We start from the raw sequence: 48,274 nt of genomic DNA, 5'->3' as shown, positions 1-48,274 counted from the left end.
AGTAACGCTTCCCGCTGTCGTAGCGACAGCCGGTTGACACGTCGACTTCTAGTCGAGTGATCAGCCCCAACAGGATGCCCTGAGGAGTCACCGTGGATCTGCTGCCCGGAGACGCGACGTCGACACAGATTTGCAGCGGTACCTAGTGAGCCGTCCGCTTATCGCCCTAGTAGTGCTTGTCTCATTTGGTATCGCATCGATTCCAGCGTTTAACTGGGCCAGCGAACATCAAGTCAGCGAGATACGAACGGCGTCCGTTACCCCGGTTCGGGCAGTGGAGATCGGAAAGGGCAGCCAGCGTGGCCTATGGTCGGGGTCATTTGAGTGGACGTTAACTTCTGCAACCGAGGTCATCGATTGTGGATCAGTACTTGCGCCAAACGAACCGCCGATCCAGCAACGCGTGAATGAGATCAGCGAAGTGCAAGGAATTACGTTCGAAGACGTTCCACTGATCGAGCCTGAGGTTACAAGCTACCTAACTGCTACAGCCCAGTCTCACGCCGAAACGACGGCTGGGGACCAAAGCGCTTCAATTCAGAAGGCGATTCAATCATGCGCTGACGATCTGCCGTGGCGCCGATGGGGCTTCTTCTTCGCCACGCCGATTGGCTGGCTGATAATTATAGCCGCGATAGGCGCGGTCCTTGGGATGATGTACGGCGGGGGTGGAGGCGGAGGATGGAGGGGCCGCCTAAGCCCCAACCTATCGGGAAGCTGGACACTTCGACTGTGGCGGGGCTAGACACTCCCGCTAGAGCGTGTCTCCATATGAACTGGAGCCCCGCGCAAGCGGGGTTGAAGGATGGCACCTAGATTGCCGACGTGGAATTGGCGCAGCTGGCCGAACAGCATCTGAGCGGGCCTATGCCTCGCCGGTGGGCTCACGTGCAGGCAGTTGCCGCCGAGGCCCGACGAATCGCACCAGCTTTAGACGATGGCGAGCTGCTGGTTACCGCAGCTGTCCTGCACGACATCGGGTACGCGCCCACCCTGGCCACCACGATGTTCCACCCGCTCGACGGCGCCCGGTTCCTACAGGCACTGGGAATGCCGACCCGGCTCTGCGCCCTTGTCGCACGTCACTCGTGTGCGCTGAAGGAGGCCGAGCTGCGTGACTGCGGTGCGGACGTCGCCGAGTTCCCCGACGAGGAGACACCTGTCCGCGATGCCCTCTGGTACTGCGACATGGTCACGGGCCCGGACGGACAGCGGCTGACGGTCGACGACCGGCTGGCGGAGATCCGGAACCGCTACGGACCGGAGAGCCTCGTCGGCAGGTTTCTCGACGTCGCTCAACCCGAGCTGGTCGCCGCGGTCGAGCGGACCATTGGGCGCTACACCGCGGCCGGGATTCCTCAGCCCAAGTACGGCTGAGGGTCTCCGCGTAGTCCGTCCTCGATCCGCACACGCATGCGTGGGTGCATGGTTAGGCCGTCGATCGCCGACGGCTCCACCCAGTGCACCTGCGTCGACTCGTTGCTGATCGTCGCCGATCCACCAATCTGCTGGGCGCGGAAGCAGATCGAGAACTCTTGCCGTACCTCGCCGTCGTCGTAGGCGATGACGTGGCCCGGATACGAGTAGATGCCGACGAGGCCGGTGATCTCGACGTCGATACCTGTTTCCTCCAACGTCTCGCGGATCGCGGCAGCGGGCGTCGACTCCCCCACCTCCTGCCCCCCGCCGGGCAACGCCCACTGGCCGTTGTCTGCACGCTTGATCAGCAGCACGCGGCCGGCGTCGTCCTGGACGAACGCGGTCACCCCGACGACGAGGCTGTTCGGCCGGGGCGCGGACGGGTCATCGAGGTAGTCGGTCTTCGGCACGCCGCCTTGCTACCACTTCGGCGGCTTCGCCGTCTCCCAGACGCGGTCGAAGCTCTGCGCGTAGGTCCCGAAGAGATCGCCGGCCGACAGCCGGCGCAGGTGCAGTGCCGGGGCGTGCGGCGCAGTGATCCCGAGAACGTGCGGGTTGACGATCATCTCGTCGTCGTAGCGGTAGATCGAGTTGTACAGCGTCGTCGAGTGGCACCGAATCTCGACGCCGGGCTCGCCGTCAAGCGGCCGGACCAGCGCCAGCGCATTGCGGATCTTCGCCGAGATCGTCGCTTTGCCGATCCCCTCGTCCGTGCTCCTGCGGATGACCTCGCGGCTGTTGGGTTCCCCGTAAAGCAGCCGCACCCGCGCGCCGGCCGTAGCCTTCGCGCGCAGCGCCGGAACGAACGCCGGGTCCTCCGTCAAGAACATGCCGACGTAGACGAGCACGTCGATCCGTGCCGTGGCCGAGCTGAGCAGCCGGCTCCACAGCTCGTGCGGGATGTCGTTGCGGTGCGGGTAGATGCGGACGACCTCGGACTCGTCAGCTGCTGCCGCCCGGTCCGGGCTGAACGCGTCGGGCCACAGGTAGCGCTCGGTCTCGCGAAGCATCGCCGCGAGCTTGCCCCGGTACTTCGGGTACGGAGAGCGGCCCTGGGTGATCCACCGCTCGACCGTCTTGGCGTCGACCTTCAGCTCCTCGGCAACGTTGTCGGCGCTCAGACCCGCGCGTTGCAGCGCGTCGCGCAGGCGTTCATTGACCGGCACGACAGCCTCCCGAGGACGCATAGGGACGACTTATCCTAGCAAGGACGTCTGTAGAAGTCCTGCCATGCGGTGTGGAAATCCCAGCGATCTGTTGAGAGTAGGGAGCCGACGGACCCGGGTTGGCCGAGTCCGCGGACTCGACAGGGGTCGGGCACATGCAACCGAACGAGACCGAGAAGCCCAGGTGGACGCCAACCCGGGCCGGGCGTGACGCACGAGCAGTGAGCACCGCACCGCGGTTCTACAGCGTGGCGCAGGTGGCCCGGATCTTCGGCATGTCGTCGATGACGGTCTACCGCGCGATCGCGGACGGGCAGTTCCCGGCGCTGAAGGTGCGGGGTCGCCTGATCGTCCCGGCGAAGATCGTCGACGAGATGACCGAGGCCGCGATGGCCGAGGGCGTCGTCGTCGACGCCGCCAGCTGGGTGGTGGAGCGATGAGCAGCGTCCTCATGCACCTCGACGAGGCGCTGGAGCGGGTTCTGCGGCTCCGGGAGCAGCTGCTGGCCGACCCGTTCGCCGAGGCACGGGCAGAGCGCCTCGCGCTGCTGTTCGAGTCCGAGGCGCGGGCGTGGTCGCAGCTGTTCGAGCTGACCCAGCTGCGGCCGGTATGGCGGGCGGCCCTGGCCGCCGAGCTGGTGGCGCGGCAGCAGGCCGCGCGGTGGCGCGAGCGCGCGGTCATCGAGCGGGCGATGCGCGTGCACTCGCCTAAGGACCCGAGCGCCGTCCGGTCGCTCGCACACATCGGGCAGGGGTGACGGGTCATGGAGAACGTCGGAGTGCTCATCTTCTTCGCGGTGCTGGCCGCGTTCATCTGCGCGAAGGCGCGGGTCCCGGCCGGGGCGGTCGTGTTCTCCCTGATCGCGCTCGTGCTGTTCGTCGGGACGCCGGTCGGCGAGGGCCTGCCCGGTGCGGTCGCGACGTTCGTGGGTGTCGTCGACGACGCCGCGACGCCGGCCCTGACCAACGCCCCGGGCGAGAGCGGAGCAGTGGGATGAGCCCGCGGGAATGGCGGTCGTGGGCCGCATGCCGGGACGGGGTCGACCCAGAGCTGTTCTTCCCGGTCGCGGACTCCGGACCGGTGGCGGAGCGGCAGGTGCAGGAGGCCAAGGCGGTGTGCGGCGGGTGCTGCGTCCGGGCGGAATGCCTCTCGTTCGCGCTCGGCGCGCTGACCGACGGGATCGCCGGTGGCTTGACCCCGGCCGAGCGCCGTCGACACAGCCGGCGCCTGGCCGCAGGTGGCCGTCCTCGGGTCGTTCGTGGGTCGGCGGAGGCGGGCCGTGCCGCCATCCGGGCCGGTGGTCGCGTCGTCGAGGTGGCCGCGACGTTCGGGGTGACCGTGCGGACGGCGGAGCGGTGGGCGCAGGACGTCCGCGCCGCCAGGCAGCGGGGTGCGGCATGAACGCGTCCGAGCACGCCGACCTGGGTGCCACCTCGTGGGGCGAGGCGGCGCGGGCCCAGCTCGACGCCGAGCCGGACCACGCCGACTTCTACGCGCTGGCCGGCGAGATGGCGGCGACGTTGTCAGCCCTGCAGGACGTGGCGAACGTGCTGCGCCGTCAGGTGGCCCGCTACGGCGAGGGCCATGACGTCTACGACGACACCCGGTCCGTGGACCCGCACGCTCGGCTGGCCGAGGCCGCCGAGCTGCTGGCCCTGCTGCGTGACGACCTCACCCCGGCGCTGCGGAGGACGCACGCGTTCTGGGCGTCGATCTCGCACATCGGCGTCGAGGAGCCGTCATGAGGGCCCGGGCCGTGCTCTACGGACTGCTCGCGGTGGTGGCGGGCGCCGCTGCGGTGCTGTCGTTCGCCGCGCTGCGCGACCTGGCCCTGCTGTGCGGATTTGCCCCGATGCTGGCCTGGCTGCTGCCGGTGGTCGTCGACGCGGGCGCCGCGGCCGGGTCGCTGGTGTGGCTGGGCGGTCCCGCCGCCGACGCCGCACGGCGGTTCGCCCGCACTCTCGCCCTGACGCTGCTCGCGCTGTCGGTCGCGGCCAACGCACTCGGGCACGGCCTGGCCGCCTACACCGTCGCGCCCGCCTGGTGGGTGGTCGTCGCCGTCTCGTCCGTCGCGCCGGCCGTCCTCGGGGCGGTGGTGCACCTGGCCGTCCTCGTGGGCCGACCGGCCGACGCCCCGCCCGAGTCCCGACAGCAGCCGCCGCACGACCGGGCCGGCGACCTCATCGCGGCCGGAGCAGGACGGCGCCGACTCTCCCGGGAGCTGGGCGTCACCGAGCACGAAGCGCGGCAGCTGCTGCAACGCACCCGCGCCACCTCCAACGGGCACGTCCTCGACTCAGGAGATCCGGAATGAACGGCTCGACGCTCGTGATCCTGCTGGCCCTGCTCGCCGGGTCGGCCCTCGCCTGGCGACGTGGTGCGCGCGCCATGGCGACCGCATTGATCCTCGTGGCAGCGCTCCCGGCCGTCACGCTGCTCAAGCAGACGCCGGCCTGGGCGGTCGTCGCCGTCGGGGTCGTCCTGGTGGGCGTGCTGTGGCACCGGCACGCCCGCACTGCCGCGACGATCACCCGCTGGAGCGCCATATCCCGGCGCAAGGCGGGCGTCGCCTCGACGATGGACATCGCCCGGGTGGCGAGCGCGCCGGCGATGCGCCGCAAGGCAGCCAGCGTCCGCCCATCGCTCGCGCAGACGACTCGGCGCGCCCGGTGGCTCCAGCTCCTACGGCTCCCGGCCGTCGAGGTGGCGGTACGGCTGTGCCGCGTCGGTGCGCAGTCGGTGTGGGCGTCGGTCGAGGACTTCATCGTCGTATTCGGCGGGCCGCGGACGGGCAAGACCCAGTGGCTCGCCGGACGGATCATCGACGCCTCTGGGGCGGTGCTGGTCACCAGCACTCGGATCGACCTGCTCGACATCACCGCGCCGCTGCGCGGTAGCAAGGGTCCTGTCTACGTGTTCAACGCCGTCGGGATGGCCGGCCTGGCGTCCACGATCACGTTCGACCCGCTCACCGGGTGCACCGATCCCACGACCGCGGCGGAGCGGGCGGCCGACATGCTCGGCGCCTCCCGCGGCGGGAGCGGCGACCGGGAGTTCTGGGACGCCCAGGGCCGGCGGGTGCTGGCCGCGCTGATGCACGCCGCCGCGCTGGGCGGGCTGCACATGCGCGACGTGCTGGGCTGGGTCGCCGACCCCGACAGCGCCGGGCGGGTGGAGTCGCTGCTGCGCCGCTCGCCCGAGGACGCGTTCGTGCAGGAGGCCCGGCAATTCATCTCGACCAACGACCGCACCCGCAGCTCGATCACCTCCACGATCATGCCCGCGCTGGGCTGGCTGACCAGCTCCGCGGCCGCGGCGGCCGCCGAGGGCTCAACGCCGTTCGACGTCGCCGAGCTGCTGGCGTCCCGCGCGACGGTGTACCTGCTGGGCGCTGAGGAGACCCAGGCCGCGCCGCTCGTGTGTGCTCTGACCGGGCATGTGGCCCGAGAGGCCCGCCGGATCGCCGCCGGCTGCCCGGGTGGGCGGCTCGACCCGCCGCTGACCCTCGCGCTCGACGAGGCCGCCCTGATCTCGCCGGTCCCGCTCCAGTCGTGGAGCGCGGACATGGGCGGGCGCGGGGTGACGATCATCAGCGCGTTCCAGTCCCGGGCGCAGTTGCTCGCCCGCTACGGCCAGCACGACGCCGCGACGACCCTCAACAACGCCGGGTCAGTCATGGTGTTCGGTGGCACCCGCGACCGCGACGACCTCAACTTCTGGGCCACGCTCGGCGGGGAGCGCGACGAGCCGATCACCACCACCGACCTGCACGGGCGGGTCGCCTCCCGCACAGTCCGCAAGGTCCCGGTCGTGGCACCCGCGCAGATCGCGAACCTGCCCGCCGGGCGCGTGGTGACCTTCCGCCGCGGGATGCCGCCGGTCGTCGGGACCGTCGACATGGCGTGGCGACGCCGGGATGTCCGTGCCCTATCCCGGACGGGTGGACGGTGGGAGCGGCCGCGCCGCGCGTGGGCGTGGCTCACCCGCCCGCCCTTCTCCCCCGCACACGAGGTGGCGCCGATCGCCCGCGACCTCCCGGTGTGGGCCACCGCCCGACCCGACGAGGGCTGGAGGAACTGATGGCCGAGATGCCGAGCGTGCGCGAGATCGCCGCACTCACCGCCCGCCTACGAGACCTGACCCGCCCCGGCGCAGTCGCCGACGACGCCGCCCGGACCGAGTTCCTGGCCGACAAGGAGGCGCTGCTGGCCCGCATCGTCGCCGACCAGGACGAGCAGGAGCGGGCCGAGCAGCTCGCGATCTGGCACGTCGACGACACCACGACCGAGGCCGGCGACTACCGGGAGCCGACATGACCGCCCCGGACTCACGCGACGCGGCGCTGGGCCGCGAGCACGCCCGCACCGCACGCCGGGTCAGCGAGCTGGAGACGCTCGTCCAGCAGCTCTGCGCCGACGTCCACACGATGGCCCGCCGCGTCGGTGGTGCGGCCGAGCCGGACGCGGAGCGGGCCCCGGGGTCGTGGCTGCTCGCCGACGACCCGGTCGTCGCCTCCGCCCAGCTCGGCGATCTCGTGGAGTGGCTCAACCGGGTCTATCTCCGCTATCAGGGCACGTGGCTGCCGACCTGCTGGCTCTGGCACGCCGACGCCGTCGAGGAGCTGTGGTGGCTGCGCTGCGCGCACGCCGACGCCTACGACACCGACCGCGGTTCCTGGCAGCGCGCCGCGGACTGGCACGACCGCCAGCGCCCCGGTGTCGTTCGGCGGCTCACGAAGGAGATCGGCAACTGCGAGCTGTCGCTGCACCTACCCGGCGCCCGCCGCGCGGTACCGCCGACTCCCGTCCCCCTGGCCCCGGCCGCCGCGCAGATCGCCGCCGCCTGGATCGACTCCGGCCGACATGACCCGGCTCCCGTACCGACGCCCGATCAGCTCGCAGCAGCCGAACGACACGATCACGACCAGTACCGGAGCCAACGATGACGACTTCACCGAACGCGACGACCGATCAGAACCCCACGACCCGAACACTCACGACCACGACACACACGAACGACGACCACCAAGCACCCGAAGATCAACCGACAGACAAAGACCAAGATCCGAAGTTCCAGCACACCCAGGCATCCGGATCCCCCGGTACCCGCCGCGAGCCCTGGCGGGCCGCGGCGAAGATCAACTACACGCCCCACTGCAGCGTCGCGCCATCAGCTACGGACGGTCACTGGATCGGCCGGGTGCCGTCATGCTGAGCCTGGCGACCGGCCACGACGTCGGCTATCTGACCGGCGCCGTCGCGGCCGGCCGGGAGAGCTACTACACGGGCGCAGTCGATGCCGGCGAGCCGCCGGGGCGGTGGGCCGGTGCCGGGGCCGAGCGACTGGGCCTGCACGGCACGGTCGACTCCGACCTGATGGAAGCGGTCTACACGCACCTCCTCGACCCCCGCGACGCCGCGACTCACTCGCGGTCGACGTGGAACGAGGCGGCCGCGCTGGCCGCCCCCCATCGCAAGTACCGGACGCCGGAGCAGATCTACGAGCAGCTGCTGGAGGCTCAGCCGGAGGCCGGCCCCGAGGAGCGCGCCGCGCTGCTGGCCCAGGCCGAGCGGTCCGCCCGTCAGGCCGTGTCGTTCATCGACGCCACGTTCTCCGCGCCGAAGTCGGTCACGGTCCTGGCCGTCGCGTTTGAGCGGGCCGCTAGCGACGCCGCGGCGGTCGGCGACCACGAGGCCTCCGCGGCGTGGGCGGCGCACGCCAAGGCCGTCGAGGACGCCGTAATGGCCGGTGCCACAGCCGCGATCCGGTACCTCGAGGATGAGGCCGGCTACTCCCGCGTCGGCCACCACGGCGGGGGCGCCGGGCGGTGGATCGACTCGGACGGGTTCGTCGTCGCGCAGTTCCTGCAGCACGACTCCCGCGACCGCGATCCACAGCTGCACGTGCACCAGGCGATCCTCAACCGCATCCTGTGCGCCGACGGGGAGTGGCGCACGCTCGACTCCCGCGCGATCCACGCCATGCGCGGCGCCGCCGCAGCCATCGCGGAACGGGTGATGGAGGCCCACCTGACCCAGGCGCTCGGTGTGCGGTTCCAGACCCGCGCCGACGGCAAGGCGCGCGAGGTCGCCGGAGTGCAGCAGGAGGTCATGGACCTGTTCTCCTCCCGCCGCCGGGCGGTGTCCGCCCGCACCCGGGAGCTGGTCAACGCGTTCGAGTCCCGGTACGGGCACGAGCCGAACGCGCTGCAGCGGACCCGGCTCGCGATGCAGGCCACGCTCCACACCCGCGCGGCCAAGTCGCACGAGGGCGAGACCCGCGACCAGCAGCTCGACCGCTGGGCCACCGAGCTCCAGGCCGAGGTGGGCACGACGCTGGGCCAGGTCGCCCACGACGTGCTCGCGCTGCGCCAGCAGGTCGACGCCGCGGCAACCTGGTCGCCGCAGGACGTCCTCGACCGCGCGTTGGCGCGGGTGGCGGAGACCGGGTCCTCGTTCTCCCGCTCCGACCTGATCCGGGCGGTGTCCGACGAGCTGCCCGCCCACCTGGGCGTGGCGCCCGAGGAGGTGCGGGCGTTGCTCGACGGCGTCAGCGACGAGGCCCTGGCCAGCGCGGTGCGCCACGTCCCGGAGACCGACGCCAGCCAGTGGCCCGAGGAGCTGCGGCTGCGTGACGGGCGGTCGGCGTTCGAGGGGCCTGGCTCGGCCCGCTACAGCACGGACGGGCAGTTCCAGGCCGAGGCCGCACTACGGGCCGCCTCCGTCACGCGCGGGGCCGCGGCACTGAGTGATGTTCAGGCAACCGCCGTCGTGGAGAGCTACACCGCGGCCGGCCGGGAGTTGGGCGTCGACCAGGCCGCCGCCCTGCACGGCGTGCTGACCTCCGGCGCGTGGGTCGAGGTGCTCTCCGCCGCGCCGGGCACCGGCAAGTCGTTCGTCGTCGGCGCGCTGGCCGAGTCGTGGACCACCCGGACCGCCGAAGGGGAGCAGCGCCGGGTGTTCGGGCTCGCGCCGTCCCAGATCGCCGCCCGGGTGCTTACCGAGGAAGGCGTGTCCGCCGCGGCCAACACCACCGCATGGCTGGGCGCGCAGCGCCGGCTCGACGGCGGATCGGCCCCGGACGAGGAGTGGCGACTCCGCAGCGGGGACCTGGTGGTCGTCGACGAGGCGAACATGGCCGGGACCGACCACCTCGCCGAGATCCAGCGCCGCTGCGGCGAGGCGGGCGCGAAGCTGCTGCTGGTGGGCGACCCGCGCCAGCTCGCCGCCGTCGGGCCGGGCGGCGCGCTCGCCGACATCGCCGAGCACGGGCTGCGCTACGAGCTGGCCGAGGTGCGGCGGTTCTCCGCCGAGTGGGAGCGCGCAGCGTCGCTGCGGCTGCGCGACGGGGACGTCTCCGTGCTCGACGAGTACGCCAAGCACGGCCGGCTGCGCGACGGCGGCACCGCCGAGCAGGCCGAGGCCGCCGCGGCGCGGGCGTGGCTCGCCGACACCCTGTCCGGGCGGGAGTCGCTGCTGATGGTGCGCGACAACGCCACCGCCGCCCGCGTCTCGGCGGGGCTGCGCGCGGAGCTGGTCGACCTGGGCAAGGTCGACGAGGCAGGGGTGCCGCTGGGGATGGACGGCTGGGAGGGCGTCACCGCCGGCGTCGGGGATCTCGTCCAGGCCCGCCGCAACGCCTGGCACCTTGCCGGGTTTGAGGGCAACGAGCGCGCCCCGATCAACCGCGACACCTTCCGCGTCGTCGCCGTGCGCGCCGACGGTGGGCTCACGGTCGCCCCGATCACTGGCCGCGCCGCCGACGACACCCCGCCCGAGCAAGTGAGCCAGTTCGGCGAGGCGCTGGGCACGCCGATGCACCTGCCCGCCCGCTACGTCGCCGAGCACGTCACCCTGGCCTACGCCGCGACCGCGCACGCCGCCGAGGGGCGCACCGTCGACACCGCGCACGGGGTGTTCGGCGCCGGGACCGACACCGCCGGCCTGCTCGTCCCGATGACCCGCGGCCGCGACGCCAACACCGCGTGGGTCGTGACCACCGCACTCGCCGCCGATGCCCCGACCGGTGAGGCCACGAAGACGATGGCCCGCACCCCGCGCGCCGTCCTGTCCGACGTGCTCGACAACGACCGGGCCGAGCGCACCGCTACCGCCGACCGCGAGGCCGCCGAACTCGCCACCCGCTCGACGATGACCCATCTCGACCGGCTCATCGACCTCTCCGCACAGGTCACCGCCGGCCGCACCGCCGCCACCCTCGACCAGCTCGCCGCGACCGGCGCCCTCTCCCCCGCCGACCGTCGCGCCCTGGCCGCCGACGAGGCGCTCGGCAGCCTGGAGCGGCTGCTGCGCACCGCCGAGCTGGCCGGCCACGATCCCGCCCAGGTCCTCACCGCCGCCGCCGAGGCCCGCAGCCTCGACGGGGCGACGTCCCCGGCGAAGGTGCTGCACCACCGCATCACCCACGCCCTGCACGGCCAGCTCACCCCGCGGATCGACAGCGCTACGGACCTCATCCCCACCCAGGTCGACGCCGGGCGCCGCCGCGACTGGCTCCAAGCCCGCGCCGACGACGCCGAGACCCGCCGCCACGAGCTCGGCGCCCAGGCCGCCACCGATCCCCCGCGCTGGGCCCTCGACGCGCTCGGCCCGGTCCCCGCCCAGGACGAGGACGTGACGGGTCGGCTGGAATGGGAGCGCCGCGCCGGCTGGGCCGCCGCCTGGCGTGAGCTGGCCGGCCACACCGACGAGGACGACCCGCTCGGTCGCGCACCCGCCCGCGGACTCGTCGAGAAGGCCGCGCTGTTTCGTAAGGCGCACGAGGAGTTGCGGCTGCTCGACGTCGGCGCCGAGGAGGCCGACATGTCCGACGGCCGTCTACGCGCCCGCGTCCGCGCGATGCAGCTGGAGGAGGAACGCGCCCCCGCCGACGTCGCCGACGAGCTGGCCGCCGCGCACGAGCAGGCGGACAAGGCCCGCGTCGACGCCACGGTCTGGGCTGCCCGCGCCAACGCCGCCACCGGCCCCGACCGCGAGCAGCTCCAGGCCGCCGCCGAGCAGGCGGCACGTACCGCGGCCGAGCTGATCGACCGGATCACCGGACTCGATGCCGCCGACGAGGCCCGCGGTCGCTGGTACGTCGACACCGCAGTCACCCGCGACAACGCCCACCGCTCGGCGTCCGAACTACGCGCCCGCGGCATCGACCCGTACGACACCAGCGATCGCATCACCGCTGACGATTGGCTCGACGCCCACCGCGCCGCCCAGGCCGACGACGACCAGCACCGCGAGATCCACCCCGACGACCAGGACGACGAGCGCAACGAGACACGCTTCGACACCCCCGAGCCGCGCCGGCGGCTCCCGATCCGGGAGGTTGACGAGACCGCCGAGCTGGTCGCGAGGGCGCAGGACACCCTCCGCATGATCGAGCAGCGTCACGCTGCGGAAGCGGAGCAGGTCGCCCACGAGGCGTCCCGCTCGGCCGAGGAAAGCCGGGCAGCGCAGCTGGCCCAGTGGGCCCAGGAAGACGAACGCACCACAGCCGACGTCGTCCAGCTCGAGGACGGCAAGGCCCTCGAACGTTGAGCGGTCAGAAACGGGTCGAGCACACGACGTCACCGGGACCCGCATCGGTGACCGGTGTTAACGGACATCCGGGACGAGACGACAGGCTGTCTGAATGACACTGCCGCCTGATGGAGCACGCCGTGACCTACCCGCCCTACCCCACCTCGCCGAACGACCCCCAGGGTGGGCAGGGATGGCAGCAGCCCGGCCAGCCGAACATGAGTCCTGAGCAGGCCCGACAGGTGTGGTCCCAGCAAGCGTGGACGCAGCAGCAGTATCCCGGGCAGCAGCAATACCCAATCGGACCCGGCGGACAGCCGTCACCGCATTGGGGTCCGCCCTCCGCCTACGGCCCGCCGCCGCCTCCGCCGCGCAGATTCGGGTGGGGTGCGCGGATCGGGGCCGGGGTCCTCGGCCTGTTCCTTTTCGGCTCCTGCGTGAGCGCCATCGGCTCCCGCGAGCCCAGTGCCCCCAACACCACCGGCAGCGCCTCAACACGACAGCAAGCCGCCAACACCATCACGCCCGCAGTCCCCGCGCAGCCGGCGGCCCCCGCCCAGCCGACGGCCCCCGCGTTCCCTGGGGCTCAGCCCGGAGACGTAGTCACGGCGGCTGGCGGCAGCGTCACCATTGATGGGGTCACCGTCGTCGCCGCGCCCCTCAGCCCCGGAAGCTCCACGTTCGGCTCGACACTCTGTGCGACGGTGATGTACGCCAACGACTCCGACGATCAGGTCAGCTACGGCATTTTCGACTGGGAGATGCAGAACCCGGCCGGGGCGATCGTCAACATCACATTCTTCGGGGGAGACGACGCCCATCTGGGCAGTGGCGAACTCGTTCCAGGCGGCAGCATCGAGGGCACGGTCTGCTTCGAAGACGAGAACGCAAGCAGCGGAGACTATGTCCTGCTGTACGACCCGCCGTCATTCTTCACCTCGGATCGAGCGGCTTGGATCAATCCCCGGTAGGCGACTACCACCATCAGAACCGGGCAGCCCACCTCAGGAGATAGCCGGCCCGCTCCAACATCTCAACGGTTGCCTCCACCTCGTCGTCGATGCTGCGCCGCCACATGCTCAGCAGGTCCTCAACGGGTAGCGGCAGAACCGCGCCCGAGAACCGACCAGCAGGGCCCCACTCCACCCGCCCGGGACTAATGTGGAATGGATGCCACCGCACCGCATGGTCGGTCATCGATGCCTCGACCACGACGAGCCCCGTCGGTGTCCGTCCGCCGGAAGGCTCCAGTGCCGTGTGGAGCCACGCGTACTCCCAAACAATCACGAGATGCGTGGCCGCCACAACAGCTGGTAGCCGCCCCATCAGGCCGACCGCACTCGCCGAGTCCCGACCAGCCAACGAAGTCCGACACGTCAGATAGCCCACGTACGGCGGTTCGAGACCCGCGCAGAGCATGTGAATCGTCGGGCGCGGCAGTCCGGCGCCGCTACGCAGAAGTGCGTCGGCGCCGGCAACCGCAGACGCCGCGATCCGGTCCTGCATCCCGGCAATCTCAGCAATTCTTGCCTGCACCATCTCCCTAGTGTGCCTACGACCACCGACAACAACAGACCCAAGAACCCGGGCTCCGCCCGGACCCGTCCCTCCCTCCGGCGGGGCGGCCAACGACATCGACTCCCGTTTTGGGGTGGCGTGGGCGGGCTCCACCGTCCCTCGGTCGCCCTGAAGGGATGCCACACCGACGGTAGGGCCGCAAGCGAAGTGCGTGCTTGCACCCCTACCGCCGGTGCGGCCTTGCTCCGCACGCCCGACCGACGGCGGAACCAACGGCGCAACCAAGCTTGCTGAAGTCCATGCAGATCAACACTGGGCGGCACCGGACTCCGTCGGCGCGTTGCCGCAAGGATCGGGCCACGAGGTAAGAGGATGCAACAGTGTCGACTGGGCCTACGAGCAGTACCGGCGCTGCCGGGCCTCCAGCCGCTGGTGCCGCCGAGCTAGCGAAGAACGACGCGCCAGCACCCCCCGAGGGGTTGTCCGAGTTTCTCCGCAAGATCCTGGATCAACTCAGCCTGAGCGCTTGGCTTCCGGCGACCATGCTCGTGGGCTGTGCCGCCCTACTCCTACAACTGGCCGCTCTGGCTAGCGTCGACATCGGTGCAGCCATTCTGGCATTGGCCGAGAAGCCGTTCGGCATAATTGTCATTCTCTTATTTGCGTTGATTCTCACGGCCATCATTGTTCAGGCGTTCTCGTTTGAGGTGATCCGATTTCTTGAAGGCTACTGGGGCGCCAGCAGCCTTGGAGCGATCGTCGCACATGTGCTGATAGAAATTCAGCTTCGTCGAGTTCGCAAGATTTCTAATCAGCGGGACAAGCAGGAGAAGCGAGCGTTCCGCCGAGCCCACGAGCGGATGCTCAGCCGAAATATCCCACGCTCGATATTGACAATTCTTGAGGACGACGTATATCGGCGTCGCGGAGTACACTCTCAAGCTGACAAGGATGAGGCGCGACGTCTCGGGTGGCGTCAGTTCGCGGCACCCCAGGATCTTGCGCGGTTCGACCGCCTCTCGAAGAGGCTCGACGATTTTCCCGCGGAGCATAGAATACTGCCAACGAAGCTGGGTAATGTACTCCGCTCCGCCGAGGATGCCCTCGAACTCGCAGACGGAGACCTAGAAGGTCTCGTAATGCGCAGATACGACAGGATTCCGGAGAGAATCCGAACCCATCACGACCAGTTCCGTACCCGCCTCGACATGTACTGCATCCTGTTCTTCGTCTTCATCGTTCTGGCGATGTTGAGCACGCTCATCGTGTGGCGGACGCAGGGTCAACTGTTGTCATTCTTGTTTCCTGCCACGTTCGCGCTATTGGCACTAACGGCCTACGCGGCCTCCATTACCAGCGCTCGCGGCTACGGGGCGTCGCTCCGAGCGATACAGCGAGGACCGGCGTAATCGCATAGCGCAGAGGAGGTTGCTATGCGCGCCTCATGCGAATCCTATGCTCAGGGCATATTGGCGGCCGATCGGAGTACGCTGTCTCCGGACACCCCCGGACCGAACACTCGTAGGTATGACTCGTTGGCTCCGGCGTACCAGGTGGACGGTCGTCGACCATTTCGCTCGCGTCCTCCCCTTCACATCGACTGATCGACTCAACCGAGTGATCCGCGCTCTGCACCAACGAAGATCGAATAGCGGCCGACCAGACCTTGGATCCGTACTCGAACCCACGGAACGACAGTGTGGAGGGCCTCGTCATTATGGCCTATCGCGGCGGAAACGGTCACCGGACAATCTGTGCAAGGTGCTCAGGTCGCCGTGCTTCCCGGTTGCATGGCAGGCCGCACGGGCAGCCGCGCCAGAAGTCCGGTCGCTGCCCGCTGGTCCGCCTCCGACACCCAGGCCGCGTAGACCCGCAAGGTCGTGGTTCCGCCGCCCCCATGCCCAAGCCGGCCGGCAACCGTCCGCACATCGACCCCACCTGCGATCAGCTCCGTCGCCGAGTAGTGCCGCAGCTTGTGGATCGTCGTCTTGATGCCGATCCGACGCGCCAGGCGCGAGTACCGCTGCCCCACCGTCGTCGGCTTCAAGTGCGTCGAGCCGTCCACGTCGCGGGAGAACATGAACCCGTCCACGGGCAATTCGAAGCCAAGGCCGGCGCACAGGTCCATGTACCGCTGCCGGTGGCCGGCCAGCAGGGCCACCGTGTCCGGGTCCAGGGCGATGCGGCGGTGTTGGTGGGTCTTCGTGTCCTTCTCCCACGTCTCCCCGTCGAGCTGCGCGATCGAGCGCGCGACCGTCAGCACCCCGTTCACGACGTCGAGGTCGTTCCAGCGCAGAGCGCACAGCTCGCCGCGGCGGAAGCCGGTCACCATCGTCAGCCACACGAGCACGGCCCAGTCCGGATCCGACCACGCCTCGTTCAGGATGCGGGCCGCCTCGTCGGCGCTGGGAGGCTGCGGTTTGGCCGCCGGCTGCGGCGGGGCCTGGGCGTGCTCGATGGGGTTGGTCGACAGCCAGCGCCAGCGCACGGCCCGTCTCAGGGCGCCGCTGAGGATGACGTGGATCTGCCGGATGGTCGACCGGGACAGGCCGCGGCAGCGGTGCGGGCCGCACCGGTGGTCGCAGTTGTGTGGACGCGCAGTTCGGTGCTCGACGAAGGGCCGGCGGTTGCAGTGCGCGCGGCAGCGGCGCAGCTCCGCGTAGAAGGAGTCGAACACCGCGGCCCGCAGCGCGCCGACCTTCTGCTTGCCGATCAGCGGCACGATGTGCGACCGGGCAAGGGTCCGGTACGTCGACAACGTGCTGGGCTCGACCTCGAGCAGCTCGAAGTGCTCGGTCAGCAGCTGCTCGACCGTCGCCGTGGTGCGCGGGTTGCGCTGCTCGTCGACCTGGACGGCGAGCCGGCGCAGCGCCTTGTCCGCCTCGGCGGCCGCGCGGGGCCCGGCCGGGATGATCTCGCGCAGGTAGTGCCGACGCTTGGTGAGCGGGTCCTGGCCGGCGTAGACGACGACCCGGAGCGACCCGCTGGGGAGCTGCTCGATGCGGCCCTTGGAGCGGGCTCGGCGTCGCGGCGCCGTGGAGGTCATGGTGCAACGCTAGAGCGGGTTCGCACCACAAACGGCACCATGACCGTCGGTGTGGATAACTCAAGCGGAGCGTTTCCGCTGGTGAGGAAGGGTGGAGCTGAGGGGATTCGAACCCCTGACCCCTTGACTGCCAGTCAAGTGCGCTACCAGCTGCGCCACAGCCCCTTGCCTCGACGAAGTTACACGAGGCCCGATCCCCCACGACAACCGGGGCTGCCGGACGTCAGCCGGCGGGGTCGATCGCGTCCTGCAGCCAGCCCGTGTCGCTGATGTCGACCCGGGCGCCGTCGAGCAGGACGGTCGGGGTACCGAAGGAGCCGTCGGCGTTGCGCAGCGCGGGGTCGGTGGTGGCCGCCTGCGTCTCCGCGGCGACCGCGTCGGCGTGGGTGCCGCCGCTGATGCAGGGGCCGAGGTCGGCGCCCAGCTCGGTGCCGAACGCGGTGAGCTGTTCGTCGGTCAGTCCGGGGCCGCGCTCGGCGGGCTGCTCGTCGAACAGCCGCGCGTGGTAGGCCGGGAACACGCCCGCGGGCACCGCGCACAGGGCGGCGTTCGCGGCGCGCGTGGAGTAGCCGGCGGGGTCGGTCAGCTCGTCGAGGATCGCCACGGCGTGATACCGCACCGTGACCTGCCCGGCGTTCATCGCCTCGGTCAGCTCGGCCCCGTAGCGCTCCTCGAACCGCTCGCACAGCGGGCAGAGGAAGTCCTCGTAGACGTCGACGACGATCGGGCCGCTGCCCGCGGTGACCACGCCCTCCGCCGCGGTGACGCCGTAGGTCGGCGCGGCGGGCGGCTCGCCGGAGCCGCGGGTGACCAGGACGACCACGCCGACCAGCATCGCGACCACCGCGAGCGTGGCCACCGCGATGAACGTGGTCCGCTTGGGGTCGCGCGCCTGCGTGGCGGGCGGGGTGATCCCCGCCGCGCGCAGCCGTGCCTCGGCCGCCTCCTGCTTGCGCCTCTTCTCGCTGCGCGACGCCCCGCCCATGTCCCTGTCTCCCTAGCCGATCCTCGAGTCCAGTGCGGCCGGTGTCCGCGGCCGCACCACCAACCATGCCGCGAGCAGCAGGAACCCCGCGTCCCGCACGAGTTCCTGCACGTAGGCGGTCTGCCCCGGCTCCACCTGCCCGCCGCCGCCGAAGCAGCCGCAGTCGATGGACAGCCCGCGCGCCCAGGCCTGCGTCACCCCGGCGACGAACACCAGCAGCAACGCCGCCGACGCCGCCGCGGCCGCCCGCACGCCGAGCCCGAGCAGCAGCAGCACGCCCAGGGCGATCTCCAGCCACGGCAGCACCCCCGCCACCAGCTCGACGCCCAGCGGCGGCAGCACGTCGTAGGCGCGGACGGCGACGTAGGTGCGGTCGGGGTCGAGCGCCTTGGGCACCCCGGAGAACAGCCAGACCGCGGCGAGCCCCAGCCGGGCCAGCGTCCCCACGACGTCGAGCACCCGTTCCCGCGACACGCCGCCAACCTAGCCAGGTGTCAGAAGTGCTCGCGGGCCGACTCCTGCTCCAGCACCGCGTCGAGGTCGCCCAGGCGCCGCATCCCCGCCACGGCCCGGGCGGTGCGGTGGTTGGCGGCGAGCAGGTCGCGGTGGCGGTGCGTCCACGCCCAGTACCCGGCCGTGAACGGGCACGCGTCGTCGCCGAGGCGTTTCCTCGGGTCGAACGCGCAGCCGCGGCAGTGGTCCGACATCCGGTTCACGTACGCCCCGCCCGAGCTGTACGGCTTCGTCGCGAGCATCCCGCCGTCGGCGTGCTGGCTCATCCCGACGACGTTGGGCGGCATCACCCACTCGAACCCGTCGACGAACGCCTCGCGGAACCAGTCCGACAGCTCGCGCGGGTCGTAGCCGCGCTGCAGGGCGTGGTTGCCCAGCACCATGAGCCGCTGGATGTGGTGGGTCCAGCCCCGGTCGCGCACGCCCGCCAGCGCCGTCGACAGGCACGCCGCGGTGACGGCCCCGGCGTCGAGGTCGCGGAACCAGTCGGGCAGCGGGGTGCGCGCGCGCAGCTCGTTCTTCGCGGAGTAGTCGCGCCCGAAGCGCCAGTACAGCTGCCAGACGTACTCGCGCCAACCCAGCACCTGGCGGACGAACCCCTCCGCGCTGGGCAGCGGCACGTCGCCCGACCGGTACGCCGACTCGGCCTCGCGCACCGCGTCGAGCGGGTGCAGCAGGCCCAGGTTGAGCGGCACCGACAGCAGCGAGTGCGCCATCGCCCAGTCGTCGGTGAGCATCGCGTCCTCGTGCGGGCCGAAGTGCGGCAGCCGCTCCTGCACGAAGTGCGCGAGCACGCGGCGGGCCTCCGCGGCGGTGACGGCGAACCAGCGCGGCCCGTCGACGCCGACGGTGGGCAGGTCCATGGCGTCGAGGTCGCGGCGGACCCCGTCGTCGATCGCGTCCTCCGGCGGCTGCCACGGGCCGGGCACGTCCAGCACGGTGACGCCCTTGGGCGGCGGCTCGCGGTTCTCCGCGTCGAGGTTCCAGGTGCCCCCGACCGGCTCGCCCGCCTCCATCAGCACGTCGAAGCGACGACGCTGGGAACGGTAGAAGTCCTCCATCCGGAACGTCTCGCGGTCGCCAGCCCACTCGTCGAACGCGGTGCGGGGCAACGCGAACGTCGGCGTCGGCAGGATCTCCTCGACCAGCCCCTCGGCCTGCAGCCGGGCGACGAGGTCGGCCGCGGCGAACGACGTCGGCTCGTGCACCACCACCGGGCCGACCCGCTCGATCGCCGCCCGGTAGGTGTCGGTGCGCAGGTAGGTGGCCCGGTCGCCCAGCTCGTCGGCGAGGTGGCGCATGCCGGAGAGCACCAGGTGCAGCTTCTGGCGGTGGAACGGGCGGCTGCGCAGCACGCGCGCCGACTCGACCAGCACGACCTCGCGGTCACGGTGCGCGTCGGTGTCGTGTACGTGCGGACCGAGCTGGTCGGCGAACAGCCAGAGCGGGGCGGGCATCGCGTCAGTCTCATCCGCGCGCGCCGGCCCCGCGACCGGAGCAGGATGGGCCCATGACGCAGGTCCCGCACGACGCGGTCCACCACCATTCCGACGTCAGCGGCGGCTGGCTGCGCGCCGCCGTGTTCGGCGCGATGGACGGGCTCGTCACGAACATCGCGCTGATCGCGGGCGTCGGCGGCGGCGGCGCCGACCGCTCGCTGATCATCCTCACCGGCATGGCGGGCCTGGTCGCGGGCGCGTTCTCGATGGCACTGGGCGAGTTCGCGTCGGTCGACACGCAGAACGACGCCGTGCGCCACGAGGTCGACGTCGAGCGGGCCGAGATCCGCCGTCACCCCGACGCCGAGCGCGCCGAGCTGGCCGACATGTACCAGGAGATGGGCCTGACGCGGCCGACCGCGGAGGCCGTCGCGGAGGAGGTGCACCGCGACCCGGAGCTCGCGGTGCGCGTCCACATCACCCAGGAGCTCGGCGTCGACCCCGACGACAAGCCCTCGCCGTGGACCGCGGCGTTCTCGTCGTTCCTGTGCTTCGCCATCGGCGGGATCGTGCCGCTGATCCCCTACCTGCTCGGCTCGTCGTCGCTGGTGCTGGGGCTGTCCGTGGGTGCGGTCGGCCTCGTCGTCGCCGGGGCACTGACGGCGCGGTTCACCACCCGCCCGTGGTGGCTCGCCGGGCTGCGCCAGCTGATGTTCGGCGCGATCGCGGCGGGCGCGACGTTCGTCGTCGGCTCGCTGATCGGCGTCAGCGTGGCCGGGTAGTCGGCGTCCGGGCGGGGAGGGTCTCCGGCGCGCGCAGCCAGAACAGCCAGGCGACGGCCAGCACCCCGCCGGTGATCGCGAACGCCCACCCGTAGCCGACGAGCTCGGCGAGCCCGCCCGCGAGCACCGGCCCCAGGATCGCCCCCAGGTCCGACGCCATCTGGAACCCGGCGAGCACCGTGCCGCCGCGGCCGCCGGTGCCGATGACGTCACCGACCGAGGCCTGCAGCGGCGGGTTCACCATCCCGCTGCCCAGCCCCGCCACCAGGCTGACGGCGAGCACGACCCATGGCTGCTCGACGTAGCCGAGCATCCCCGTGGCCAGCGCCGCGACAGCCAGCCCGAGCAGCATCGGGGGGCGGCGGCCGAACCGGTCGGCGAAGCGCCCGGCGACGACGAGCGTGGCCGCGTTGCCCGCCGCGAACACCGCGAGCACCACCCCCGACCAGGCCTCCGGCTGCCCCAGCGCCTCCACGACGAACAGCGGCACCAGCGCGACCCGGGCCCCGAACACCGCCCAGCCGACGCCGAAGTTGGCCACCAGCGCGGCGCGGTAGGCGCGGTGGCCCAGCGCCTCCCGGAACCCGACGGCGACCACCGGGGGCGCCCCCGGCACCGGAGGCGCGACGTCGAGCCGCCCCCGCAGCAGCACCCCGCTGACCAGCACGACGACGACCAGCACCGCCGCGTAGACGAGGAACGGGGCGCGCAGGCTGATCGCGACGAGCCCGCCGCCCGCCAGCGGCCCCACGATGTTGCCGAGGAGGAACCCGGTGGCCCACATGCCCGAGGCGCGCCCGCGGATCTCCGGCGGCGCCAGGCGGATCAGCAGCGACACCGCCGAGATCGTGAACATCGTCGACCCGATGCCTCCGAACGCGCGCAGCGCGATCAGGTGCCAGTACTCCCCGGCGAACGCCATCGCCGCCGTCGACACCGCGACGATCAGCAGGCCCGCGTTGAACACCCGCAGCTCGCCGACGCGGGTGACCAGCCACCCGCTCGACGGGGCGAACACCAGCCGGGCGAGGGCGAACACGCTGACGACGAGCCCGGCCGCGGTGATCCCGACGTCGAAGGTGCGGACGAACACCGGCAGCGTCGGCGCGACCAGCCCGAAGCCGATCGCGATCAGGAACGACGCGCCGACCAGCACCCAGATCTCGCGCGGGATGCGCACGGGTGCGCGCGAGGCGTCGACCTCGACCACCCGGGACCCCTCTCGGTCCGTGCCATTGCTACCGACAGCGACAGTACGCCCGATCGTGGGTGGCGCCGCGGCGGCACCGGGGACCCGTCGAGGTACCGATCGACGCGGCGGGCCGAGGGCCGTGGCCGCGGGCGACCGCGCGGGGCGTCTGACACTGTGGAACCGACAGGACCCCGCGCCGAGGAGACCGCAGTGACCGCAGAGCCCGCCGTCGACGGCGGACTGGAGGCGAGCAGCCTCGTCGACCTCGCCGTGCGCAGGCTGCGCAGCGAGATCCTCAGCGGTGCCCTGCTCCCCGGTGAGCGGCTGGTCGAGGAGCAGCTCACCCGCCGGTTCGGCACGAGCCGCGCCCCGCTGCGGGAGGCCCTGCGCCTGCTCGGCCAGCAGGGTCTCGTCGAGCACCTGCCGCGCCGCGGTGTGCGCGTCACCGAGCTGTCGGCGCGCGACATCGACGAGCTGTTCAGCCTGCGCGACGCACTGGAGCGCTTCGCCGTCGGGTGCGCCCTGACCGTGCCCCGCGACACCACCGACCTGCGCGCGGCCACCGACCGGATGGAGCGGGCCGCCGACGGCGGGGACACCTCCGAGCGGGCCGCCGCGCACCGCGCGTTCCACCTGGCCCTGGTCGGGCTGGCCGGGCACCGGCAGCTGCTGCGCAGCTACGAGCCGGTGCTCACGAAGCTGCAGCTCTACATGGCCACCAACCTGCGCCGCGAGGCCGAGGCCGTCTCCTCCCCGCGGGAGGGGGCGCAGCGCCACCGCAGGCTGTGCGACGCCCTCGACTCCGGTGACCTCGACGCCGTGCTCGCGGAGCTGGCCCACCACGGCGCGCGCACGTACCTGGCCCCCGAGCTCGACCGGTAGCGACGGGCGTCACACGGCCTTAACCACGCGGACCTGCCGTCGACACCAAACGGTCGACAATCGACAGAATGCAGCTCACGACCGCCGCGCTCGGGGTGCGCTCCCTGCGCGCCGCCTACCGGGCGGGCACGCTCACCCCGCACGAGGTCGTCGACCTGGTGGCGGACCGGATCGCCGGGCGCGGTGCCGACGCCGTCTGGATCTCCCGCTTCACCCGCACCGAGCTGCACGAGCAGGCGGCCGCGCTGCTCCCCGGGCCGCTGTACGGCGTGCCGTTCGCCGTCAAGGACAACATCGACGTCGCGGGCCTCCCCACCACCGCGGCGTGCCCGACCTTCGCCTACTCCCCCGCCGCCGACGCCACCGCGGTGCGGCTGCTGCGCGAGGCGGGCGCGCTCGTCGTCGGCAAGACCAACCTCGACCAGTTCGCCACCGGGCTCAACGGGACCCGCTCCCCCTACGGGGCGCCGGAGTCGGTGTTCGGCGGCGACCTGATCTCCGGCGGCTCCAGCTCGGGCAGCGCGGTCGCCGTGGCCGCGGGCCAGGTGGCGTTCTCCCTGGGCACCGACACCGCGGGTTCGGGCCGCGTCCCGGCGGCGCTCAACGGCGTCGTCGGGCTCAAGCCGACGCGCGGGCTGGTGAGCACGTCCGGCGTCGTGCCCGCCTGCCGCTCCCTGGACTGCGTGAGCGTGTTCACCCGCGACCTCGACGACGCCGCCGACGTCCTGGCGGTCCTGGCCGCACCCGACCCCGCCGACCCGTGGTCCCGCCCCGCGCGCGCGAGCCGGGGCCCCGGTGCCGGCCGTCTCCTGCTCCCCACCGGGCTGGACTTCGTCGGCGACACCGCCATGGAGGCCGCCTTCGACGCGGTCGCCCGCGGCGTCGACGCCGTCGGCACCACCCCGGTCGGGCCGCTGTGCGAGGCGGGCGACCTGCTCTACGCGGGGCCGTGGGTGGCCGAGCGCCTCGCCGGCCTGGAGTCCTTCCTCGTCGAGCACCCCGACGACGTGCTGCCGGTGACCCGCGCCGTGCTGGAGCAGGGCCGCGATCACACCGCCGTCGACGCCTTCCGGGCCCGCCACCGCCTGCAGGAGCTGCGCGCCCGGACCGACCGCCTGTGGGCCGACGCCGACGCCCTGCTCCTGCCCACCGTCCCGACGACCTTCACCCGCGCGCAGCTCGCCGAGCAGCCGGTGGCCCGCAACCTCGTCCTCGGCCGGTACACGCAGTTCGCCAATCTGCTCGACCTCGCCGCCGTCGCCGTGCCCGCCGGGCTCACCGACGACGGCCGCCCGCATGGCGTCACCCTGCTCGGTCCCGCCTTCTCCGAGGACCGCCTGCTCTCCGCCGCACGCCAGTCCATCACCAGGGAGGCCGCATGACCGCCACAGTGCAGACCAGGGCCCGGATCGGTCCGGTCGCCGCCAACCCCTACCCGTGGCCCTACGACGGATCGGTCGACGCCGCCCGCACGGCGTTGATCTGCATCGACTGGCAGGTCGACTTCTGCGGGCCCGGCGGCTACGTCGACCGCATGGGTTACGACATCGGGCTGACCCGGGCGGGCCTCCCGGCCACCGCACGGATGCTCGAGCACGCCCGCGCGACCGGGATGCTGGTGATCCACACCCGGGAGGGCCACTCCCCCGACCTGTCGGACCTGCCCGCCAACAAGCGCTGGCGCTCCGCCCGGATCGGTGCGGAGATCGGCTCGGCGGGTCCGGCGGGACGGATCCTCGTGCGCGGCGAGCCGGGCTGGCAGATCGTGCCGGAGGTCGCGCCGGTCCCCGGTGAGGTGCTGCTCGACAAGCCGGGCAAGGGCGCCTTCTACGCCACCAACCTGGACCTGGTCCTGCGCACGAACGGGATCACGCACCTCGTGCTCACCGGCATCACCACCGACGTGTGCGTCCACACGACGATGCGCGAGGCGAACGACCGCGGCTACGAGTGCCTGGTCCTGAGCGACTGCACCGGCGCCACCGACCCGGCCAACCACGACGCCGCGCTGCACATGGTGACCATGCAGGGCGGGGTCTTCGGGGCGGTCGCGACGTCGACCGCCGTGATCGAGGGGACCACCCGATGAGAACCGTGCCCGCCGACCCCTACCCCTTCGAGTTCGACCCCGCCGGCACCGCACTGCTGATCATCGACATGCAGCGCGACTTCGTGGAGCCCGGCGGCTTCGGCGAGACCCTCGGCAACGACGTGTCCTGGCTGCAGGCCGTCGTCCCGCCGCTGCAACGGGTGCTCGCCACCGCCCGCGAGGTGGGCCTCACCGTGATCCACACGCGCGAGGGCCACGTCCCGGACCTCTCCGACTGCCCGCCCGCCAAGCTGAACCGCGGCGAGCCGTCGCTGCGGATCGGGGAGCCCGGACCCAAGGGCCGGATCCTGGTCCGCGGCGAGTACGGCCACGACATCATCGACGAGCTGGCGCCGCTGCCCGGTGAGCTCGTCGTCGACAAGCCGGGCAAGGGCTCCTTCCACGGCACCTCGCTCGGCGCGGAGCTCGCCGAGCTGGGCGTCACCAGCCTGGTCGTCACCGGCGTGACCACCGAGGTGTGCGTGCACACCACCGTCCGGGAGGCCAACGACCGCGGCTACGAGTGCCTCGTGCTCTCGGACTGCGTCGGCTCGTACTTCCCGGAGTTCCAGCGCGTCGGCCTGGAGATGATCTCCGCCCAGGGCGGGATCTTCGGCTGGGTCGCCCCCTCGTCCGCCTTCCTCGCCGCCCTCACCCTCCAGGAGGTCCCGTCATGACGACGTCCACCGAAGCCGAGCCGATGAAGCTGTCCTGGTGGGTCGCGGGCGACACCAACGCGTTCTTCGGCCTGGGCTTCAACACCCTGGTCAACGTGCTGGTGCTCTCCGGGCTCTGCCTGGGCGTCGTCAACATCCCCGGGGCCGACGTGTTCGGGGTGATCCTCCCCGCGCTCGGCGTGCAGCTGCTGATCGGCAACGTCTACTACACCTACCTCGCCCGGCGGCTGGCGCGGAAGGAGAACCGCACCGACGTCTGCGCGATGCCGTACGGGCCGTCGGTGCCGCACATGTTCATCGTCGTCTTCGTGATCATGCTGCCGATCTACCTCGCGACGGGCGACCCGATCGTCGCGTGGACCTCCGGGCTCGCCTGGTCGTTCATCATCGGTGTCATCGTGCTGATCGGGGCGTTCGTCGGGCCCTGGATCCGCCGCTACACCCCGCAGGCCGCCATGCTCGGCACGCTCGCGGGCATCTCGATCGCGTTCATCTCCATGCGCCCGGCCGCGCAGATGTGGGAGGCGCTGTGGATCGCCTTCCCCGTCATGGTGATCATCCTGATCGGCTTCTTCACCGACCTGAAGCTGCCGGGCAACATCCCCGTCGGCCTCGCCGCCCTGCTCGTCGGCACCGCGATCGGCTGGATCGGCGGCTACATGTCACCGCCGGACGTGGTCGCCGCCGCCGGTGACGTCGCCCTGTCGCTGCCGACGTTCGACATCCCGCGCCTGGTCGAGGGACTGTCCAACGTCGCGCCGCTGCTCGCCACGGCCATCCCGCTGGGTATCTACAACTTCACCGAGGGCATGGCCAACGTCGAGAGCGCCGCCGCGGCGGGCGACGAGTACAACCTGCGCGCGATCCTCGGTGCCGACGGCGCCGGCGCGATCGTCGGTGCCGCGATGGGCTGCCCGTTCCCGCCCGCCGTCTACATCGGACACCCGGGCTGGAAGGCCGCGGGCGGGCGCACCAGCTACTCGCTGGCGTCCGGCGTGTTCATCGCCCTGATGTGCTTCCTGGGGATGTTCTCGTTGCTCGGGGCCCTGCTGCCGCTGCCGGCGATCGTCCCGATCCTGCTCTACATCGGCCTGCTGATCGGCGCCCAGGCGTTCCAGGAGGTGCCGAAGGCGCACGCCATCGCGGTGGTGTTCGCGATCATCCCGAACATCGCGTCGTGGGCGGGAGGGCTGATGACCAACGCCGTCGGCGCGGCGGGGAGCACCCCGGCCGAGGTCGGCGAGGAGGGCTTCGCCAATGCCGGGCTGGTCTACCACGGCACCCTGCTGCTGGGCGGCGGCGCGATCCTGGCCGGCATGGTGCTCGGCTCGATCGTCGTGTTCATCATCGACAAGAAGTTCGTCCCGGCCGCGATCTACTGCTTCATCGGGGCCGTGCTCGGCTTCATCGGGCTGATCCACGCCGAGCAGGTCGGCTGGAACGTCGGCGGGCAGATCGCGCTCGGCTACCTGTTCGGCGGGATCATCCTGCTGGCCTTCGGGTTCTTCACGAAGGACACCCCGCAGGCGACGACCGACACGGAGCTCCCGGCCCAGCGGACGCCGGAGGAGGAGCAGTCGGCACCGGCGATGGCCCCGATCGACACGACCCGCCCGGCGACCGCGTGAGCCCCACCGAATCGCAGTGGGGTGGCTCCACTGCAACGAGACCGGAGCAGAGCCACCCCACTGCAACCGCGGAGCGCGAGGTGCGGGCCGCGTTCGCCCGCTACGAGCAGGCGCTGGTCGACGGCGACCTGGCGGTGCTGACCGAGCTGTTCTGGGACGACGCGCGCTGCCGCCGCTTCGGGGTCGCCGACCGCCAGCAGGGCGCCGCGGAGATCGCGGCATGGCGGCGGGCGCACCCGTCGGTGCCCGCCGGGAGGCGGCTGCGCGACACCCAGGTGCTCGTGATCGGGGACGGGGCCGCCGTCGTCACCACCCTGTTCGACCACCCCGGCGGCGGCACCGAGGGCCGGCAGAGCCAGACGTGGTGCCGGTTCCCGCAGGGCTGGCGGATCGTCGCGGCGCACGTCTCCGAGGTGCCGCTCGGATGACGGGCCACCGGCTGCTGGCCGTGGTGGCGGCCCACCGCACGGGCCAGCCGCTGCACCCCGAACTGGCCGCGCTCGGGGCCGAGTTCGCGCGGCGGGCCTACACCGCGCCGGTGTACCACCTCGTCGCCCTGCCCGGGCCGGGGGTGCCGCGCGGCGGGCTCGTCGCCGTCGACGAGGGGGGCGCGGCGGTCGAGGTGGAGCTGCACCGCATCCCCGTCGACGCGCTCGGCGCGCTCGTCTGCGCCCTGCCCGCCCCGCTCGGGATCGGCCCGGTGGAGCTCGCCGACTCCTCCGCACTGGGGATCGTGTGCGTCCGCAGACCCCCGGGCACGCTCGACGTCAGCGCCTACGGCAGCTGGCCCGCCTACCTCAGGTCGGTCACCGTGTAGCTGTGCCCGGCCGCGACGAGCCGCTCCACCAGTGCCGATCCCATCGCGGAGGCCGGGGTGAGCGAGCCGGCGCGGTCGGGCAGGTCGTCCAGGGCGAGGCAGAGCCCGCTCTCGCCGAGCATGACGGCGGTGGCCGCGTACCCGGGATCGCCCTTCCCCGCGACGCGCGCGTGGTACCGGCGGCCGCTCTCGGTGCCCGCCTCGATGTCCATCCGGAACCAGCCCGCGGCCCGGGCCTGCGGGCTCGGGCCCTCGCCCGGCTTGGGCAGGACACGGTCGAGCACGGCGCGGGTGGGCGCCGTCGAGAACCCGGCCAGCAGCCCGGCCAGCCCGGCGGTGACGCCCACCGCGGCCACCGCCCCGGCCGGCCCCGTGCCCAGGCCCATCGTCTCGCCGTAGCGCATCGACCGGCCGTAGGCGAAGCCGAGCAGGGCGTTGCTGCGGCGCACGACGCGGGTGTTGTAGGAGGCCATGACGAACGGCGCGGTCCACGTCCCGCGCGACCCGCGGCGCCCGGGTGCGGGCGCGTCGGCGGGCTGGCGCGGCACCGGCTCGGCGGCGCGTTCCGGGCTCAGCGAGTGCAGGTCGGCGACCACCAGCCTGCGCGACGGGTCGGCCGCCACCGTCTCCACCTGCGCGCGCAGCGAGTCGATCGTGCCGCCGCTGAACCCGCCCTTCGCGCCGGCGATGAGGCTGACGTCGGTGAGCCCGCCCGCCCCGTCGGCCTCCGCGCGCTCGTGCAGGACGAACACCCCGAGATCCGACGGGATCGAGTCGTAGCCGCAGGAGTGCACGATCTTCGCGCCGCTGTCGCGGGCGATCTTGTCGACGCGGTCGATCGCGTCGCGGTGGAACAGCACCTCGCCGGTGAGGTCGGCGTAGTGCGTGCCCGCCCGCGCGCACGCCTCGACGACCGGCAGCCCGTAGCGCGCGTACGGCCCGACCGTCGTCACCAGTACCCGCGTGCTCCCGGCCAGCCGCTCGACCGCCTCGGCGTCGGACGAGTCGGCCACCAGCAGCGGCCAGTCGCGGGCCGCCTGCGGGAGCCGGGCGCGCACGGCGGCCAGCTTGTCCGCCGAGCGCCCGGCCAGCGCGATCCGGACGCCCGCGGGGGCGTGCTCGGCGAGGTACGCGGCCGTCAGCTCGCCGACGTAGCCGGTGGCGCCGTAGACGACGAGGTCGTGGGGTCGGTCCATGCCCGCCAGCATGCCCTACCCACCGGTAGGTCCGGCACCCGCGGCGTCCCGTCAGCGCCCGCCGAGGAGCCCGCCGAGCACCCCGCCACCGCCGCCGTGGCCCGCCTGCTCGCCGCCGCCGGTCCCGGCGACGAGGCCGCCCGGCGGCAGCTCCGAGGGCTGCACGATCACGAAACCGCGCCCGCTGAACGACAGGGTGTAGCGCTCGCCGGTGCTGCGCCCCATCAGCGTGCCGATGTTGAACGTGTCGTTCGTGGTGAGGCCGGTCTGCAGGCTCGCCGACCACGCGACGGCCGCCTGCGGGTCGGCGTAGGTCGGCTGGTCGACGTTCAGCACGACCGGCGTGCCCTCGGTGGTGATCGCGATGCGGCCACGGCCGGTGAACTCGCAGTTGAACAGCCCGGAGTTGCTCGCGAACCCGGCGGCGCCGGAGACCCGAGCGATGCGGTAGGACAGCGAGGAGTCGAACGCGAGCACGTTCGCCCCGTTGATCGTGAGGCCGTCGGAGCCGTCGAGGTCGATCAGGTGGACGTCGCTGGCCGCGTTGGCCAGGAACAGGTCGCCCCGCCCGGTGACCCGCATCAGCGGCACGCCCTCGCCGGTGAGCCGCTGCCGGATCATGTTGCCGATGCCGCCGGAGCCGAGCGCCTCGAACCGCAGATCGCCCTGGTAGGCGACCATCGAGCCGGCCCTGGCCAGCAGGTCGGCGCCGGTCATCGAGACCCGCGCCATCTTGCCGCCCTGTTTCTGGATCCCGCCGCCCGCCACCTCGGCGTGGTCGGGGCTGAACAGGTCGCTCTGCATGGGCGGGACTCCTCCGGGCGACGGTGCGGACGGCTGGGGTGAGGCGGGGGGCTGGGGTGGGGCGGGGGGCTGGTGGGCCGCGGGGGCGGGTGGCTGGTGGGGCTGCGGCTGGTGGGGCGGGCCCAGCGGCAGGGTGAACCGGTCCGGCGCGGGCGGTGACGCGGCCGGGGGCGGGCCGGCCGGGGGCCAGGACGCCGCCGGGGCCGGATCCGCCGGAGGCCAGGAGGCCGCCGGGGCAGTCGGCGGGGCGGAACGCGGCGACGGTGGCGCCGACGACGGGGCCGGGGCGGGCGGGACCGACGGTGGAGGAGCGGGCGGGGCGGCCGGGGCGGGGGTCGCGGCCGGCACCGGCGGCTCGTCGTCGAGGTTCACGCCGTACTCGGCCGCGATGGCCGCCAGCCCGTCGTCGAACCCCTGCCCGACCGCGCGCACCCGCCAGCCGCCCTGCCGCCGGTACACCTCGACGCAGATCACGGCGGTCTCGGAGCCGAGCCCGGTCATCTCGAAGCTCACGTCCCCGGCCGTGGCCACCGGCGGCGCGACCCGCCCGAACGTCGGTGGACCCGAGCCGTCGAGGCTGGCGGTGACCACGACCGTGCCGACGTCGGCCGGCACGGCACCGAGATCGATGCGGACCGCGTCGCCACCACCCCGGCCGTGGTGCAGGGAGACGCCCTCCCCGACGGGATGGTTGAAGAACACGAAGTCGGTGTCGCGGCGTACCCGCCCGTCCGGGCCGAGCAGCAGCGCGGCGACGTCGACCGGGGCGGAGCACGCGACGGTGACCGTCACCAGGTCGCCGGGCACGGGCCGGTTCTCACCGCGGGACAGGGGTGTCACGGCGGCGAGTGTGCCACCGCCGGGCCCGGCCGCACCATCATCATCCCGGCACCGTCGTCCCGGCACCGTCATCCCGGCACCGCCGCGCACGTTCCGCCCCCGCGCGCACGCTCGAGGGTGCGCGCGGGGCCGCATCGTGCGCGCGGGGCGGGGCGGGGCGGGGCGGGGCGGGGCGGGGCAGCCCGGCCCCGGACATGACGTAGCCCCGCCGACCGGCTGGTCGGCGGGGCTCCGTCAGGGGTGGAGGTGCCGGGAATCGAACCCGGGTCCTCCGTCGCTCCACAAGGGCTTCTCCGTGCGCAGTCCGCTATGCCTCTACTCGGATCCCCCGGTCACGCGAACAAGCCGGAGTGACGATCCCAGTCGCTGTGTGTTGTCCCTGTCCGCCCCGCGACCGGGCGGACAGGTGAGCTCCCTAGCTGATGCCGGGATCCGCGGCGGGAGCGCCCGCGGGCCGACAGAGTCGCACTCGCCTCAGGCGGCGAGGGCGAACTCGCGCTGACTGGAGTCGGCGCTTATATGTTTGCGACGGGTGGTTTGCGAGATCATCGTCGCCTTCCTCGGCACGCTTCCCCTTGATCGACGAACGAAGTCGAAACCGTTCACCCCCAATAGCGCCCGACCGTCGGGCGTCCGCACAGACTAACGCCTCCCGGGCGGGGATTCATTCCGGTTCGGGCCGCAGCCCGAGCAGGCCCGCGGGCGTGTCGTGCAGGACGGCACGCAGGAACCCGACGCCGAGCCGGTCGTCGGCCGCCGCCCAGCCCGCCACGGCGGCCACCTGCTCGAACGCGCCGTAGGGGATGTTCGGGAAGTCGGAGCCGTAGACGACCCGGTCGGCCACGTCGACGAGCCGGGCGGGCCAGTCGTCGGGCAGCGCGGCCATCCGCTCGCTGTAAGGGGTGCCGACCATCGTCGTGTCGATGTACACGTGCTCGTGACGGTGCACCAGGTCGAGCGCGCCCGCGAAGTCCGGCATCCCGGCGTGGGCGAGCACCACGGGCAACCGCGGGTGCTCGGCCAGCACCTCGCCGAACACGTCGAGCCCGGTGTGTTCGCCGGGGATCGGGCCGTGCCCACAGTGCACGATCGCCGGCACGCCGGCGTCGGCCAGCAGCCCCCAGGCCGGACGCAGCAGCGGGTCGCGCGGGTCGAAGCCGCCGACCTGCACGTGCACCTTGACGATCCGGGCCCCGGCCGCGACGGCGGCGCCCAGGTAGCCGGCGACGTCGGGCTCGGGGAACAGCGTGGCCGTGGGCACCGCGCCGTCGGTGCGGGCGGCGAAGTCGGTGACCCACTCGGTCAGCCAGCGCCCCATGCCCGGCTTGTGCGGGTACACCAGCGGCGCGAACGCCGTGACGCCCAGCCCCTTCAGCGCGGCCAGCCGATCGTCGACGGAGGTGCGGTAGTGGATCGGCCAGGCCCGGCCGTAGTGGGTCTCGGCACGGTCGAAGTAGGCCCAGACCTTGTCCATCACGTTGTCGGGCAGGAAGTGCACGTGCGCGTCGACGAGCCCGGGCACGCCGAGCTCGTCGAGGAACCGCGGGACGTCGGCGTCGGACGTCGGGGGGACGGGCAGCGTCACCGGCGCAGCTCGCGCGCACGGCCCTTCGCGGCCCGGCCGAACGCCTTCTGGATCTCCCGCTGCGCGTCGCGCTTGGCGAGGTCGGTGCGCTTGTCGTAGGCCTTCTTGCCCTTGGCCAGCGCCAGCTCGCACTTGACCTTGCCGTCGGAGAAGTACAGCGAGAGCGGCACCAGCGACAGCCCGCCCTCCTTGATCTTGCCGATCAGGCGGTCGATCTCGCTGCGGTGCAGCAGCAGCTTGCGGGTACGGCGCGGCTCGTGGTTGGTCCAGCTGCCCTGGGTGTACTCGGGGATGTGCAGCCCGCGCAGCCAGATCTCGCCGTCGTCGACGGTGGCGAACGCGTCGACCAGCGACGCCCGGCCCAGCCGCAGGCTCTTCACCTCGGTGCCGAGCAGCGCGACGCCCGCCTCGTACTCGTCGAGGACGGTGTAGTCGTGGCGCGCACGGCGGTTCTGCGCGATCACCTTCCGCCCCGTCTCCTTCACCCCTCCAGCCTACGCGGCGGGGGCGACCGGTCAGAGACGCACGTAGAGGCGCAGCGTGACGTACCCGGTGACGGCGGCGACGCCGGCGCCGATCATCACCAGGATCGGCGAGACCCAGACGACGTCGGACAGCTCGATCGGCGGCACCACCCCGTTGGAGACGATCCCGGACAGCAGTTGGTCGATGAACAGGAACTTGCCCGCCAGCAGCCCCGCCGACGCGATCAGCGCACCCACCACGCCGGTGACCACCGCCTCGATGAGGAACGGCAGCTGGGTGTACCAGCGCGTGGCCCCGACCAGCCGCATGACGCCCACCTCGGTGCGCCGGGTGTACGCCGAGACCTGCACCGTGTTGGAGATCAGCAGCAGCGCCGCAACCGCCTGCACCAGCGCCAGCGCGAAGGTCACGTTGCGGACGCCACCGAGGAAGTCGAACAGCTTCGCGACGACGTCGCGCTGGTCGATGATGTTGCGGACGCCGACCTGGCCGGTCATCGCCTGGACGACGGCGGCCGATCCGGCCTCCTGGTCGGCGAGCCGGACCCGCAGCGTCGCGGGCAGCGACTGGGGCCGCACGACGTCGGCGAGCGCCTGGCCCTCGAACAGCTCCAGGTAGCGCTCGTAGGCCTGCTGCTGGCTCTCGAAGCGCACCGAGTCGACGAGCGGGGAGTTCTCCAGCGTGGTGCGCAGCCCCTGGCAGACCGGCTGGCTGCAGTCGGTGTCGGCGGCCGACACGTCGGCCGTCAGCGCCACCTGCACCTCGACCCGGTCGCTGTAGAGCTGCTCGGTGCGGTCGATCGTGCGGACGGCGAGCAGCCCGGTGCCGACCAGGCCGAGCGAGATCGCGGTGGTGAGCACCATCGCGATCGTCATGGTGACGTTGCGGCGCAGGCCGGTGAAGACCTCCCGCGTGACGAAGTCGGCCCTCATCTACCGACCCACCCCGTAGACCCCGCGGACCTCGTCGCGCACGACCTGGCCCATGTCCAGCTCCACGACCCGGCGGCGCATCGAGTCGACGATCGAGTGGTCGTGCGTGGCCATGACGACCGTGGTGCCGGTGCGGTTGATCCGCTCCAGCAGCAGCATGATGTCCTGGCTGGTGTCGGGGTCGAGGTTGCCCGTGGGCTCGTCGGCCAGCAGCACCAGCGGCCGGTTGACGAACGCCCGCGCGATCGCCACCCGCTGCTGCTCGCCACCGGAGAGCTCGTGCGGCAGCCGCTCGGCCTTGCCCCCGAGCCCGACGAGGTCGAGCACCTCGGGCACCACCTTGCGGATCGTGCCGCTCGACTTGCCGATCACCTCGAGCGCGAACGCGACGTTCTCGCCCACGGTCTTGTTCGGCAGCAGCCGGAAATCCTGGAACACGCAGCCGATGCGCTGGCGCAGCTTCGGCACGCGGCGCCGCGGCAGCTTCGCGACGTCCATGTCGGAGACGAAGATGCTGCCGCGCGTCGGGACGTCCTCGCGCAGCAGCAGCCGCAGGAACGTCGACTTGCCGGAACCGGACGGCCCGATGAGGAAGACGAACTCCCCCTTCTCGACGTTCACCGAGACCCGGTCGAGCGCGGGGCGCGACGACGTCTTGTACGTCTTGGTGACGCGTTCGAGGCGGATCACGCGGGCACGGTACCCAGGGTGGTCACCGGAACCGGCACGCGACCCACCCCTCCCCGCGAGTCGGGACCATCGTGCGACCGAGTTCGCCCATCCGGGCGATCACGCTTCGTGCCCACCACGACGCGCACACGGCGTCCGACTCGGTCGCAGGAATGTCCCGACTCGCGGGGGTCCGGAGGTGGCGGGGATCAGGAAGCGGTGGCCTCGTTGCGCCGCCAGCGGATGCCGGCCTCGATGAACCCGTCGATGTCGCCGTCGAGCACGGCGGCGGGGTTGTTGACCTCGTAGTTGGTCCGCAGGTCCTTGACCATCTGGTACGGGTGCAGCACGTAGGAGCGCATCTGGTTGCCGAACGAGGCGTCGCCGGAGTCCTTGAGCGAGTCCATCAGGGCCCGCTCCTCCTGCCGGCGCCGCTCCAGCAGCTTGGCCTGCAGCACGAGCATCGCCGAGGCCTTGTTCTGGATCTGCGACCGCTCGTTCTGGCACGACACCACGATGTTGGTGGGCAGGTGCGTCAGCCGCACCGCCGAGTCGGTGGTGTTGACGCCCTGCCCGCCCGGCCCCGAGGACCGGTAGACGTCGACGCGGAGCTCCTTCTCGTCGATCTCGACGTGATCGCTGGTCTCGACGACCGGCGCCACCTCGACCGCGGCGAAGGAGGTCTGGCGGCGGCCCTGGTTGTCGAACGGGGAGATCCGGACGAGCCGGTGGGTGCCCTGCTCGACCGAGAGCGTGCCGTAGGCGTAGGGCGTGTGGACGGCGAAGGTCGCCGACTTCAGGCCCGCCTCCTCGGCGTAGGAGGTGTCGTAGACGTCGACGCCGTAGCCGTGCTGCTCGGCCCAGCGCAGGTACATGCGCATGAGCATCTCGGCGAAGTCGGCCGCGTCGACGCCGCCGGAGCCCGCGCGGATCGTCACCAGGGCCTCGCGCTGGTCGTACTCCCCCGACAGCAGCGTGCGCACCTCGAGCGCCTCGATGTCGGCGCGCAGCTTGACGCGCTCGGCGTCGGCCTCGTCCAGCGCGCCCTGGTCCTTCTCGTCCTCGGCCAGCTCGTAGAGCAGCGGCAGGTCGTCGAGGCGGCGGCGCAGCTCGTCGATGCGGCGGAGGTCGCCCGTGGCGTAGGCGAGTCGGCTGGTGACCTTCTGCGCCTCGTCCGGGTTGTCCCACAGGTCGGGCTGGCCCGCCTGGTCCTCCAGGTCGGCGATCTCGACGCGCAGCGCGGGCAGGTCGGTGACCGCCTCGATGCTCTCCAGCGTGGTGGCGAGTTCCTTGAGGTCGGCGGCGGCGTCGGGGTTCACAACGCTCCAGGCTACGCGGGCGGCTCAGACGTCGGGAACGGCGTCCAGCAGGCGGAGCATCGCGCGGGTGTGGGCGACGACGAAGTCGGCGACCGCCCTGCGGTAGGGGTCGTCCTCGCCCTTCGCGGCGGCCTTCGCCGCCGTCAACCGCTCCGCGTAGGCCTCCCGCCCGGCCCCGACGAGGCCGGCGCGCTGCTTCGGCGTGAGCGAGCCCGCGTGCAGCAGCCGCAGCACCAGCGGGCTGCGGACGGCGTCGGAGGCGGCGCCCGAGGTCAGCCACGCGGCGAACGACCGGCGCCCCGCCGCGGTGATCTGGTACCGCTGCGACGCCCGCGGCCCCGGCCTGCCCGGCTTGAGCAGTCCCGCCGCGGCCAGGACGGGCAGCTCCCGGTAGACCTGGCTGCGGGTCACCGCGAAGAACGACCCGAACCGCTCCCCCGCCGCCGCCACCAGCTCCCCACCGCTCATCGGCCCGTCGTGGAGCAGACCGAGCAGGGCCGCGGCGGTGGCGTTCACGGGCGTCGCCCTGGCGGGAGGCATCACCCCACGGTGCCATCCCGGTGCCGGGCCCGCCATCCACGACGGACCCGGTCGACGTAACGGACCGCCCACCTCGATCGAGTCACTTCCGACCGCGCGTGACCGAATCCGGACGCGTCTGCGCATCGGGCCGCCCGATCGGGCCGCCACTTCACGTGGACCACACACGCGCCTGCCCAGAGTACCCGCCAGTAGTAGCCCGGTCGGACCACCGAAATCCGGCCCGGGCCCGATGCCGGACGAAGCGCGATCCGCCGTCCGGAGTGGGGAGAGGCATGGCGGGGTTCCTGCTGCGACGGCTCGCCAACTACGTGGCGCTCTGCTTCATCGCCGCCTTCGCCACCTTCTCGCTGGCGTCGCTGACGTTCAACCCGCTCGCCAGCTACTACGAGCGCACTCCCCCGCCGCCGGCCGAGGTGATCCTGGCCAAGCGCGCGGAGCTGCGGCTCGACGACCCGATCCCGCTGCGCTTCCTGGGTGGCTCGGCGACGTCCTGCGCGGCGACTTCGGCACCACCGTCACCGGCACCGACATCGGCGCGGAGCTCTTCGCCCGCGTCGGGGTGAGCCTGCGCCTGCTGCTGCTGGGCACCGTCATCGGCATCGCGATCGGCGTGGTCGTCGGCGTCGCCGGGGCGATCCGGCAGTACAAGGTGAGCGACTACGTCTCCACGGTGTTCTCCTTCGTCCTGCTGTCCACACCGGTGTTCGTGCTGGCCCAGCTGCTCAAGTTCGGCGGGCTGGAGCTCAACGCCGCGGCCGGGACGACGGTCCTGTACTTCCAGGGCGAGGTCACGCCGAGCTTCCAGGGCAGCGCCGCCGCCGAACTGCTCGACCGGCTGCAACACCTGGTGCTGCCGACGCTGTCGATCGCGCTCGGCCAGATCGCCCTCTACAGCCGCTACCAGCGCAGCGCCATGCTCGACGTGCTGGGCAGCGACTTCCTGCGCACCGCCCGCGCGAAGGGCCTCACCCGCCGCCGCGCGCTGTTCACCCACGGCCTGCGCACCGCGCTGATCCCGATGGCCACGCTGTTCGCGTTCGGCTTCGGGCTGCTGCTCACCGGCGCCGTGCTCACCGAGCGGATCTTCGGCTGGTTCGGCATGGGCGACTGGTTCGTCTACGGCGTGCAGCGCCAGGACACCAACATCGTCGCGATCGTGACCCTCTTCGCCGCCGTGCTGATCCTGATCTCCGGCTGGCTGTCCGACGTCCTCTACGCCGCGCTCGACCCGCGCATCAGGATCAGGTGAGTCAGATGTCCGAGATCGCCGCCGGACCCACCCCGCTCGACGGGACGGGTCCGGTGCTCACCTCCCGCGGGCGGCTGGTGCTGCGCCGGTTCCTGCGCAGCCGCTCCGCCGTCGCCGGGATCGGGGTCGTGCTGACGCTGTTCGCGCTGGCCTACCTCGCCCCGCTGGCGAGCCCGTGGTCCTACTCCGAGCTCGACTACACCGCGTTCCTGCAGGGCCCGTCGGCGAGCCACTGGTTCGGCACCACCCAGATCGGCGGCGACCTGTTCACCCAGACCATGGTCGGGCTGCAGAAGTCGCTGATCATCGGGCTGCTCGTGGGGCTGATCTCCACCGGGCTCGCCGCCGTCGTCGGGGCGGCCGCGGGCTACTTCGGCGGCTGGACCGACCGCGCACTGATGTGGGTCGTCGACCTCATGCTGGTGCTGCCCGCGTTCCTCGTCATCGCGATCCTGTCCCCCGCCTTCGCCGGCGGCAGCTTCCTCATCCTGGTGGTGCTGCTGGCCGCGTTCGGCTGGATGATCGCGGCCCGGATCGTGCGCGGGCTGACGCTGTCGCTGCGCGAGCGCGAGTTCGTCAAGGCGGCGAGGTTCATGGGCGTCCCGCCCTGGAGGATCATCTTCCGGCACATCCTGCCGAACATGTCCTCGCTGCTGATCGTCGACGCGACGATCGCCATGGGCGTCGCCATCCTCGGCGAGAGCACGCTGTCGTTCTTCGGGTTCGGCGTGCAGCCCCCCGACGTCTCCCTCGGCACCCTGATCGCCTCGGGCCTGGGGTCCTCGCAGACCTACCCGTGGCTGTTCCTGTTCCCCGCGGGCTTCCTGGTCGTCGCGATCCTGGCCTTCAACCTCGTCGGCGACGGGCTGCGCGACGCGCTCGACTCCAGCTCCGACGCCGGTCGCCGGAAGGCGGAGAAGTGACCCTCACCGACGACGTCCTCGACGGCCCGCCGCCCGGCGCGACCGGGCCGGTGCTCTCGGTGCGCGACCTGTCGGTGTCGTTCCCCGGCGAGGCCGGGCGCGTCGACGCCGTGCGCGGGCTGAGCTACGACGTGGCCCCCGGCGAGGTGCTCGGCATCGTCGGGGAGTCCGGGTCGGGCAAGTCGGTGTCGTCGATGGCCGTGATGGGCCTGCTGCCCGACCGGGCCCGCGTCACCGGCTCGGTGCGCTTCCGCGACACCGAGCTGCTCGGCCGCTCCGACGCCGAGCTCTCGGAGATCCGCGGGCGGCGGGTCGCGATGGTGTTCCAGGACCCGCTCTCCGCGCTGACGCCGGTCTACACGGTCGGCGCGCAGATCGTCGAGGCGCTGCGGATCCACCGCCGCGGCACCTCGAAGACCGACGCGCGGGCCCGGGCCGTCGAGCTGCTCGACCTGGTCGGCATCCCGAACGCCCGCGACCGCTTCGCCGCCTTCCCGCACGAGTTCTCCGGCGGCATGCGCCAGCGCGCGGTGATCGCGATGGCGATCGCCAACGACCCCGACCTGATCATCGCCGACGAGCCGACGACCGCACTCGACGTCACCGTCCAGGCCCAGGTCCTCGACGTGCTGCGGACCGCCCGCGAGGTCACCGGCGCCGGGATCGTGCTGATCACCCACGACCTGGGCGTGGTCGCGGGCGTGGCCGACCGCGTGCTCGTCATGTACGCCGGACGCGCGGTGGAGACCGCACCCGTCGACGAGCTCTACGCCCACCCGCGCATGCCCTACACGCTGGGGCTGCTCGGCTCGATCCCGCGCCTGGACGCCGGTCCGCGCCGGCCGCTCGTCCCGATCGAGGGGCAGCCGCCGTCGCTGGCCGAGCTGCCGCCGGGGTGCCCGTTCGCGCCGCGCTGCCCCCTCGTCGTCGACCGGTGCCGGGAGAGCGAGCCGGAGCTCGACGCCGTGCGCCCCGACCACCACGCGGCGTGCCACCGCAGCGCCGATCTCGTGCGGCGCGACGCCGCGCAGGTCTTCGACGTGCCGACCGCCGGGGCGACCGCGGACGCACCGCGGGGCGAGGTCGTGCTGCGCGTGCAGGACCTGGTCAAGCACTACCCGGTGCGGTCGGGCACGATCCTGCGCCGCCGCGTCGGCACCGTCCAGGCCGTCGACGGCGTCAGCTTCGACGTGCGCGCGGGCGAGACGCTCGCGCTGGTCGGCGAGTCCGGCTGCGGCAAGACCACCACGCTGACCGAGATCCTGGAGCTGACGTCGCCCCAGAGCGGCAGCGTCGAGGTGCTCGGGCGCGACGTCGCCGGGCTGGGCAGGCGCGAGCGCACCGCGCTGCGCCGCGACGTGCAGGTGGTGTTCCAGGACCCGATCGCCTCGCTGGACCCGCGGATGCCGGTGCACGACATCATCGCCGAGCCGCTCTCGACGCACCGGGTGCCCGTCGAGGAGATCCGCAGGCGGGTGCCGGAGCTGCTGCGGCTGGTCGGGCTGCGCCCCGAGCACGCCGGGCGCTACCCGGCGGAGTTCTCCGGCGGGCAGCGCCAGCGCATCGGCATCGCCCGCGCGCTCGCGCTGGAGCCCAAGCTGCTGGTGCTCGACGAGCCGGTCTCCGCCCTGGACGTCTCCATCCAGGCCGGGGTGATCAACCTGCTGGAGGAGCTGCGGGTGCGGCTCGGGCTCGCGTACCTGTTCGTCGCCCACGACCTGTCGGTGGTGCGCCACATCGCCGACCGCGTGGCCGTCATGTACCTGGGACGCATCGTCGAGATCGGTGACGTCGCCACGGTGTTCGCCGCCCCCGAGCACCCGTACACCCAGGCGCTGCTCTCGGCCATCCCGATCCCGGACCCGGCCGTCGAGCGGGCCCGGGAGCGCATCCTGCTCACCGGCGACATGCCCAGCCCCGCCGACCCGCCGTCGGGCTGCCGGTTCCGCACCCGCTGCCCCCGCCACCTGACGCTCGACGAGCCCGACCGGGCGCGCTGCGTCACCGAGGACCCGCGCCGAGCCCCCCGCACCACCACCGACCACGAGGTGGCCTGCCACTTCGCCGCACCGCACGCCGTGCTGTGACCCTTCACGAGAGGAAGTCCCGTATGCGATCGAGATCAGCGGTTCTGGCGGCACTGGCCGCCACCGCGGCGCTGGTGCTGGCCGGCTGCGGCGGGGTGGGGGGCGGTGGCGCGCCGGGTGGCGGTCTGGCCCCCAACACCGGCGAGCAGGGCGTCAACGACATCAACGAGCTGCCCCGCGACCAGGTGGCCGACGGCGGCGACCTGCGCTTCCCGCTCGACGCCCTGCCGGACAACTACAACCGCAACCAGGTCGACGGCACCCTGCGCGACGGCAAGTTCGTGATGGACCCGCTGATGCCGCACGCCTTCGACGCGCTCGCCGACGGCACCGTCGCGGTGAACACCGACTACTTCACCTCGATCGAGCTGACCTCGGAGTCCCCGCAGGTCGTCACCTACACGATCAACCCCGAGGCGAACTGGGACGACGGCACGCCGATCACCTGGGTCGACCTGCAGGCCCAGTGGCAGGCCCAGAACGGCACGAACGAGGCGTTCAGCGTGGCGGGCACGACCGGCTACGAGGACATCGTCTCCGTCGAGCGCGGCGTCGACGACAAGCAGGCCGTGGCCACCTTCGGCACCGTGTTCGCCGAGTGGAACAGCCTGTTCGACAACATCTACCCGGCGTCGACGAACACCGACCCGGCCACGTTCAACACCGGCTGGCAGGCCCAGCCGCTGACGACCGCGGGCCCGTTCCGGGTCGAGACGGTCGACGCCACCGCGCAGACGATCACCCTCGTGCGCAACGAGGCCTGGTGGGGCGAGCCGGCGAAGCTCGACCGCGTCGTCGAGCGCGACGCGCTGGCCGACGCGCTGGCCAACAACGAGATCGACTTCTACGCGATCGGGTCGAGCGTCGACCTGTTCCAGCGCAGCCAGGGCATCCCCGGCGTCGAGGTGCGGCAGGCCGCCGAGCCGACCTACAACCACATCACGTTCAACGGCGGCGAGGGCGCGATCCTGGCCGACCCGGCGCTGCGCCGGGCGATCGCACAGGGCATCGACCGGCAGGTCGTGACCAGCGCGCTGATCGGCCAGATCGTGCCCGAGGCCACCCCGCTGGGCAGCTTCCTCTACACCGAGGGCTCGGCGAACTACGTCGACCACTCCGCGCCGGTCGCCTTCGACCCGGCCGCCGCGAGCGCCGCGCTCGACGGGCTCGGCTGGGTCTCCCCCGGCGAGGGCCAGGTGCGCACCAGGGACGGGCAGCAGCTCACCCTGCGCTACGTCACCACCGCGGGCAACCCGATCAGCGAGCGGATCTCCCAGCTCGTCCAGTCCCAGCTCGCGACGATCGGGGTGGGCGTCGAGTTCGTGCCCGCCGCCTCGGCCGACCTGTTCGACCAGTACGTGACGCCGGGCGACTTCGACATGGTCGGCTTCGGCTGGTCGGGCACGCCGTTCCCGGTGACCTCGACGCGCAACATCTACTCGACCCCGGGCGACCAGAACTACGGCAACATCGGCACCCCGGAGATCGACGCGCTCTACGCGGAGGCGTTCGTCGAGCTCGACGACGCGGCCCGGGCCGAGCTGGGCAACGAGATCGACACCCTGATCTGGGAGACCATGCCGCAGCTGCCGCTCTACCAGTCCACCGGTGCGTACGCCGTCCGCGACACCCTCGCCAACTTCGGCGCGCCGGGCACCGCGGACATCGACTACGTCGACTCCGGGTTCGTCGCCGGATGACCCTGCGCGCGGACGTGAGCACCGCCCCCCGCGCCCTGCGGTACGGCCTGCTCACGTCCGTGCTGGTCCTGCTCGTGTGCGCCGTGCTCGCCCTCGTGGCGGGCACGGCGTTCGCGTCCGCGTCCGCCGTCCTCGCCTCCGCGACCCAGCGCACCTTCGGCGTCGTCACGGCCGTCGACGGCGACTCCGTGACGCTGCGCTGGACCCCCTCCGGCGGCACCGAGCGCAGCGACCCGGTCGAGCTGGCCGGGCCGCCTCCCCCGGTCGGCACCCGCACCGAGGTGGCGCACTCCCCCGCGGGCCCCCCGCTGATCCCCGGCGCCGCCGTCCTCGCCGACGCCGACCGCGCGCTGGGCACGCTCGTCCTGGCCGCGGTGGCGGCCGCGCTCGTCCCGCTGGTCGGGGCCTGGCAGGTGCTGTCCCGGCGCCGGGCGGCCGCGCAGCCTCCCCGCACCCTCGACGCCGGGCGGGTCCGCATCCAGGCGGGCCTGAGCAGCCGGTCCTGGCTGGAGACCGCGACCGTGCCGCCGCGCTGGATCCCGCTGCACTTCGACCCGGCCCTGCCCGCGCTGCCCTCCCCCGCCGCCGTCCGCCTGCGCGGCGACCCGCTGACCCACCGCTACGTCGCCGCGGAGATCGACGGGCGGACGGTGCCGCCGTCCGGGCCGGTGCGCTCGACGGAGCCGCGCGGCCGGCGCACCGACAACCCCGCCCGCCCGGACGCCTCGGCCGCGTCCCGCGCGGCGGCGGCCGCCCCGCTGCGCCGGCAGCTGCTCGCCGACCTCCCGCTCACCGCGCCCGCCCCGCTCGTCGCGGCGCTGTGGGCCCTCGTCGACGGCGGCGGCCTCGGCACCTGGCTGGCCGGCACCGCCCTGCTCGCGGCGCTGGCACTGTTCGTCGCGGCCGTCCGGGGGACCGATCCGACGTGACGCCGTATGCACGGTGGCCCCGCGCCCAGTACTCTCCGCACATGCGCAGCGAGCGTGTGACGGTGAGCCTGCCGGCCGACCTGGTCGCCGAGGCCCGCAGTGCGGTGCGTCGGGGAGCGGCGTCGAGCATGTCCGCCTACATCGCCGAGGCCGTGGCCGCACGGCAGGTCCGGGAGCGGACGCTGACCACCCTGGAGAACCTCTACGGCGGCCCGCCACCCCCCGACGAGCTCGACGAGGCCCGTCGCACGCTGCGGTTCGCGCCGCCCGCGGCCGCGGTCTAGGGGTCCCGCATGGGTGACGCTCAGTGATCGGCGGCCGGGTACTCGACGCCTCCGCACTCATCGCCTTCGCCACCGGCCGCCCGGTCTACGTCCGGGCGCTGGTCTGGGCCGCGGTCGAGGCCGACATCGTGCTCGCCGTGCCCAGCGCCGCGCTGAGCAAGGCGTGGTCGGTGCTCGCCCCCGAATACCACGCCGCGCTCGGCGTGCTGCTCGACCTGCCGATCACGGTGATCGACCAGCTCGACCCGCGCGCCGCCCAGGAGTCCGGCCTGCTGCTCGCCGAGTCCGGCGGCGACGACCTCTCGGCCGGGCAGGTCACGCTCAGCGCCCGGCGTCGCGGCTGGCCCGCCGTCACCGGGGAGCCCTGGGCGCTGCGCAAGCTCGACACCGCGGTGACGATCGAGGAGCTCCCCTAGCCGGTGAGCCGGGCCCGCAGGCGGTCCAGGTGGTCGGCGGTCAGGCCGTTGGCGGCCAGCCAGCCGGCCGCCCCGCCCCACTCCGCGTCCAGGTGGGCCAGCACGGCGTGCATGACCGCGGCCCGGGGCTTGTGCGGGGTGAGGTCGGCGGGCATCTCCTCGCCCGCGGCGGTGGTCCAGCGGCGGAACATCGCCTCCACGTTCTCCGCCGACAGCACGTAGTCGGCCACCACCTCGGCGCGCTCCACCCCCACGGCGTCGAGGACCAGCGCCACCAGCACCCCGGTGCGGTCCTTGCCCGCCGCGCAGTGCACGAGCGCGGGTCCGGCGTCGGCGGCGGCCAGGCGCCGGACGGCCTCGGCGACGTTGGCCGGATGGTCACCGAGGTAGCCGAGGTGGTTGCGCAGCATCGGATCGGTGTCGTCGCCCGCCTCGGGCAGGATGTCGCGGCTCGCCCCGATGAAGGTCAGCGCCACCGTCTCGACGCCGGCCGCGGCGACCGGCGTGGGCCCGTCGCGGTCGATCTCGCCGGGCGTGCGCAGGTCGAGCACCAGCGTCAGGCCGAAGTCGTCGACGAGCCGGGTGACGTCGGCGGGGGTCGCGAAGTGCAGCGACCCGCTGCGCAGCAGCACCCCGTGCCGGGTCGAGCCCCCGGCGGCCAGTGGCAGGCCGCCGACGTCGCGGACGTTGTCGACCCCCTCGAACGGCAGCGTGCGCCCGCTCATCGCACGGTTCCCGGCGTCGGGCACGCAACGGTGGTGTACTCACGGTCGATCACTCCAGCCACGCTAACCGGGGGGCCCGTGGACGACCACATTCCGGTGGGCACCGGTTTCGACCGACTCGCCGCCGCCGACCCCGACGCCGTGGCCCTGTACGCACCCGACGGCCCGGTCACCCGCGCGGAGCTCGCGGCCGCGTCGAACCGGGCGGCGCACGAGTTCGCCGCGCACGGCGTCGGGCAGGACGACCTGGTGACGATCGGGCTGGCCAACGGGGCCGCGTTCTACGCCGCCGTGCTGGGCGTCTGGAAGCTCGGGGCGGTGCCCCAGCCGGTGGCGGCGAAGCTCCCGCCCGCCGAGCTGGCCGCGCTCGTCGACATCGCGGGCGCGCCACTGGTCGTCGGCCTCGACGCGGCCGACCGGCCGTCGCTGCCGCCCACCTGGACGCCCGACCCGGCACGCTCCCCCGACCCGCTGCCGGCCGCGCTCCCGCCGAGCTGGAAGGCGCCGACGTCGGGCGGGAGCACCGGCCGGCCGAAGATCATCGTGGCTGGGGCGGCCGGCTGGACCGACGAGGTGACCGCACGCGCCGACCGGCTGCGGATCGGCGGGCCGGGCGACGTCTTCGCCGTCACCGCCCCGCTGCACCACAACGCCCCGTTCATGTTCTCCCTGATCGCACTGCTGCGCGGGTGCCCGCTGCTGGTGCTCGACCGCTTCGACGGCGCGCACGTCCTCGACGCCGTCGTCCGCCACCGCGTGCACTGGCTCTACGCCGTGCCGACGCTCATGGGCCGGATCCTGCGGCTGCCCGCCGAGGTCCGGGAGGCGGCCGACCTGTCGAGCGTGCGGACGCTGCTGCACGTCGGCGCGCCGTGCCCGGAGCCGGTGAAGAGGGCCTGGATCGACTGGCTGGGCCCCGAGCGGGTCCTGGAGCTGTACGCGGGCACCGAGTCGCTGGCCGTCTGCATGATCGACGGCGTGGAGTGGCTGGACCGTCCCGGCTCCGTGGGCCGGCCGGTGTCGGGCGAGATGCGTATCGCCGACGCCGACGGCCACCCGCTGCCCGCCGGGGAGATCGGCGAGGTGTGGATGCGCCCGCCGCCCGACACCACGACCTACCACTACCTCGGGGCACGGTCGCGGTTCGTCGACGGCTGGGAGTCCATCGGCGACCTCGGCCACATGGACGCCGACGGCTATCTCTACCTGGCCGACCGGCGCAGCGACCTGATCCTCGTCGGCGGCGCCAACGTCTACCCGGCCGAGGTGGAGGCGGCGCTCGCCGATCACCCACACGTGTTGTCCTGCTGCGTGATCGGACTGCCCGACGAGGACCTCGGCGCCCGCGTGCACGCCATCGTCCAGCTCGCCGCCGAGGTGTCCGACGAGGATCTCGGCGCCCACGTGGCCGGGCGGTTGACCAGCAACAAGGTCCCCCGGTCGTGGGAACGCGTCGACGAACCGCTGCGGGAGGACACGGGCAAGGTGCGACGCTCCGCCCTGCGCGCCGCCCGAATGCCTCACCCTCATTAGGCCGACAGCGTGAGACTTCGTTAACAGGACGGCCATCGTGTCGACTTGGACTGACACTTACTACTCCATATGGTGCCAGGGCGCTCCCCGCGTCCGTTCGGAGTAAACGTGTCCACTTCTCGTCGAAGGCTCCGCCTCATGGCGGCCGCCTTCACCGTCTGCGCCACCGCGATCCCCCTCGCGGTCTTCGCCGGCTCCGCGTCCGCCCTCCCCGAGGACGCCCTGCCCGGTGACCCCAAGCTGTCGGACTACAGCGCCCCGGAGTCCGACGAGGACGTCACGGTGACCCCGATCGACTTCGAGGTGTCCAACCAGCTCGAGCCCGGGTCGTCCTACACGCTGCGCGGCTTCCTCTACGAGCCCGCGGGCCAGGAGGGCTGCCGGACCTCGGTGCTGCAGGCGAACCACGCCCTGACCACCGGCGCCTGGTACTGGGACATCCCCTTCGAGCAGGACCGCTACTCGATCGCGCGGAAGATCGTGAAGGAGTCGGGGATCTCGTTCCTCGCCCTGAACAAGCTCGGCTACGGCCAGCCCGACCACCCGTACCGCAGCTCCGACCGGCCCAACGGCTACACGGTCACGGTCGAGGCGCTGGCCGACGCCAGCCACCAGGTCACCCAGCAGCTGCGCGCCGACGGCTACGAGCACGTCGGCCTGATCGGGCACTCCGCGGGCAGCGAGGAGTCGGAGATCCACGCCGGGCTCTACCAGGACGTCGACGCCCTGATCCTGTCCGGCTTCACCCACCTCGCCACCGAGCGCTTCACCGCGCAGATCGCGACGCAGGAGGTGCCGCGCACGCTCACCGACGACTACCCGTTCTTCTTCGGTGACCACGAGACCCGCGACAGCTTCCTGTTCACCGACCTGGCCGACCCGGAGCTCATCCGGGCCCTGCACCCGCTGGTGAACGAGACCCCGGCCGGCGAGATCCTCTCCATCGGCCCGCAGCCCTCGCGCGCCCTCGCGCCGCTGATCGACATCCCGGTGCTCACCCTGATCGCCGAGGCCGACGAGATCTTCAGCGCCGACGGTGCCCCGATCGACGAGGCGACGTTCCTGAGCAGCGACGACGTCACCTTCAACAACTACCCGGGCATCGGGCACGGGGTGGAGTTCCACCGCAACGGCCCGGAGATCACCCAGGACGTCGCCGACTGGATCAGCGCGCGTCCCGACGCCCTCCCCGCCTGCAAGTAACCCGCAACTCAGGGCCGTAAAGGGAGGGACTCGCGGGGGTACGCCCCGCGAGTCCCTCCCTTTTCGTCCGCGAGTCCCCTCAGACGCCCTGGGCCGGGGTGCGGCGGAGCAGGGGCGGGAGGAGGCGGGCGCCGGAGCCGGCCTCCGCGGCGCGGTCGTCCGGGTTGTAGAGGCGGCAGCGGGCCAGCGACAGGCAGCCGCAGCCGATGCAGGAGTCCAGCCCGTCGCGCAGGGCCACCAGCGCCTCGATCTGCTCGTCGAGCCGCCCGCGCCACGCCCGCGACAGCCGCGACCAGTCCGCCTTCGTCGGCGTGCGGCCGTCGGGCAGGCGGTCGAGGCCCTCGCGCACCTCGTCCAGGCCGACGCCGATCGTCCGCGCGGCCCGGATGAACGCCAGGCGCCGCAGCACCGACCGCTCGTAGCGCCGCTGCCCACCCGAGGTACGGGTGGTGCGGAGCAGCCCCTCGCGCTCGTAGAACCGCAGCGCCGACGCCGGGAAGCCGCTGCGGTCGGCCACCTCGCCGATCGTGAGCAGGTCGTGCGCGTCCATCACCCTCCCTTGACCTGAACCTGACTTCAGGTTGCACGGTAGCGGCATGACCCACGACATCGCCATCGTCACCGGCGCCGGACAGGGGTTCGGCCTCGCACTCGCCGCCGGGCTCGCCGCCCGGGGCACCACCGTCCTGGCCACCGGCCGCGACGCCGACCGGCTCGCGGCCGCCACCGCCGGGCTGCCCGGGGTCGTCGCGGTCCCGGGGGACGTCACCGACCCGGCGCACCGCGCTGAGCTCGTCGCCGCCGCGGGGCGGCTCGGCGGGCTGGACCTGCTGGTGCACAACGCGGGCGAGCTCGGCCCGTCGCCGCTGCCGCCGCTGTCGACCTATCCCCTCGACGCCCTGCGCGCGGTCCACGAGACCACCGTCGTCGCCGCGCTGGCCCTGACCCAGCTCGCCCTGCCCCTGCTGCGCGCGGCGGCCGCGCCGACCGTCGTCACCCTCAGCTCGGACGCCGCCGTCGAGGCCTACCCCGGCTGGGGCGGGTACGGCTCGGCGAAGGCCGCGCTGGACCACCTCGCCGCCGTGCTCGCCGTCGAGGAGCCCGGGGTGCGCGTGTACGCCGTCGACCCCGGCGACATGCGCACCGCCATGCACCAGCGGGCCTT

General features: G+C 72.6%; 50 protein-coding genes, 1 tRNA gene and 1 other RNA gene. 32 read left to right on the top strand and 20 right to left on the bottom strand.

What is annotated here, in order from left to right; translation table 11 throughout:
* Positions 1–825: 825 nt before the first annotated feature.
* Positions 826–1,377 carry an HD domain-containing protein gene (locus PHY01_RS04930; protein WP_246085707.1) on the top strand — a complete coding sequence of 184 codons (552 nt, stop codon included), beginning with the start codon at positions 826–828 and terminating at the stop codon, positions 1,375–1,377.
* On the opposite strand, the gene PHY01_RS04925 is transcribed toward PHY01_RS04930, so the two are convergent.
* Both PHY01_RS04925 and PHY01_RS04920 read right to left on the bottom strand, forming a co-directional pair.
* Positions 1,359–1,829, bottom strand: coding sequence for an NUDIX hydrolase (locus PHY01_RS04925; RefSeq protein ID WP_141277323.1), 471 nt, complete (start codon positions 1,827–1,829; stop codon positions 1,359–1,361). The two genes, PHY01_RS04930 and PHY01_RS04925, sit on opposite strands and share 19 nt — an antisense overlap.
* Before the next feature lie 9 nt (positions 1,830–1,838).
* Entirely contained in the window at positions 1,839–2,585 is a 747-nt protein-coding gene (locus PHY01_RS04920; protein WP_141277322.1) for a helix-turn-helix domain-containing protein, read from the bottom strand.
* Positions 2,586–2,806: 221 nt separating this feature from the next.
* On the opposite strand from PHY01_RS04920, the gene PHY01_RS04915 reads away from it, so the two are divergent.
* The 11 genes from PHY01_RS04915 to PHY01_RS04865 all read left to right on the top strand — a co-directional run bounded on the left by PHY01_RS04915 (position 2,807) and on the right by PHY01_RS04865 (position 13,089).
* A complete protein-coding gene (locus PHY01_RS04915) occupies positions 2,807–3,025 on the top strand; it encodes a helix-turn-helix domain-containing protein (RefSeq protein ID WP_246085706.1) in 219 nt (72 codons plus the stop codon).
* Positions 3,022–3,342: a hypothetical protein gene (locus PHY01_RS04910; RefSeq protein ID WP_141277320.1), complete on the top strand. Its 321-nt coding sequence runs from the start codon at positions 3,022–3,024 to the stop codon at positions 3,340–3,342. The genes PHY01_RS04915 and PHY01_RS04910 overlap by 4 nt, the downstream gene beginning before the upstream one ends.
* A gap of 6 nt (positions 3,343–3,348) precedes the next feature.
* Complete coding sequence (locus tag PHY01_RS04905) at positions 3,349–3,582, top strand: hypothetical protein (RefSeq protein ID WP_141277319.1); 234 nt, start codon at positions 3,349–3,351, stop codon at positions 3,580–3,582.
* Entirely contained in the window at positions 3,579–3,986 is a 408-nt protein-coding gene (locus tag PHY01_RS28070) for a WhiB family transcriptional regulator (RefSeq protein WP_141277318.1), read from the top strand. Before PHY01_RS04905 ends, PHY01_RS28070 begins: the two co-directional genes overlap by 4 nt.
* Positions 3,983–4,330, top strand: a complete 348-nt coding sequence (locus tag PHY01_RS04895; protein WP_141277317.1) for a hypothetical protein — start codon at positions 3,983–3,985, stop codon at positions 4,328–4,330. The genes PHY01_RS28070 and PHY01_RS04895 overlap by 4 nt, the downstream gene beginning before the upstream one ends.
* On the top strand, positions 4,327–4,899 hold the full coding sequence (locus PHY01_RS04890) for a DUF2637 domain-containing protein (protein ID WP_141277316.1): 573 nt from the start codon (positions 4,327–4,329) through the stop codon (positions 4,897–4,899). The genes PHY01_RS04895 and PHY01_RS04890 overlap by 4 nt, the downstream gene beginning before the upstream one ends.
* Positions 4,896–6,665, top strand: coding sequence for a type IV secretory system conjugative DNA transfer family protein (locus PHY01_RS04885; RefSeq protein ID WP_141277315.1), 1,770 nt, complete (start codon positions 4,896–4,898; stop codon positions 6,663–6,665). Before PHY01_RS04890 ends, PHY01_RS04885 begins: the two co-directional genes overlap by 4 nt.
* Positions 6,665–6,901, top strand: coding sequence for a hypothetical protein (locus PHY01_RS04880; protein WP_141277314.1), 237 nt, complete (start codon positions 6,665–6,667; stop codon positions 6,899–6,901). Before PHY01_RS04885 ends, PHY01_RS04880 begins: the two co-directional genes overlap by 1 nt.
* Entirely contained in the window at positions 6,898–7,530 is a 633-nt protein-coding gene (locus PHY01_RS04875) for a hypothetical protein (protein WP_141277313.1), read from the top strand. The genes PHY01_RS04880 and PHY01_RS04875 overlap by 4 nt, the downstream gene beginning before the upstream one ends.
* 262 nt (positions 7,531–7,792) lie before the next feature.
* Positions 7,793–12,136, top strand: a complete 4,344-nt coding sequence (gene mobF / locus PHY01_RS27890) for a MobF family relaxase (protein WP_170183638.1) — start codon at positions 7,793–7,795, stop codon at positions 12,134–12,136.
* 110 nt (positions 12,137–12,246) lie between these two features.
* Positions 12,247–13,089, top strand: a complete 843-nt coding sequence (locus PHY01_RS04865) for a DUF4352 domain-containing protein (RefSeq protein WP_170183637.1) — start codon at positions 12,247–12,249, stop codon at positions 13,087–13,089.
* 13 nt (positions 13,090–13,102) lie between these two features.
* Here PHY01_RS04865 and PHY01_RS04860 read toward each other — a convergent pair whose 3' ends face one another.
* The gene (locus PHY01_RS04860) at positions 13,103–13,657 is read right to left on the bottom strand and encodes a hypothetical protein (RefSeq protein WP_141277310.1); all 555 of its coding nucleotides are present in this window, start codon (positions 13,655–13,657) and stop codon (positions 13,103–13,105) included.
* 458 nt (positions 13,658–14,115) lie between these two features.
* Here PHY01_RS04860 and PHY01_RS04855 point away from each other — a divergent pair, with 458 nt between their 5' ends.
* On the top strand, positions 14,116–15,045 hold the full coding sequence (locus tag PHY01_RS04855; protein ID WP_141277309.1) for a hypothetical protein: 930 nt from the start codon (positions 14,116–14,118) through the stop codon (positions 15,043–15,045).
* Positions 15,046–15,401: 356 nt separating this feature from the next.
* Here PHY01_RS04855 and PHY01_RS27390 read toward each other — a convergent pair whose 3' ends face one another.
* From PHY01_RS27390 to PHY01_RS04830, 5 genes are all read right to left on the bottom strand, one after another.
* On the bottom strand, positions 15,402–16,682 hold the full coding sequence (locus tag PHY01_RS27390) for a tyrosine-type recombinase/integrase (protein ID WP_141277308.1): 1,281 nt from the start codon (positions 16,680–16,682) through the stop codon (positions 15,402–15,404).
* Positions 16,683–16,774: 92 nt separating this feature from the next.
* Positions 16,775–16,847 (bottom strand) — tRNA-Ala (locus PHY01_RS04845).
* A gap of 58 nt (positions 16,848–16,905) precedes the next feature.
* Positions 16,906–17,667, bottom strand: coding sequence for a DsbA family protein (locus tag PHY01_RS04840; protein ID WP_141277307.1), 762 nt, complete (start codon positions 17,665–17,667; stop codon positions 16,906–16,908).
* A 12-nt stretch (positions 17,668–17,679) separates the two neighbouring features.
* Entirely contained in the window at positions 17,680–18,141 is a 462-nt protein-coding gene (locus PHY01_RS04835) for a MauE/DoxX family redox-associated membrane protein (RefSeq protein ID WP_141277306.1), read from the bottom strand.
* A gap of 20 nt (positions 18,142–18,161) precedes the next feature.
* Complete coding sequence (locus PHY01_RS04830) at positions 18,162–19,637, bottom strand: cryptochrome/photolyase family protein (protein ID WP_141277305.1); 1,476 nt, start codon at positions 19,635–19,637, stop codon at positions 18,162–18,164.
* A 53-nt stretch (positions 19,638–19,690) separates the two neighbouring features.
* Here PHY01_RS04830 and PHY01_RS04825 point away from each other — a divergent pair, with 53 nt between their 5' ends.
* Positions 19,691–20,401, top strand: coding sequence for a VIT1/CCC1 transporter family protein (locus tag PHY01_RS04825; protein ID WP_141277304.1), 711 nt, complete (start codon positions 19,691–19,693; stop codon positions 20,399–20,401).
* On the opposite strand, the gene PHY01_RS04820 is transcribed toward PHY01_RS04825, so the two are convergent.
* A complete protein-coding gene (locus PHY01_RS04820; protein ID WP_141277303.1) occupies positions 20,385–21,611 on the bottom strand; it encodes an MFS transporter in 1,227 nt (408 codons plus the stop codon). The two genes, PHY01_RS04825 and PHY01_RS04820, sit on opposite strands and share 17 nt — an antisense overlap.
* A 192-nt stretch (positions 21,612–21,803) precedes the next feature.
* Between PHY01_RS04820 and PHY01_RS04815 the strand changes: the two genes are divergently transcribed.
* The 7 genes from PHY01_RS04815 (at position 21,804) to PHY01_RS04785 (ending at position 27,686) form a co-directional block, all read left to right on the top strand.
* A complete protein-coding gene (locus PHY01_RS04815; RefSeq protein WP_141277302.1) occupies positions 21,804–22,475 on the top strand; it encodes a GntR family transcriptional regulator in 672 nt (223 codons plus the stop codon).
* 68 nt (positions 22,476–22,543) lie between these two features.
* Positions 22,544–23,857: an allophanate hydrolase gene (atzF, locus tag PHY01_RS04810; RefSeq protein WP_141277301.1), complete on the top strand. Its 1,314-nt coding sequence runs from the start codon at positions 22,544–22,546 to the stop codon at positions 23,855–23,857.
* Positions 23,854–24,564, top strand: coding sequence for a biuret amidohydrolase (gene biuH / locus PHY01_RS04805; RefSeq protein ID WP_141277300.1), 711 nt, complete (start codon positions 23,854–23,856; stop codon positions 24,562–24,564). Before atzF ends, biuH begins: the two co-directional genes overlap by 4 nt.
* Positions 24,561–25,241: a cysteine hydrolase family protein gene (locus PHY01_RS04800; protein WP_141277299.1), complete on the top strand. Its 681-nt coding sequence runs from the start codon at positions 24,561–24,563 to the stop codon at positions 25,239–25,241. Before biuH ends, PHY01_RS04800 begins: the two co-directional genes overlap by 4 nt.
* Positions 25,238–26,869 (top strand): regulator, encoded by a 1,632-nt coding sequence (locus tag PHY01_RS04795; RefSeq protein WP_141277298.1) that lies wholly within the window; start codon positions 25,238–25,240, stop codon positions 26,867–26,869. The genes PHY01_RS04800 and PHY01_RS04795 overlap by 4 nt, the downstream gene beginning before the upstream one ends.
* Positions 26,866–27,297 (top strand): AtzH-like domain-containing protein, encoded by a 432-nt coding sequence (locus PHY01_RS04790; protein WP_141277297.1) that lies wholly within the window; start codon positions 26,866–26,868, stop codon positions 27,295–27,297. The genes PHY01_RS04795 and PHY01_RS04790 overlap by 4 nt, the downstream gene beginning before the upstream one ends.
* Positions 27,294–27,686: an allophanate hydrolase-related protein gene (locus PHY01_RS04785; RefSeq protein ID WP_141277296.1), complete on the top strand. Its 393-nt coding sequence runs from the start codon at positions 27,294–27,296 to the stop codon at positions 27,684–27,686. Before PHY01_RS04790 ends, PHY01_RS04785 begins: the two co-directional genes overlap by 4 nt.
* Here the strand turns inward: PHY01_RS04785 and PHY01_RS04780 are convergent.
* The 9 genes from PHY01_RS04780 to PHY01_RS04740 all read right to left on the bottom strand — a co-directional run bounded on the left by PHY01_RS04780 (position 27,662) and on the right by PHY01_RS04740 (position 36,057).
* The gene (locus PHY01_RS04780; protein WP_141277295.1) at positions 27,662–28,882 is read right to left on the bottom strand and encodes a saccharopine dehydrogenase family protein; all 1,221 of its coding nucleotides are present in this window, start codon (positions 28,880–28,882) and stop codon (positions 27,662–27,664) included. The two genes, PHY01_RS04785 and PHY01_RS04780, sit on opposite strands and share 25 nt — an antisense overlap.
* A 51-nt stretch (positions 28,883–28,933) precedes the next feature.
* Positions 28,934–30,526, bottom strand: coding sequence for an AIM24 family protein (locus PHY01_RS04775; RefSeq protein ID WP_218030007.1), 1,593 nt, complete (start codon positions 30,524–30,526; stop codon positions 28,934–28,936).
* A 238-nt stretch (positions 30,527–30,764) separates the two neighbouring features.
* Positions 30,765–31,136: a transfer-messenger RNA gene (gene ssrA / locus PHY01_RS04770) on the bottom strand.
* 54 nt (positions 31,137–31,190) lie between these two features.
* The gene (locus PHY01_RS04765) at positions 31,191–32,105 is read right to left on the bottom strand and encodes an amidohydrolase family protein (protein WP_170183640.1); all 915 of its coding nucleotides are present in this window, start codon (positions 32,103–32,105) and stop codon (positions 31,191–31,193) included.
* A gap of 2 nt (positions 32,106–32,107) precedes the next feature.
* Entirely contained in the window at positions 32,108–32,596 is a 489-nt protein-coding gene (gene smpB / locus PHY01_RS04760; RefSeq protein ID WP_141277292.1) for an SsrA-binding protein SmpB, read from the bottom strand.
* 30 nt (positions 32,597–32,626) lie between these two features.
* Positions 32,627–33,529: a permease-like cell division protein FtsX gene (gene ftsX, locus PHY01_RS04755; protein WP_141277291.1), complete on the bottom strand. Its 903-nt coding sequence runs from the start codon at positions 33,527–33,529 to the stop codon at positions 32,627–32,629.
* Positions 33,530–34,219, bottom strand: coding sequence for a cell division ATP-binding protein FtsE (gene ftsE, locus PHY01_RS04750; RefSeq protein WP_141277290.1), 690 nt, complete (start codon positions 34,217–34,219; stop codon positions 33,530–33,532). It lies immediately after the preceding gene.
* A 188-nt stretch (positions 34,220–34,407) separates the two neighbouring features.
* Positions 34,408–35,517, bottom strand: coding sequence for a peptide chain release factor 2 (gene prfB / locus PHY01_RS04745; RefSeq protein ID WP_141277289.1), 1,110 nt, complete (start codon positions 35,515–35,517; stop codon positions 34,408–34,410).
* Between the two features lie 24 nt (positions 35,518–35,541).
* The gene (locus PHY01_RS04740; RefSeq protein ID WP_170183636.1) at positions 35,542–36,057 is read right to left on the bottom strand and encodes a PadR family transcriptional regulator; all 516 of its coding nucleotides are present in this window, start codon (positions 36,055–36,057) and stop codon (positions 35,542–35,544) included.
* A gap of 275 nt (positions 36,058–36,332) precedes the next feature.
* On the opposite strand from PHY01_RS04740, the gene PHY01_RS27385 reads away from it, so the two are divergent.
* From PHY01_RS27385 to PHY01_RS04705, 8 genes are read left to right on the top strand one after another with little or no spacing between them, the layout of a single operon-like run.
* Positions 36,333–36,623, top strand: a complete 291-nt coding sequence (locus PHY01_RS27385) for an ABC transporter permease family protein (RefSeq protein ID WP_246085705.1) — start codon at positions 36,333–36,335, stop codon at positions 36,621–36,623.
* Positions 36,620–37,309, top strand: coding sequence for an ABC transporter permease (locus tag PHY01_RS04735; protein ID WP_246085704.1), 690 nt, complete (start codon positions 36,620–36,622; stop codon positions 37,307–37,309). The genes PHY01_RS27385 and PHY01_RS04735 overlap by 4 nt, the downstream gene beginning before the upstream one ends.
* A 5-nt stretch (positions 37,310–37,314) precedes the next feature.
* Positions 37,315–38,232, top strand: coding sequence for an ABC transporter permease (locus tag PHY01_RS04730; RefSeq protein ID WP_141277287.1), 918 nt, complete (start codon positions 37,315–37,317; stop codon positions 38,230–38,232).
* A complete protein-coding gene (locus tag PHY01_RS04725) occupies positions 38,229–40,319 on the top strand; it encodes an ABC transporter ATP-binding protein (RefSeq protein WP_141277286.1) in 2,091 nt (696 codons plus the stop codon). Before PHY01_RS04730 ends, PHY01_RS04725 begins: the two co-directional genes overlap by 4 nt.
* Before the next feature lie 23 nt (positions 40,320–40,342).
* Positions 40,343–42,019 (top strand): ABC transporter family substrate-binding protein, encoded by a 1,677-nt coding sequence (locus PHY01_RS04720; protein WP_141277285.1) that lies wholly within the window; start codon positions 40,343–40,345, stop codon positions 42,017–42,019.
* A gap of 14 nt (positions 42,020–42,033) precedes the next feature.
* Positions 42,034–42,948 (top strand): hypothetical protein, encoded by a 915-nt coding sequence (locus PHY01_RS04715; RefSeq protein WP_141277284.1) that lies wholly within the window; start codon positions 42,034–42,036, stop codon positions 42,946–42,948.
* Positions 42,949–42,989: 41 nt separating this feature from the next.
* The gene (locus tag PHY01_RS04710) at positions 42,990–43,232 is read left to right on the top strand and encodes a ribbon-helix-helix domain-containing protein (protein WP_141277283.1); all 243 of its coding nucleotides are present in this window, start codon (positions 42,990–42,992) and stop codon (positions 43,230–43,232) included.
* 23 nt (positions 43,233–43,255) lie between these two features.
* Positions 43,256–43,648 carry a PIN domain-containing protein gene (locus PHY01_RS04705; RefSeq protein WP_141277282.1) on the top strand — a complete coding sequence of 131 codons (393 nt, stop codon included), beginning with the start codon at positions 43,256–43,258 and terminating at the stop codon, positions 43,646–43,648.
* Here the strand turns inward: PHY01_RS04705 and PHY01_RS04700 are convergent.
* Positions 43,645–44,373, bottom strand: a complete 729-nt coding sequence (locus PHY01_RS04700; protein ID WP_141277281.1) for a tyrosine-protein phosphatase — start codon at positions 44,371–44,373, stop codon at positions 43,645–43,647. The genes PHY01_RS04705 and PHY01_RS04700 overlap by 4 nt on opposite strands.
* 78 nt (positions 44,374–44,451) lie before the next feature.
* Here PHY01_RS04700 and PHY01_RS04695 point away from each other — a divergent pair, with 78 nt between their 5' ends.
* Complete coding sequence (locus tag PHY01_RS04695; RefSeq protein WP_141277280.1) at positions 44,452–45,906, top strand: AMP-binding protein; 1,455 nt, start codon at positions 44,452–44,454, stop codon at positions 45,904–45,906.
* Between the two features lie 138 nt (positions 45,907–46,044).
* Positions 46,045–47,109, top strand: a complete 1,065-nt coding sequence (locus PHY01_RS04690) for an alpha/beta hydrolase (protein WP_141277279.1) — start codon at positions 46,045–46,047, stop codon at positions 47,107–47,109.
* A 79-nt stretch (positions 47,110–47,188) separates the two neighbouring features.
* Here PHY01_RS04690 and soxR read toward each other — a convergent pair whose 3' ends face one another.
* Entirely contained in the window at positions 47,189–47,659 is a 471-nt protein-coding gene (gene soxR / locus PHY01_RS04685; RefSeq protein WP_141277278.1) for a redox-sensitive transcriptional activator SoxR, read from the bottom strand.
* A gap of 46 nt (positions 47,660–47,705) precedes the next feature.
* Here soxR and PHY01_RS04680 point away from each other — a divergent pair.
* Positions 47,706–48,274 (top strand): SDR family NAD(P)-dependent oxidoreductase (locus PHY01_RS04680; protein ID WP_141277277.1); only part of this gene is annotated, 569 nt, incomplete at its 3' end.

The organism is Pseudonocardia hydrocarbonoxydans (assembly GCF_006539565.1).
GTDB classification, from domain to species: domain Bacteria; phylum Actinomycetota; class Actinomycetes; order Mycobacteriales; family Pseudonocardiaceae; genus Pseudonocardia; species Pseudonocardia hydrocarbonoxydans.
This window is presented reverse-complemented; position numbering and strand designations above follow the sequence as displayed.

Excerpts from the sequence above, each read along its gene's own strand:
- PHY01_RS04800 (WP_141277299.1), top strand. The coding sequence starts at position 24,561 with ATGAGAACCGTGCCCGCCGACCCCTACCCCTTCGAGTTCGACCCCGCC.
- PHY01_RS04875 (WP_141277313.1), top strand. The coding sequence starts at position 6,898 with ATGACCGCCCCGGACTCACGCGACGCGGCGCTGGGCCGCGAGCACGCC.
- PHY01_RS04905 (WP_141277319.1), top strand. The coding sequence starts at position 3,349 with ATGGAGAACGTCGGAGTGCTCATCTTCTTCGCGGTGCTGGCCGCGTTC.
- PHY01_RS04890 (WP_141277316.1), top strand. The coding sequence starts at position 4,327 with ATGAGGGCCCGGGCCGTGCTCTACGGACTGCTCGCGGTGGTGGCGGGC.
- PHY01_RS04780 (WP_141277295.1), bottom strand. The coding sequence starts at position 28,882 with ATGGACCGACCCCACGACCTCGTCGTCTACGGCGCCACCGGCTACGTC.
- PHY01_RS04795 (WP_141277298.1), top strand. The coding sequence starts at position 25,238 with ATGACGACGTCCACCGAAGCCGAGCCGATGAAGCTGTCCTGGTGGGTC.
- PHY01_RS04720 (WP_141277285.1), top strand. The coding sequence starts at position 40,343 with ATGCGATCGAGATCAGCGGTTCTGGCGGCACTGGCCGCCACCGCGGCG.
- PHY01_RS04730 (WP_141277287.1), top strand. The coding sequence starts at position 37,315 with ATGTCCGAGATCGCCGCCGGACCCACCCCGCTCGACGGGACGGGTCCG.
- PHY01_RS04785 (WP_141277296.1), top strand. The coding sequence starts at position 27,294 with ATGACGGGCCACCGGCTGCTGGCCGTGGTGGCGGCCCACCGCACGGGC.
- PHY01_RS04700 (WP_141277281.1), bottom strand. The coding sequence starts at position 44,373 with ATGAGCGGGCGCACGCTGCCGTTCGAGGGGGTCGACAACGTCCGCGAC.
- PHY01_RS27390 (WP_141277308.1), bottom strand. The coding sequence starts at position 16,682 with ATGACCTCCACGGCGCCGCGACGCCGAGCCCGCTCCAAGGGCCGCATC.
- ftsX (WP_141277291.1), bottom strand. The coding sequence starts at position 33,529 with ATGAGGGCCGACTTCGTCACGCGGGAGGTCTTCACCGGCCTGCGCCGC.
- PHY01_RS27385 (WP_246085705.1), top strand. The coding sequence starts at position 36,333 with ATGGCGGGGTTCCTGCTGCGACGGCTCGCCAACTACGTGGCGCTCTGC.
- PHY01_RS04885 (WP_141277315.1), top strand. The coding sequence starts at position 4,896 with ATGAACGGCTCGACGCTCGTGATCCTGCTGGCCCTGCTCGCCGGGTCG.
- PHY01_RS04710 (WP_141277283.1), top strand. The coding sequence starts at position 42,990 with ATGCGCAGCGAGCGTGTGACGGTGAGCCTGCCGGCCGACCTGGTCGCC.
- PHY01_RS04740 (WP_170183636.1), bottom strand. The coding sequence starts at position 36,057 with ATGCCTCCCGCCAGGGCGACGCCCGTGAACGCCACCGCCGCGGCCCTG.
- PHY01_RS04830 (WP_141277305.1), bottom strand. The coding sequence starts at position 19,637 with ATGCCCGCCCCGCTCTGGCTGTTCGCCGACCAGCTCGGTCCGCACGTA.
- PHY01_RS04910 (WP_141277320.1), top strand. The coding sequence starts at position 3,022 with ATGAGCAGCGTCCTCATGCACCTCGACGAGGCGCTGGAGCGGGTTCTG.
- PHY01_RS04880 (WP_141277314.1), top strand. The coding sequence starts at position 6,665 with ATGGCCGAGATGCCGAGCGTGCGCGAGATCGCCGCACTCACCGCCCGC.
- PHY01_RS04860 (WP_141277310.1), bottom strand. The coding sequence starts at position 13,657 with ATGGTGCAGGCAAGAATTGCTGAGATTGCCGGGATGCAGGACCGGATC.
- PHY01_RS28070 (WP_141277318.1), top strand. The coding sequence starts at position 3,579 with ATGAGCCCGCGGGAATGGCGGTCGTGGGCCGCATGCCGGGACGGGGTC.
- PHY01_RS04690 (WP_141277279.1), top strand. The coding sequence starts at position 46,045 with ATGGCGGCCGCCTTCACCGTCTGCGCCACCGCGATCCCCCTCGCGGTC.
- PHY01_RS04895 (WP_141277317.1), top strand. The coding sequence starts at position 3,983 with ATGAACGCGTCCGAGCACGCCGACCTGGGTGCCACCTCGTGGGGCGAG.
- PHY01_RS04865 (WP_170183637.1), top strand. The coding sequence starts at position 12,247 with ATGGAGCACGCCGTGACCTACCCGCCCTACCCCACCTCGCCGAACGAC.
- PHY01_RS04825 (WP_141277304.1), top strand. The coding sequence starts at position 19,691 with ATGACGCAGGTCCCGCACGACGCGGTCCACCACCATTCCGACGTCAGC.
- biuH (WP_141277300.1), top strand. The coding sequence starts at position 23,854 with ATGACCGCCACAGTGCAGACCAGGGCCCGGATCGGTCCGGTCGCCGCC.
- soxR (WP_141277278.1), bottom strand. The coding sequence starts at position 47,659 with ATGGACGCGCACGACCTGCTCACGATCGGCGAGGTGGCCGACCGCAGC.
- mobF (WP_170183638.1), top strand. The coding sequence starts at position 7,793 with ATGCTGAGCCTGGCGACCGGCCACGACGTCGGCTATCTGACCGGCGCC.
- PHY01_RS04840 (WP_141277307.1), bottom strand. The coding sequence starts at position 17,667 with ATGGGCGGGGCGTCGCGCAGCGAGAAGAGGCGCAAGCAGGAGGCGGCC.
- atzF (WP_141277301.1), top strand. The coding sequence starts at position 22,544 with ATGCAGCTCACGACCGCCGCGCTCGGGGTGCGCTCCCTGCGCGCCGCC.